The sequence below is a fragment of the Streptomyces sp. TRM70350 genome (assembly GCF_019219825.1).
In the GTDB taxonomy this organism is placed as follows: Bacteria; Actinomycetota; Actinomycetes; order Streptomycetales; family Streptomycetaceae; genus Streptomyces.
The window spans coordinates 1-50,100 of the sequence record NZ_JAHUXH010000043.1 but is presented as its reverse complement, the minus strand read 5'-3'; the positions used below and the strand labels follow the sequence as shown (position 1 = coordinate 50,100).

The following is a 50,100-nucleotide window of genomic DNA, read 5'->3' as shown; positions in this document are numbered from 1 at the left end:
CCTGGCAGGTCGGCGGCAACATCTTCGACAACGTGACCTGGTCCAGCCCGGGCAGCGAGAACAACCCGGCCGGCCCGAACCCGCAGTCCAACACCACCGTCAGCATCCCGTACTCCTACCGCCTCGACGCGGCCAGTTGCGTGCCGGGCATCGTGAGCGCGACGGCGGGCGCCAACAAGGGCCTTCAGGTGTCGGACGGCAACTGCTCCCCGCAGTCGCCCACACCGACACCCACGCCCACACCGACGCCCACACCGACGCCGACCCAGCCCAGCGGGACCAACCTCAGCATCGGAGCCGGATCCGACGGGTCCAGCAAGGCCTCCGGCACGAGCTACGGCAACGTGCGGGACGGAGACATGAGCACCTACTGGTCGCCGTCCGGCTCGACCGGTTCCCTCTCGATCAAGTGGGGGTCCGCCACCTCGGTTTCCAAGATCAACATCAGGGAGACGCCGGGCAGCGCGGGCACCATCGGCTCCTGGCGGGTCGTCAACCACGACACCGGCGCCGTCCTGACCTCCGGCAGCGGGGCGGGAGTCATCATCTTCCCCCAGATCTCACTACGCAAGATCACCTTCCAGATCACCGGTTCGTCCGGCACCCCGCAGGTCGCCGAGTTCGAGACCTACGCCGGATAGCGGCACGCTCCTCCCGCCGTCCCCCCGAATGCGGCGGGGAGGCGGCCGAGGAGTACCCGGGCCGCCCCTCCGATCACCGAACCGAAAGCCCAGGCCCGATCCGCCCTACTCCCCCTCCACCGTCACCCGGACCCCCACCCGTAGCCCCCAAGCGGCCATGGCCCCCGCCTCCGCCTCCAGCACATGCCGGGAGCGCGGCCGGGGCATCCCCAGCCGCCACGGCTTCATCGTGCGTACGGCGATGACGACGAGGTCGCGGTCGAGGTAGGCCACGTCGATGGGCATGCGCATACGGAAGGTGTGCACGCTGTTCGCGGGGGACAGCAGGATCGCGCCGTGCACCGCGTCCCGCCCGAGCAGTCCCCTCGTACGGGCCCGGTACGACGTCGCGATCTCCAGCGGCACCGTCGTACCCCCGTGCACGACCAGCTCTCCCCGCCCGTCCCGCCAACGCCGCCCCATGCCCGGGCTCCCTCCGCCGTCCGTCCGCGTCCGGTGTGCGAACCGACCGTATCGGCAGTCCGCGAACGGGCCTTAGGGGCCCTTGCACTCTGCCCGCCCGGGTCGCGCGGCCTGGCACCGCACCTCGCCGCGTTGCCGAAACGCCCAGGTAGCCCCGCTACCAGGGCGCTCCGGCGCCTTGCGATGCACGGCACCAGACCACGCGACCTGATCGGACGCTCATAGTGCAAGGACCCCTTAGCGGCGCAACGCCCACCGCTGCACCGACTCCAGCGGGCCGTGCGAGAAGCGGCGCAGCCACAGGGTCGAGCCTGCGATGAGGAACGCGCAGATCAGCGCCCACATGGCCATCACCCACCACGGCCCGCCGTCCGACCCGAACCGCTCGGTCAGGCCGAGGCCGACGCCGTAGCAGAGCAGCGTGCACAGCACGTTCTGGAGGACGTACGACGACAGGGCGGTGCGGCCGACCGAGGTCAGGCCGTGGGTGACGGCCTTCGGCGGCCGCCGCGGTCGAGTACGACGCCGATCAGGCCCAGGTAGCCGAGGGCGACCACCGGAGCCGCCACATAGCGGCCGAGGAAGAAGAAGTCCTCGCCGCCCAGGGTCAGCGCCGCGTTGAACGGGAGGCCCAGGCCCAGTCCCCAGACCGCCATCCGGGCACGCAGTCGGCGGCCCCGCTCGGTCGGGGCGAAGGCGCCGGCGCGGTACAGGCGGACGCCGAGCAGGAACAGGAAGACCAGCAGGCCGAAGGAGACGACCGGTTCCATGCGCAGCGCGACGGCGTTCTCCAGACGGAAGCCGATCTGGTCCGGCCAGCTGCCGTGCGCGTACAGGTCCACGGAGTCCGCGGAGATCTGCCCCGGCTCGGAGTCGTCCGCCAGCAGGGCCAGCGTGATCAGCGACATCAGGGCCACGTGCAGGCTCGTCGAGATCCACATCAGCACGCGCCGCACCCGTTCGGAGCGTACGAGCAACCGTGCGACCAGCAGAGCCGTGGCGGCGTACCCCATGAGGACGTCGAAACCGAAGACCAGGACGAAATGGAGCGTGCCCTCGGCGAACAGGAACAGGGCGCGGGGGCGGTAGCCGCGCGGCCACGGGGTGCCGTGGAGCTGGGCGGAGTCGTACTGGATGGCCAGGCCCACGCCGAAGAGGATCGTCAGCAGCGACAGGAACTTGCCGTCCGCGAGGAAGCGGAAGATCGCTTCCACCGGTTCCTCGAACGGGTCCGCCACGGGCGCGCCCTGCAGGAACGCCCACTCCGAACCCGGCGTGGCGAAGATCCACACGTTCGTCATCAGGGTGCCGAGGATCGCCACCCCGCGCAGCACGTCCAGCAGAGGCAGTCGGCCGCCCCTGGGGGAGGGGCGGGAGGAGGTGGCGTGCGCGGACGCACGCGTGCTGTCCGACGAGATACCAGCCATAACCCCAGGCTCCCGGCGCGCTCCGCCCCGAACGTCCTGCGGCCGGACGAAAGCGTCGTACATCCTTCGATGCAGGAACCGAAGGAACTTTCGACAACCGCCCCCGAGGTGAGCCATGGGAAAGATCGTCCTGATGATGTCCGTGTCCCTCGACGGCTGTATCGAGGGCCCCGACCGCGACCTCGGCTGGCACCGCGTCGACGAGGAGGTCCACCAGCACTTCAACGACGTGCTGCGCGAGATGGGAGCCTTCCTCGACGGCCGTGTCGGCTACGAGGTGATGGCCGGTTTCTGGCCCACCGCCGACGCCGACCCCAACACCCCCGCACCGGTCGCCGAGTTCGCCGGGATCTGGCGGGACAAGCCGAAGTACGTCTACTCGCGCACGCTCCAGCACGCCGACTGGAACACCACCGTCGTCCGGGACGTCGTCCCCGAGGAGGTCCGTGCGCTGAAGGGGCGGACCGACGGCGACCTGGGGCTCGGCGGGTCCGACCTCACCGCCGAGTTCCTGCGGCACGACCTGGTCGACGAGTTCCGGCTCTACGTCCATCCGGTCCTCGTCGGGAACGGCAAACCCCTCTTCCCGCCGGGCACGCGCCCGGCCGACCTGCGGCTCGTGGAGAGCCGGACGTTCGGCAACGGCGTCGTACTGCTGCGGTACGACAGGGCCAACGCGCCGACCGGGTAAACAGTTGTCCGTTCACCGAACGGTGGGTAGGAAGGGCGCATGACAGGACTCGCCGCTGTGTTCCGTCCCCAACTGCCCCCCGAGCGGCTGCGCGCCCTCGCCCAACTGGCCGACCGGACCGGCCTGGACGAAGTGCGCCGGGCCCGTCGGCTCATCGACGAGGGCCTCGCCGATGTCGCCGACCTCGGGGTCGCGGGGGACGCGGGGGCCGTCGCCAAGGCCGTCGCGCGGCTCACCGAGGCCGGTGCCGACACGGTGATCCTGCAGCCGACGGGCGACGAACCCGACCCGGAGGGCTTCGTCGGTTTCGCCGCGCGGGAGGTCAGGCCCCTGGTTCCGTAGCCGGGTCGGCCGGTGGCCGCCCGTCGTCCCGTCAATGAGCTCCCGCACGATGTCCATGTGGCCCGCGTGTCTGGCCGTCTCCTCGACCATGTGGACGATCACCCAGCGCAGCGACACGGGATGCCCCCGCCACGCCGGGCTGCCCGTGTCGTCCAGCGACAGCTCGGTGATCGTGCGGTCGGCGGCGGCGCGGGCACGGCCGGAGAAGTCGATGATCTGCTGGGTGGTCTCGCCCTGGTCGGCCCGCATGTCCTCGCCCTTGTAGGGGTCGAACCACAGTGGTTCCACCTCGCGGCCGAAGGTCTCCACTACCCCGCGGTACTCCACCGACCTCAGATGCTTCACCAGGCCGAGCAGGCTCGTGCCCGACGGTGTCATCGGCCGGTGCAGCTGCTCGTCGTCCAGGCCCTCCAGCTTCCACAGCACCGCGTCCCGGTGCCGGTCCGGACTCGCGTGCAGCGTCGCCTTCTCGCCGCCCCGGTACGGCATGCCCGCCCCCTCGTTCGCCCCGCCCTCGTTCGCCATGCCGGGAAACCAGCAGCGGCCACTGACAACGCCCTGCGACGATCAACCGCATGCAGGACGAAAACCGCCCCACGGAACACCGCCCCACGGGACCTCACCGCACCGAACCTCGCCGCAGCTTCGAGGAACTCGTCGCCGAAGGGGCCGCCGTGCCCACGGAGGGCTGGGACTTCTCCTGGTTCCAGGGGCGGGCCACCGAGGCGCGGCCGTCCTGGCGGTACGCCGAGTCGCTCGCCGGGCGCCTCGCACGCGCGTGTGCCGCCCTCGACATCCAGACCGGCGGCGGCGAGGTCCTCGACTTCGCGCTCGGCGCCGCCGCGCGGCAGCCCCGCCTGCTCGCCGCGACCGAGGGCTGGCAGCCCAACGCCGCCAGGGCCACCGCCCTGCTCCGCCCGCGCGGCGTCGTGGTCGTCGCCGCGCCCGAGGACGCGCCGCTGCCCTTCGCCGACGGCGCCTTCGACCTCGTCTCCAGCCGCCACCCCGTACGGCCCCCCTGGCACGAGATCGCGCGGGTGCTCCAGCCCGGCGGCACGTACTTCGCCCAGCACGTCGGGCCCAGCAGCGTCTTCGAACTCGTCGAGCACTTCCTCGGCCCCCAGTCAGAGGAGGCGCGCGCCGCCCGCCACCCGGACCGCGAGCGCGCGGGCGCGCAGGCGGCGGGCCTGGAGGTCGTGGAGCTGCGCACGGAGCGGCTGCGGATGGAGTTCCACGACATCGCCGCCGTCGTCCATTTCCTGCGCAAGGTGATCTGGATGGTCCCCGGCTTCACCGTCGAGGCATACGAGGACAAGCTCCGCGCCCTGCACGAGCGGATCGAGACGGAGGGCCCCTTCGTGGCCCACAGCACCCGCCACCTCGTCGACGCCCGCAAGCCGACCGGTTCTGTCCTCTATGAGGGCCCTCCAGGCACGGCGCGGGCGTGAGTCGTGGCCAGGGTTTTCCACATTGTTATCAGCGGTCACTCGCGTCACCCATGACACATCGAGTAATTCGGACCAAGGTAATTCGCGTGAGCAAAGCTGCGCGGGCGGCACCGCGCAGTGGAGGGGGCTGCGCGGTGCCCAGGGCCCGTTCCCGCGCGTCAAGCCGTCGTCGGTGGGTGGGTCGCCCATCAGGGGGACGCCGGAAAAGTCCTGCGCGTCCCCTGGGATCCGGCCATGAACAGGCCGTGAACCGGGCATTCCGCGGCCACCGGTGCGTTGCCGGGCGATTCCGGAGAGTAGTTGTGTCGCGCCGATGCACGCAGCAGCCCTTACGAAGGGTTATGGTGGAAGCCCCCCCTCGGGCCGGTCCGTCTCCCCCCCACGGACCGGCCCGTTTTTTGTGCCCCCAACTCCCGTTGGGGCACTGTCGTACCGCGGGGGTAGGCTTCGCCCCCGGGGACCGTCATACGGACAGGAGTCGCGCTCGACCGCACCTGTCCGATCCGTACGGAGGGGCTGACAATCACGTGAACCTGCGCGACAAGCTGCGCGGCCTGCTGGTCAGGCTGTACGCACGCCGGGTGGAAGGCCACCTGGACCACGCCCAGGTGCCCAAGCACATCGGCGTCATCGTGGACGGCAGTCGGCGCTGGGCGAAGGCGGCCGGCTCCACCCCTGTCGACGGTCACCGCGCCGGCGCCGAGAAGATCGAGGAGTTCCTCGGCTGGTGCACCGAGACGGACGTCGAGGTCGTCACCCTCTGGCTGCTGTCGACGGACAACTTCAACCGGCCCCAGGAGGAGCTCGTCCCGCTCCTCGGCATCATCGAGGACGTCGTGCGCACCCTCGCCGCCGACGGCCGCTGGCGGGTGCACCACGTCGGCACCCCGGACCTGCTGCCGTCCCCGATGCAGACCGCGCTCAAGGAGGCCGAGGAGGCCACCGCGCACGTCGACGGGATACTGGTCAACGTCGCCATCGGCTACGGCGGCCGCCAGGAGATCGCCGACGCCGTCCGCTCCATGCTGCTGGACGCCGCCGACAAGGGCCGCTCCATCGAGGACGTCGCCGAGGCCGTCGACGTGGACATGATCGGCCGACACCTCTACACGGGTGACCAGCCCGACCCCGACCTGGTCATCCGCACCAGCGGAGAGCAGCGGCTGTCCGGATTCATGCTGTGGCAGACGGCCCACTCCGAGTACTACTTCTGTGAGGTTTTCTGGCCGGCCTTCCGCAAGGTCGACTTCCTGCGCGCCCTGCGCGACTACGCGGCGCGCCACCGCCGCTACGGCGGCTGACGGACCCGCCCCGGCCACCCGGACGTACCACGCTTCACACGGAGTTCACCGGCGCGCCGTCATATGCCGTGGCATGGCGGCGCGTTTTGGAGGGCATAAGGCAAGCAGGTCGACTCCCGAACCACGGGTGTCGGATCTCAGCGGACGGCACGGGGCCGTCCGCCCGGGAGGCCCTTTGCACCAGCCCGATCGTGCGGTCACCGTACGGACGAAGCAGCCAAGGGCCGGTTCCCGGCCCGTTGTGCAACGGGGCCGTGGACCGGTCCAGCTCCTCTCCGTCGCTCCCCGACCTCATCCGAGGGGGTACGTCCTTCCGTGGTGACCAGCACAAAGCGCCACAAGCCCGACCGGCGCACCTATGTTCTCGACACCAGCGTCCTGCTGGCCGACCCGAACGCTTTGAGCCGCTTCGACGAGCACGAGGTCGTGCTCCCGGTCGTGGTGGTCACGGAGCTGGAGGCCAAGCGGCACCATCCCGAACTCGGCTACTTCGCCCGGCAGGCCCTGCGTCTGCTCGACGACTGCCGCGTGCGCTACGGCCGCCTGGACGCCCCCATCCCGATCGGGGACCTCGGCGGAACGCTCCGTGTCGAGCTCAACCACTCGGACCCCAGTGTGCTGCCGACCGGCTACCGCCTGGGGGACAACGACTCCCGGATCCTCGCGGTCGCACGGAACCTGCAGGCCGAGGGGTTCGACGTCACCGTCGTCTCGAAGGACCTCCCGCTCAGGATCAAGGCGTCCTCCGTCGGCCTCCTCGCCGAGGAGTACCGGGCAGAACTGGCCATCACGGACTCCTCCGGCTGGACCGGAATGGCCGAACTGACCCTGCCCGGCGAGCAGGTGGACATCCTCTTCGAGGAAGGCCACGTCTACGTCCCCGAAGCCGCCGACCTGCCCGTCCACACTGGCCTGACCATCCAGTCCGAGCGCGGAAAGGCACTCGGCCGGGTGACACCGGAGGGCAACGTCCGCCTGGTGCGCGGCGACCGGGAGGCGTTCGGCATCAAGGGCCGCAGCGCGGAGCAGCGGATCGCGCTGGATCTGCTGCTCGATCCGGACATCGGGATCGTGTCGATGGGCGGCCGGGCCGGCACCGGCAAGTCGGCGCTGGCGCTGTGCGCGGGCCTGGAGGCGGTCCTGGAGCGTCGCCAGCACGAGAAGATCATGGTCTTCCGCCCGCTGTACGCGGTGGGCGGGCAGGAACTGGGCTATCTGCCCGGCACCGAGGCCGAGAAGATGAGCCCCTGGGCGCAGGCGGTCTTCGACACCCTGTCCGCGGTCACCAGCCGCGAGGTCATCGAGGAGGTCACCGCGCGCGGGATGCTGGAGGTGCTCCCGCTCACCCACATCCGCGGCCGCTCGCTGCACGACGCGTTCGTGATCGTGGACGAGGCGCAGTCACTCGAACGGAACGTCCTGCTGACCGTTCTGTCCCGAATCGGCGCCAATTCGCGGGTCGTTCTGACGCACGATGTGGCGCAACGGGACAATCTGCGGGTGGGGCGGTACGACGGTGTCGTCGCCGTCGTGGAGAAGCTGAAGGGGCATCCGCTCTTCGCCCATGTGACCCTGACGCGGTCCGAGAGGTCCCAGATCGCGGCGCTTGTGACCGAAATGCTGGAGGACGGGGTGATCTGACCCCCTCGTCCCATCTCGGGGCGGTTACGCGGTAGTTGGCGCCGTTCGGCAAAGGCTCAGAGCCTAGCCGGGCGGCGCCTTCGCACGTCACGGTTTCTCAAAACCGCCAGGGCCAAACGGCATGTGAGCTTTCACACGCAACTCGGAATTGCCTTGCGGTGTCGGGTTACGGCAGAGTCTCACTCCTGTCAGGCCCCGCATACGACACACCGGTACCCCCAGCGGTACGGCACAACAGGAGCACCACAGCCAAACTCCATAGCGTCGTCGTATGCCGCCCGAGCATCATGGGGCGCTCCTCTGCCGGGAGTTGTCCACCGGGCCCGTGCCTTCCGTGACCCGCAGTTGGGGAGGCCAGTGCCAGGGGCACGATTGCGTCCGCCAGGGTCACCGAAGCGGGCGATGCTGGAAGGAAACCGTGTGAGCCGGATTTCGGTCCGGGGATTCGCAGTGGCCTCGGCCACCGCGGTCACCGCAGTCGGAAGCGTCGTCGGCGTTGCCTCGGGCAGCACCGCGCAGACCAATGACGCCGAGGCGGCGGCAACCGACCTGACGCTCCTCGCGGACATACCCGCGGGCCAGCAGGCCCAGGTGCAGACCGCGTCCCTGACGCAGCAGGCCGACGTACAGGCCATCGCCGCGGACGCGAGCGCCAAGAAGGAAGCCGAGGAGGCGGCGCGCAAGGCGGCCGCCGAGACCGCGATCGCGAAGAAGGAGGCCGCCGAGAAGGCGGCCCAGGAAGCCAAGGAGCGCGAGGAGGCGGAGAAGGCGGCCAGCCGTTCCGCCACCCGGGACGCGTCCGCCTTCCCCGCCCAGGGCTCGTACACCATCGCCGAGATCCAGTCGATGGCGGCGGCGATGGTACCGAGCGGGCAGTTCCAGTGCTTCAGCAACATCGTGGACCACGAGTCCGACTGGAACTACCGGGCGGTCAACCCCTCCTCCGGTGCCTACGGCCTCTTCCAGGCGCTGCCCGGCTCCAAGATGTCCTCCGTCGGCGCCGACTGGCAGACCAACCCGGCCACCCAGATCAAGTGGGGCCTCAACTACATGAACGAGCGCTACGGCAGCCCCTGCGACGCCTGGGCGTTCTGGCAGGCCAACCACTGGTACTGAGCCCCCGGTCGGACAGGCCCCTGGCCTCCCACTCAACCTTTCCCAGCCCCTCACCGTCCTTCGGTGAGGGGCTTCGGGCATGTGGAGTTCCGGCCCTGTACGGTCTGACGGGACGACTCCGGGGGGAGTGGTGGGGACAGCTGGGGGAAAGGGACGGATCATGTCGCGAGTGCCAGGGTGGCTCGGTCGGGTGGGCGCCCGGCTGACCGAGGCGGGGCAACGGTGGGAACAGCGCCGCGCCGAGGCGGAGAGGGCGCACGCCGAGCCGGAGCCGGAGCCGGAGGAGTCGGCCGAGGCGGCGGGCTCCCCCGAGTACGCGCCTGACGTCCCGGTCGTCACCCGTCCCGATCCGGCGCAGGCCGTGCCGTGGGGCATGCGGGTGGCGGCGGAGGCCGGGTGGCGGCTGCTGGTGCTGGCGGGCACCTTGTGGGTGCTGATGCGGGTCATCAGCGCCGTACAGCTGGTGGTGCTGGCCTTCGTGGCGTCGCTGCTCATGACGGCGGTGCTGCAGCCGACGGTGGCGCGGCTGCGGCGGATGGGGGTGCCGCGGGGGCCGGCCACGGCGATGACCGCGATCCTCGGGTTCGTGGTGATGGGGCTGATCGGGTGGTTCGTGACCTGGCAGGTCATGGAGAACATCGACACCCTCTCCGACCAGGTCCAGGACGGCATCGACGAGTTGCGGCGGTGGCTGCTCGACAGTCCCTTCCACGTCACCGACAAGCAGATCAACGACATCGCCGAGAACCTGCGGGAGGCGATCGGGGCGAACACCGACCAGATCACGTCCGCGGGGCTGGAGGGTGTGACGGTCGTCGTCGAGACGTTGACCGGGATACTGCTCGCGCTCTTCTCGACGCTCTTCCTGCTCTACGACGGCCGGCGGATCTGGGAGTGGACGCTGAAGCTGGTGCCGGTGGCGGCGCGGCCGGGGGTGGCGGGAGCCGGGCCTCGGGCCTGGCGGACGCTCACCGCCTATGTGCGCGGCACGGTGATAGTGGCTCTGATCGACGCGATCTTCATCGGCCTCGGCATCTACTTCCTCGATGTGCCGATGGCTGTGCCGCTGGCGGTGTTCATCTTCCTCGGGGCGTTCATCCCGCTGGTGGGGGCGGTGATCTCGGGCGCGCTGGCGGTGGTCGTGGCGCTGGTGACGCAGGGCGTCTTCACGGCGGTGATGACGCTGGCGGTCGTGCTCGCCGTGCAGCAGATCGAGGGGCACATCCTGCAGCCGTTCATCCTGGGGCGGGCGGTACGGGTGCATCCGCTGGGGGTGGTGCTGTCGGTGACGGCGGGCGGCTTGGTGGCGGGGATCGGCGGCGCGGTGGTGGCGGTGCCGTTGGTGGCGGTCACGAACACGGTGGTCGGCTACCTGCGGGCGTACTCCCACGAGCGTGCCCTGCGCCACACCCCGCGGCCGCGTGGTGCCACAGCGACGGACAGCGCGCCCATCCAGCCACCCGACTCGGGCCCCTGAGCGGCGGTGGCCGCCCCAGGAGTCCGAGGCCCGTCCCTCACGCCGAGACCCCGCCCACCGACGGTGGACGGGGTCTTCGCGCGCAGTCAGTCGCTCCGCGGCTACTCGGCGAGGGCCGCCTCGGCGTCCAGGGTCACCGCCACCGCCTGCACGACGGAGGCGATCTTGAAGGACTCCTGGATGACCTCGCGGTCGACGCCGGCCTTGCGCAGGACCTGCTCGTGGGAGTCGAGGCACATGCCGCAGCCGTTGATGGCGGAGACGGCGAAGGACCACAGCTCGAAGTCGACCTTGTCCACGCCCGGGTTGCCGATGACGTTCATCCGCAGGCCCGCACGCAGGTTGCCGTACTCGTGGTCGGAGAGGAGATGCCGCGTGCGGTAGAAGACGTTGTTCATCGCCATGACCGCCGCGGCGGACTTCGCCGCCGTGTACGCCTCCGGCGACAGCGCCGCCTTCGCCTCCGGCTCCAGCTCACGCAGCACGATGGGGGAGCGGGAGGCGATCGCCGTCGCCAGTACCGTGCCCCACAGCTGCTGCGCCGGGAGGTCGGAGTTGCCGATGACCGAGCCCAGGTTGAGCTTCAGGTCCTTGGCGTAGTCCGGTATGCGGGACTTCAGGGAGTCGAGGGACATGCCCGGATCACTCCCCGGCCAGCAGGGCGACCGGGTCCAGCGTGTCCTCGCCCTTGTTCCAGTTGCACGGGCACAGCTCGTCCGTCTGGAGGGCGTCCAGGACCCGCAGGACCTCCTTCGGGTTACGGCCGACCGAACCCGCGGTCACCATCGAGAACTGGATCTCGTTGTTCTGGTCGACGATGAAGACCGCACGCTTGGCGAAGCCGTCCTCGTCCTCGATGCCCAGCTCACGCATCAGCTCGTGCTTGGCGTCGGCCATCATCGGGAACGGCAGGTCACGCAGGTCGTCGTGGTCCTTGCGCCAGGCGTGGTGCACGAACTCGGAGTCACCGGAGAAGCCGAGGATCTGCGCGTCGCGGTCGGCGAACTCGTCGTTCAGCTTGCCGAAGGCCGCGATCTCGGTCGGGCACACGAAGGTGAAGTCCTTGGGCCAGGCGAAGATCACCTTCCACTTGCCCTCGTAGGTCTTGTGGTTGATCTTCTCGAACTCCTTGCCCTTCTCCAGCGAGACGCAGGCAGTCAGTTCGAACTCGGGGAACTTGTCACCGACAGTGAGCACTGGCTCTCCTTGCAGCGCAGCGAAGAAACACCCGCTTTTGGCGAGTGTTTCCCATGGGTTGGACGTGATCGATCGTGGCACAACGCGCATTGATACGGGAAATAGCTACACTCGGTCGAGTTGATCGGAGGTAGCTATCAGTGACCGTTGGTAACACCGGCAGGAGACGTCAGCCCAGTCTTGCCCAGCTGCGCGCCTTCGCCGCCGTCGCCGAGCAGCTGCACTTCCGCGACGCCGCCGCCGCGATCGGCATGAGCCAGCCCGCCCTCTCCGGTGCCGTCTCCGCGCTGGAGGAGGTCCTCGGCGTCACGCTTCTTGAGCGTACGACCCGCAAGGTGCTCCTCTCGCCCGCCGGCGAGCGCCTCGCCGTACGGGCCAAGGCGGTGCTGAGCGAGGTGGGGGCCCTGATGGAGGAGGCCGAGGCCGTGCGGGCGCCCTTCACCGGGGTGCTGCGGCTCGGCGTCATCCCGACCGTCGCGCCCTACCTGCTGCCGACCGTCCTGCGGCTCGTCCACGAGCGCTATCCGCACCTCGACCTCCAGGTGCACGAGGAGCAGACCGCCAACCTGCTCGACGGGCTCACCTCCGGGCGGCTCGACCTGCTGCTGCTCGCCGTGCCCCTCGGGGTCCCGGGGGTGACCGAACTGCCGCTGTTCGACGAGGACTTCGTGCTCGTCACGCCCCTCGACCACTGGCTCGGCGGACGCGAGGGCATCCCGCGCGAGGCGCTCAAGGAGCTCAACCTGCTGCTCCTCGACGAGGGGCACTGCCTGCGCGACCAGGCCCTCGACATCTGCCGGGAGGCGGGACGCGAGGACGCGCCGGTCACCACCACGGCCGCCGGACTGTCCACCCTCGTCCAGCTCGTCGCCGGTGGGCTGGGGTGCACGCTGCTGCCGCGGACCGCCGTCAAGGTGGAGACGAGCCGCAGCAATCAGCTGCTCACCGGGTACTTCTCCGACCCCGCGCCGACCCGCCGTATCGCGCTGGCGATGCGGACGGGCGCGGCGCGCGGGGCGGAGTACGAGGAGCTGGCGGCCGCACTGCGCGAGGCACTGCGGCCGCTGCCCGTGCGCGTGCTGGACGGGGGCGAGTAGCTCACTCGGTGCGCAGGCCCTCCGGGCGCATCAGCCGCAGCAGCGGCGGCAGGCTGAGCAGCGTCACCAGGAGGACGACGCCCGCGCCGATGCCGATCATCGCCAGCAGGCTCGCCCAGTCGACGCCCACCCCGGTGGCCGTCATCTTCAGCAGCACCGCGCCCAGGGTGAGCCCCACGACGGAGGCGAGGGCCAGGCCCAGCACGATCGGGATCGTCGTCTGCCACAGCACGGACAGGCACAGGGTGCGGCGCCGGGTGCCGAAGGCGACCAGCGCCGACAGCAGCTTCCTGCGTTCGCGCAGCTGTTCCAACTGGGAGACGAGCAGACTCGCGCCGATCAGGGCCAGGACACAGGTGGCGCCGACGAACAGGCCGGTGCGGATGGAGTCGTAGCGCTCGGAGCGCTGCGTGGACACCCACAGCATGGGCTCGGAGTACGGGTCGATCGCCGCCGCCGTGTTGCGTACCAGGTCCTGTGCGTCCGGTACCGACGCGTCGAGCTGGAGATAGACCTGGCCGCCGAGGCGCTGCGCGGCCGCTGCGGGCAGCGCCTTCGGGGTGACGAGGAAGCCGCCGCGCTCGGCGCCGGTCATGTCCGCGGCCGCCTCCGCCCGCTTCACGGCGGGCAGCGTCCAGGGGGTCTCCGCGCCCTCGCGTTCGCCTTCGTGGGTGGGGTCGAAGTAGAGGGTGCGGCCGGGCTCGGCCAGACCGGGGGTGTCGGTGTCGTACTCCGCACCGGAGACGGCGAACACGTCGCCGTCGCGGCACGCGGGCAGCTTCGCCACCTCCCGCAGCGAGGCGCAGTCGCCGACCGTCACCTGTGCGAGGAGCTCGGGGTCCGTGCGCTTCTCGCCGACATGGCCCTCCGCGTACGCGTACACCCTGCGCACGCCCTCGGTCCGCCGGAAGTCCGCCGCGGCCCGGGCCAGCGGCATGCCCTCCGGTACGGACACCTGCATCTGCGCGCGGGTCTCGTCGTACGGGGTCGCGTGGGTGAAGTCGTCCTCCACTCCGGCGAACAGCATCTGCAGCGCGATCGCGCCGGCCACCGCCACGGCGATGCCGTTGACCGTGCGGGCCGCCGTGCCGCTGCTCAACTGCAGGCGGCGGACGGCCAGTTGCCAGGAGAGCGAGCCGGCGCCGAGCCGGGCGACGGCCGTCTCGACGATCCACGGAAGCAGCGCCGTGACGCCGATCAGCAGCAGCATCACACCGCCGATGACCAGGTACTGGTTGAAGTCGCCCCCGTCACTGCCCTGGCCGATCATCGGGGCGAGCATCGCCAGGCCGGCCAGCGGCAGCAGCAGCCGCCACCACAGCCTGCGGCGGCTCGGCCTGGCCGTGCGGACCACGCCGAGCGGCTCGATGACCACACCGCGCAGCGCGAAGAGGGTGACCAGGACGGCGGCCGCCGGGACCGTGACCGCGACCAGTGCGGCCAGGGCGGGGGAGGGGTTGAGGTAGCTCGGGAAGACGCTGACGTCGAACACCTCCATCCGGCCCGCGATCTCGCGTCCGACCAGGAAGAAGCCGGTGCCGAAGACCAGGCCCAGCACGGACCCGGCGAGCGCCTCGCCCGCCGCGACCCGGCGGGTCATCCCGCTGTCGGAGCCCACCAGCCGCAGCGCCGCGAGCCGCCGGTCGCGTCCCTCGCCGCCGAACCGCACGGCCGCCGCGACGAAGACGCCCACCGGCATCAGCAGGACCACGAAGACGACCAGGACGAGGAGGATCAGGACCGGATCCCAGGGGTCGGAGGTGCCCTGGATCGGCTCCCCGAACCGCTCGATCCGCACCACCCGGCCGTGGTCGAGCTTCGACGCGAGGCCCTCCCCGCCCCGGTAGAAGGCGAGTTCGGCGGAGCCGACCAGACCGGGCTCGGCGATGGTGCCGACGATCCGGTCGGACAGCCGTTCGCGGAGCAGTTTCCCGTCCGGGGACTCAAGAAGTGCCTTCAGCTTCGGGGAGACGACCATCTCGCCCGGCGCGGGCAGCTTGTCGACGCCCGGCGGCAGGGGCGCCTTCGGGCCCTCCGGCTCCAGTTCCCGGCCGCGGATGTCCTCGTGGCGGAAGGTGGTGCCGACGTTGGCGACGAGCAGGGTGGCGTCCGTCTTCGGCGGCACGGTCTGGCTGAACGTGAAGTCGGTGCGGGCCTGTTCGCGCTTGTCCCGGGCGTCCAGCGCGTTCGGCAGCGCGGTGGTGAGCAGCAGCAGCGCCACGCCGAGCCCGACGCCGACCGCGGTGAGCACCGCCCGTACCCAGCCGCCCCGCCCGGTGAACGCGAACCCGGCGCCCATGGCCAGATCCCTGCACCACTGACGGAGCCTCATACGACGCGCTCCATGTCCCGGGACTTCCCGTCCCGTACGACGATCTCGCGGTCGGAGTAGGCGGCGACCCGTGCCTCGTGCGTGACCAGGACGACGGCCGCGTTGGTGGAGCGGGCCGCGTCCGTCAGCAGCTCCATCACGCGCTCACCGTTGAGGGAGTCCAGCGCGCCGGTCGGCTCGTCGGCGAACAGCACGCGCGGGCCGGTGACCAGGGCGCGGGCCACGGCGACGCGCTGGCCCTGACCGCCGGAGACCTCACCGGGCCGCTTGTGGCCTATGCCGTCGACCTCCAGGCGTTCCATCCAGGACAGGGCGGCGCGCTCGGCGGCCTTGCGGGAGGTGCCGTTCAGGCGCAGTGGCAGGGCCACGTTCTCCACACAGGTGAGTTCGGGCACGAGCTGGCCGAACTGGAAGACGAACCCGAACTCCGAGCGCCTGAGCGCGCTGCGCCGGGCGTCGTTCATCGTGGCCATCTCCCGGCCGTCGTAGCGGATCGAGCCCTCGTCCGGGGTGACGATCCCGGCGAGGCAGTGCAGCAGCGTGGACTTGCCGGAGCCGGAGGGGCCCATCACGGCGACGACCTCGCCGGGGTGGATGGAGAAGTCGGCGCCGTCCAGGGCGGTCGTGGGGCCGTACGTCTTGCGCAGGCCCTCGGCCACGAGCAGGGAACCGGAGGGAGTCACTTCGCCACCACCTCCGCCAGCTTGTCGAGCCGCGCGGCGGTCAGTTCCAGCCAGCGCAGATCGGCCTCCAGATGGAACAGCGCGTGGTCGCAGATCAACTGGTCGGCGAGGTCGCCCTTGCGTTTGCGGTCGGTGAGGATCCGCATCATCCGCAGATGCTCCGAGCGCTGGGTGTCGAGGATGTCGGCGGCGTCGCGCCGGGTGAGCAGGGCGAGGACGACCTTGGTGTACAGGGTCGACTGGAGGTACGGCTCCGGCTTCTCCGGCGTGGCGAGCCACCGCTCCACGTCGGTGATCCCGGCGTCGGTGATCGCGTACCGCTTGCGCTCCGGCCCGCCGCCCGGCTCGATGCCGTCGACCTCGACGAGGCCGTTCTTCAGCAGGCGGGACATCGTCGAATAGACCTGGCCGTAGTGCAGCGGCCGGTCCTGACCGAACTTCTCGTCGAAGGCCCGCTTCAGGTCGTAGCCGTGGCGGGGGCCGGACTCCAGGAGCCCGAGAAGGGTGTGACCGATGGACATGCGGAGCACTCTACACAGCGGGTATACGTCGTGTGTATACGCGCAGTGTGCAGCTCAGGGCATGCGGTACGTCGCCGCTGGTGGGGGCCGATTGTCACGGTTCTGCTACTGCGGCTCTGAGTCCCGTGGCGGTCGGCCCCGGCGGGGCAGGGGACCGGCGTCCCCCGGCAGCCGGCCCGCCTCCTTGAGGGCCTTGCGGAGCAGGAACTCGATCTGCGCGTTGGCCGACCGCAGCTCGTCCGACGCCCAGCGGGCGAGCGACTCGTACACCGACGGGTCCAGCCGCAGCAGCACCTGCTTGCGCTGCTGCTGCGGCCGCCGCTTCGAGGAAGCCTCGGAAGGATCGGTCACTGGTAGAGGGACCCGGTGTTGACGACCGGCTGGGTGGCCCGGTCGCCACACAGCACCACCATCAGGTTGGACACCATCGCCGCCTTCCGCTCGGAGTCCAGCTCCACGATGTCCCGCTCGGTCAGCCGGGCCAGCGCCATCTCCACCATGCCGACCGCGCCGTCCACGATCTGCCGCCGGGCCGCGACGACCGCGCCGGCCTGCTGCCGCTGGAGCATCGCCGAGGCGATCTCGGGCGCGTAGGCGAGGTGCGTGAAGCGGGACTCGATGATCTGCACGCCGGCCGCCTCCACGCGCGCGTGCAGTTCGACTGCGAGCTTCTCGGTGATTTCCTCGGCGTTCTCGCGCAGGGAGAGGCCGTCCTCCTCGTGGGCGTCGTACGGGTACTCGATGGCGATGTGCCGTACGGCCGCCTCGGTCTGGGTGGAGACGAACTCGATGTAGTCGTCGACCTCGAACGTGGCCTGCGCGGTGTCCTCGACCTTCCACACCACGACCGCGGCGAGCTCGATCGGGTTGCCGTAGGCGTCGTTGACCTTCAGCACCGCCGTCTCGTGGTTGCGGACGCGGGTGGAGATCTTGGTGCGCGAGGTGAGCGGGTTCACCCAGCGCAGGCCGTCCTGCCGGATCGTGCCCCGGTAGCGGCCGAAGAGCTGGACGACCCGGGCCTCGCCCGGCGCCACCATGTTCAGCCCGCACATCGCGACGAACGCGCTGATGGCGACCAGGACGCCGAGGACGATCAGCGCTGCCTTGGCGCCGGTCGCGGAGACGGTCGTGGCGGCGACCACCATGGCGATGCCGCCCAGCAGCCCGATCAGGCCCAGGAGCAGGGCGAGTCCGCCGCCGATGCTGTGCGCCTGGAACTCACGGACGCGCGGGGCGGGCATCGCAGGGACGTCGGCGACGGCCGGTGCGTCATGCGTGGACATAGTGGACACAGAAGTCCCCCGTTCGTTCTATCTAGGTCAAAGCTAAGTGATATCACTTTACCCCGCCACGGCAACCCCAACCCCCTCCCGGGCGTCGGTTCCGTAGGGAAGCGTGCTGATTGTCACGCCCGCAAAAGACCGAATGAGTCGGACTTTGTCATAGAGAGCGGTGTTAGCTTTCTGAGCTGACCTGAGCCACGAAACCGATGTGACAGCCGAGAGCGGAGCGGAGCGAACGGACTCATGGGACGAGCGGAAGACAGACGAGCGCGGCAGCGCGGTGGTCACCGCGCGGCGCCGAAGCGCCGCCGTTCGTCAAGCGCGCCGGGCGCGCCCAGCGCTGTGAGCCCGGCGGGCCCGACCGGTCCCGGCCGCCGCAGGGGCAAACCCGGCAAGTCCGGGAAGACCGGCATACGCAGGCTGTTCACCTGGAGGAAGATCCTCGGCACGTTCCTCGGCCTGTGCCTGCTCGGCATCGGCGGCTTCATCCTGCTCTATCTGCTCGTGCCGGTCCCCGAGGGCAACGCGGCGGCGAAGCAGCAGAGCAACGTCTACAAGTACAGCGACGGCACGGTCCTGGCCCGCGAGGGCGAGGTCAACCGGGAGGTCGTCGACCTGGCCAGGGTGCCCAAGGACGTCCAGCGGACCTTCGTGGCCGCCGAGAACAAGACGTTCTACCAGGACAACGGCGTCGACCTGAAGGGCACGGCGCGCGGTGTGTTCAACACGCTCAGCGGCAAGGGCGCACAGGGCGGTTCGACGATCACCCAGCAGTACGTCAAGAACTACTACCTCAGCCAGGAACAGACGGTCACCCGCAAGCTGAAGGAGCTGGTGATCTCGCTGAAGGTGGACCGCCGGATGTCCAAGGACGACATCCTCGCGGGCTACATCAACACCAGCTACTACGGCCGCAACGCCTACGGCATCCAGGCCGCCGCGCAGGCCTACTACCGCGTCGACGCCGACCAACTCACCGTCGAGCAGGGCGCGTACCTCGCCGCGCTGCTCCAGGCGCCGAGCCAGTACGACTGGGCGGTCGCCTCGAAGACCAGCAAGCAACTGGTGAAGAACCGCTGGAACTACGTCCTGGACAACATGGTCGAGGAGGGCTGGCTGAACGCCTCCGAGCGCCAGGGCATGGAGTTCCCGGTGCCGAAGGCGCCGCAGGGCACACCCGGACTGCAGGGCCAGGCCGGCTACCTGGTCGACGCGGCCAACGCGGAGCTGGCCCGCCAACTCGTGGCCCAGGGAGCGGCGGAGAACCAGGACAGCGCCCTCGCCCTGGTCAAGCGCGGCGGCTGGACCATGACGCTGAACATCGACAAGAAGAAGCAGAAACAGCTGGAGAAGGCCGCCAAGGACGAACTCACCAGCAAGCTCGACCCCGGGAAACGGAAGGTCGACGGGAACATCCAGCCCGGCGCCGTGTCCGTCGACCCGAAGACCGGCAAGGTCGTCGCGATGTACGGCGGCGTGGACTACGTCAAGCACTACCGGAACAACGCGACCCGCCGCGACTACCAGCCGGCCTCCACCTTCAAGCCGGTGATCCTGGCCGCCGCCGTGGAGGAGGGCGCCGAGACCCAGGACGGCGAGCCGATCACCGCGAACACGATCTACGACGGTGACAGCAGGCACCAGGTCACGGACAACGGCAGGAAGGTCGGCTTCGCACCGCCGAACGAGGACGAGGCCGACTACGGCGACGTCACCGTGCAGACCGCCATGAACAAGTCCATCAACTCCGTCTTCGCGCAGATGGGCGTCGACGTCGGCATGGACACGGTGATGGAGGTCGCCGACAGGCTCGGCATGGACACCGAGGGCATGCAGGCGGTGCCGGCCCAGACGCTCGGCTCCATGGGCGCGAGCCCGCTGGAGATGGCGGGGATCTACGCCACCCTCGACAACCACGGCAAGAAGGTCACGCCGGCGATCCTGGCCTCGGCCGAGCACAAGGACGCCGAGGTGGACCTGCCGGACCCCATCGGCGACCAGCTCATCAGCCGCGAGGCCGCCGACACCGTCACCTCGGTGCTGACCGGGGTGGTCGACGACGGTACGGCCCGCCTGTCGGTGCGCGACAACCCCGCGCGTCAGGGGCAGCAGGTGGCCGGTAAGACCGGTACGTCCGACTACGGCAGATCCGCCTGGTTCATCGGCTACACCCCGAACCTGGTGACCTCGGTCGGCCTGTTCGGCGAGGACGCCAAGACCGGCAAGCAGGTGAACATGGCGGGCGCCACCGGCACCCTCCCGGGCAAGGGCCGCGTCGACGGTGGTGGTTTCCCGGCGCACATCTGGGCGGCGTACACCTTCGGCGTGCTGGACGAGGTCACCAAGTTCGACCTGGAGACCACGCAGGGCGCGGCGGTGAAGCCGACGTACACCCAGACACCGACCGAGGAGCCGACGACCCAGGAGCCGACGGAGACCCCGACGACCGAGGAGCCGACGGAGACCCCGGCCACCGAGGAGCCGACGGAGACCCCGACGACCCAGGAGCCGACGGAGACCCCGACGACCCAGGAGCCGACGGAGACCCCGACCACCGACGAACCGACGGACGGGACCACACCGGAGACCCCGTTCCTCCCGAACGACGAGCAATGAGAGAGGGCGCCCGGCACAAACGCCGGGCGCCCTTCACGTCCCCAAGGGGCGCGGGGAACGGCGCGATCAGCCACACACGACCCGCAGTCGCCGTATGTCAAAAGCCCCACGGCGAACCCGCGCACCTCACCCGCGATTCAGCTCAAACCAGACAACCTTTCCGGTACTCAGCCGAGTGGCCCCCCACCGCCGAGCCATCCGATTCACCAGATACAGCCCACGCCCACCCTCATCGGTGGCCCGAGCCTGCCGCAGCCGAGGCAGCTGCGGCACATCGTCGCCCACCTCGCACCGCAGCACATCGGTCCGCAGCAACCGCAACGTCACCGGCCGCGAGGCATACCGCACCGCATTGGTCACCACCTCACTGACCAGCAACTCCACGGAGTCCGTCAGCTCCTCCAGACCCCAGCGGGCCAGCGCCCGCCGAGCCAGCCGCCGGGCCTTGCCCGGCGCCGTCTCCTCCGGCTCCAGGGTCCAGTACGCCACATCACTCGGCGCGATCCCGTCGAACCGGGCGGCGAGCAGGGCGATGTCGTCGTCCCGGTCGCCCGGCCCGAGCATGTCCAGCACCTCGTCGCACAGCGCTTCGAGCGGCGGCGGATGATCGGGCCCCGTGAGCTGGGCGGTCGCGGCGAGCTTCTCCCGCAGTTGCTCTATGCCGGTCCACACGTCGCGCAGCCGGGACTCGACCAGCCCGTCCGTGTACAGCAGCAGCGTCGCCCCGGCCGGCGCGTCGAGCTCCACGGCCTCGAAGTCGACGCCGCCGACCCCGATCGGCGCGCCCGCGGGAACCCGCAGCACCTCGGCCCGCCCGCCCAGGTGCAGCAGCACCGGCGGCGGGTGGCCGGCGTTGGCGATGGTGATCCGGTGCGACACCGGGTCGTAGACGGCGTACAGGCACGTCGCCATGCGGTCGGTGCCGAGCCGCTGCGCCTGCTCGTCGAGGTGGTGCAGCACCTCCTGCGGCGGCAGGTCGAGCCCGGCGAGGGTCTGCGCGGTCGTCCGCAGCTGGCCCATGATCGCGGCGGACGTCATGGAGTGCCCCATGACGTCACCGACGACGAGCGCGACCCGGCTGCCGGGCAGCGGGATGGCGTCGTACCAGTCGCCGCCGACCCGCGCGGTCTCGGCGGCCGGCAGGTAGCGCGAGGCCAGCCGGACGCCCGTCGGCTGCGGCAGGGTCTCGGGAAGCATGGTGCGCTGCAACTCGTCGGCGATGTACGCCTCCCGGCCGTACAGCACCGCCTTGTCGATGCCGAGCGCGCTGTGCGTGGCGAGCTGGGCGGCGACGAGCAGATCGTCCGCCTCGAACGCCATCCGCTCCGGGCGGCGCAGGAAGACCGCGGCGCCGATGACACGGCGGCGGCCGCGCAGCGGGGCGAGGATGGCCCGCTGGCCGGCGGGGATCACCGCCTCGCCGTCCTCGCCGAGCAGTTCGGGCAGCGCGGCACGGGCGGCGGGCGCGTCGGCGAACACGGGACGTACCCCGCGCAGCACCTCGGCGAGCGCGCCACCGGGCCGTACCTCGCACAGTTCGGCGGTCAGCGTCGACAGCTCCGACGGCTCCGGCTGGGCCACCGGCATGAACCCGCCCTCGGTGTCCCGCTCCTCCGGGATCCGGTCGGTGCGGCGCAGCCGCAGCACGACCGGGCCCGTGGGCCGCTCGTCGCCGACCGGCAGCGGGTCGCGCAGATAGACGAGGATCGCGTCGGAGAAGGTCGGCACGGTCGCCCGGCACAGCCCCATCACGATCTCGTCGAGGTCGATGCCGCGGGCGATCCGCCGGGTGGCCGCGCCCACGAAGCGCAGCCGGTCGCCGTCCCGCCGCATCGGCGTGGGCTTGCCGAGCGGGGCCGCCTGGCCGGTACGGCGGTCCTGGCCGTCGGGACCGGAACGCTCCGGGTCGGTGCCGGGCTGCGCCGGGATGACCTCCGGCGCGGGGCGCGGGCGATGGTCCCCCACGCTCGGCTTCGCTCGCGCGGGAGGTGCCCCCATGGCCTCGTCGACGGCCGGCTGGGAGTGCTCGGGTCCGGTGCCGTCGCTGGGTGCCACGGGCGGGCCCGGGGGCGTCTCGCCGGCGCTGCGGGCCTGTGCGGGTAAGGCGGCGGCACCGGGCGTCAGCGGAGCCGCCGGGGTACGCAGGAGCGCCCCGCGGGGATCCGCGGGGTCGGTGCCCGCCTGGGGGCGCTCGAAAGAGGTCGGCTGCTCCGTCACGCGTGTCGAATCCATCCGTCCGGGGCCGTGCGCGCCTTGCACCGCGCGTGCAGTTCGTCCCGCAGAAGTCCCGATACCCGGAATACATGCCCCAGGAACGGAATTCCCGCGTGGTCAGAGGCTGTCCCTGTGTCCTCGTACCCCTCGCTCACGTCCTGCCGCCCCTCGGTGACATCCGGTCAAGCACACTGTGCGCCCCGCGAGTTGCCGCCGCGCGCCCTTGCGGAGGACGATCCTACGTTTCCTGCCCCGGGGCGCAGCAAGGGTCTCATGAGGACACATGCGCGGGCATACGATGCCAGTCCTCCGGAAGTGAGGGTACGGTCCAGGACGGATCCGGGCGCCAGTGCTGCCAGCCGTCCGAGAACGGCGGCCCCCAGGCGCGGATCACCTCCACCGCGGACCGCCCCGCGTCCCGGACCCGTTCGGCCTGCGCGGCGTCCATCAGGCCGTCCCGCTGGGCCTGCGCGAACTCGTCCTCGTCCCGCCAGTGCCAACTGCGGTCGGGGTGCACGGAGATGTCGAGAAAGTGATCCTCCGAGTCCACCCCGCCGCTCCAACGCTCCAGCGGCTCCTCAAGATTGACGTACCAGTTCTTGAACCGCCACCCGGGCTCCCAGAACAGCCACACCGACCACGGCTCACCGGGCCGGGCCAGCTTCAGCACGCCGGTGCCGAACCAGCGGTCGCGCTGCACGGTCCGCGGCTTGGTGTAGCGCGACTGAAGGGGTTCCAGGTGCACCGGCGTACCGTCGGTGAGCACCGGCTTGACGCACTCCGTGCCCGGCGCCATCCAGACGGCGAGCAGGTCGGCGTCGTCGCGTACGACGGTGACGGGGCGCGCTATGTGGAAGCGGTCGCCCGCGTTCTCCCGGTAACGCCACAGGATGTGACTGCCGGGTGCCCAGAAGGCCGTAGCTCCGCCCGCTTCCACGCGTCTCACCGCTCCGTCGTCCGCCATGCACAGATATTAGGTGTCACAGGCATACGACGCTGCGGCGCGCGCCACGGTTCACGCGCCGGTCACACGGCACAGCGCCCGGTTACGGACGCGTCATCCGCAGGACGTCCAGTGCCTCGTCGAGCTGCTCCACCGTGAGGTCGCCGCGCTCCACGTACCCGCTCTCCAGCACGACCTGACGGATCGTCTTCCGTTCGGCCAGGGACTTCTTGGCGACCTTGGCGGCCTCCCCGTACCCGATGTACTTGTTGAGCGGTGTCACCACGGAGGGTGACGACTCGGCGTACTCGCGGGCCCGTTCGCGGTTGGCGGTGATGCCGTCGACGGTCCGGTCGGCGAGCAGGCGGGAGACGCCTGCGAGCAGCCGGATGGACTCCAGCACGTTCTTCGCGATGACCGGAAGCATCACGTTCAGCTCGAAGTTGCCGGACGCGCCCGCGGTGGCGACGGTGGCGTCGTTGCCGACGACCTGCGCGCAGACCATGAGCACGGCCTCCGGGATGACCGGGTTGACCTTGCCGGGCATGATCGACGAACCGGGCTGCAGATCGGGCAGGTTGATCTCGGCCAGCCCGGTGCGCGGCCCGGACGCCATCCAGCGCAGGTCGTTGGCGATCTTCGTCAGCCCGACGGCGATGGTCCGCAGCTGCCCGCTGGTCTCCACGATCCCGTCCCGGGCGCCCTGCGCCTCGAAGTGGTTACGGGCCTCGGTGAGCGGCAGGCCGGTCGCGCGGGCGACCTCCGCGATCACGGCCGCCGGGAAACCGGGCGGGGTGTTGATCCCCGTGCCGACCGCGGTGCCGCCGAGCGGCAGTTCGGCGAGCCGGGGCAGCGAGGCCCGAAGCCGCTCGATGCCGTACCGCACCTGGGCGGCGTACCCCCCGAACTCCTGCCCCAGGGTCACGGGCGTGGCGTCCATCAGATGCGTCCGCCCCGACTTCACCACGTCGGCGAACTCCTCCGCCTTGCGCTCCAGGGAGCCGGCGAGGTGCTCCAGCGCCGGGATCAGGTCGTGCAGGACGGCGGCGGTGGCGGCGATGTGCAGGGAGGAGGGGAAGACGTCGTTGGACGACTGGGACGCGTTGACGTGGTCGTTGGGGTGGACGTCCCGGCCGAGCCGTTCGCTCGCGAGGGTCGCGACGACCTCGTTGGTGTTCATGTTGGAGGAGGTGCCGGAGCCCGTCTGGAACACGTCGACGGGGAAGTGCTCGTCCCACCGCCCCTCCGCGACCTCCCGCGCCGCCTCCCCGATGGCGTCGGCGATGTCCTTGTCGAGGACGCCGAGCCTGGCGTTGACGGCGGCGGCCGCGGCCTTGATGCGCGCGAGGGCCTCGATGTGGGCGCGCTCCAGCCGCTGCCCGGAGACGGGGAAGTTCTCCACGGCCCGCTGCGTCTGCGCCCGCCACTTGGCGTCCGCGGGGACACGCACTTCACCCATGGAGTCGCGTTCGATGCGGTATTCGCTCATACCGGGTACAGCGATCGGGGTGGCGGGGATGTTCCGGGTCTGGACCGAACGAGGGTCGGCTGAATGGAGCCCGTCCGGCGTTCGAGGACGAGGCCGTTCAGGCCGATCGGGGGTCCAGGGGCGGAGCCCCTGGGATGGGACGGGTAGGGGCGGCGGGGGCGAGGAAACCCCCGCCGCCGCACACCACTTACGCCGGCCCGGGCCCCCGTACCGGAATGCTCGTGAACGTCGGCTGAGGCGCCGGGTCCTCGAAGAAGTCGTTGCCCTTGTCGTCGACCACGATGAACGCCGGGAAGTCCTCGACCTCGATCTTCCAGACCGCCTCCATGCCGAGCTCCTCGTACTCGACGACCTCGACCTTCTTGATGCAGTCCTGGGCGAGGCGGGCGGCGGGGCCGCCGATGGAGCCGAGGTAGAAGCCGCCGTGCGCGGCGCACGCGTCGGTGACCTGCCGGCTGCGGTTGCCCTTGGCCAGCATCACCTTGGAGCCGCCCGCCGCCTGGAACTGCTCGACGTAGGAGTCCATCCGTCCGGCCGTGGTCGGGCCGAAGGAGCCGGAGGCGTAGCCCTCGGGGGTCTTGGCGGGACCGGCGTAGTACACCGGGTGGTCCTTCAGGTACTGCGGCATCTCCTCGCCCGCGTCCAGCCGCTCCTTGATCTTGGCGTGCGCGATGTCGCGGGCCACGACCAGCGGGCCGGTCAGCGAAAGCCGGGTCTTGACCGGGTACTTGGTCAGCTCGGCGAGGATGTCGTCCATCGGCTGGTTCAGGTCGATCCGGACGACGTCGCCGCTCTCGTCGAGGTGCTCGTCGGTCGTCTCCGGCAGGAAGCGCGCCGGGTCCGTCTCCAGCTGCTCCAGGAACACGCCCTCGGCGGTGATCTTCGCGACCGCCTGCCGGTCCGCCGAGCAGGAGACGGCGATCGCGACCGGGCAGGACGCGCCGTGCCGGGGGAGGCGGATCACCCGGACGTCGTGGCAGAAGTACTTGCCGCCGAACTGCGCCCCGATACCGATCCTCTGCGTCAGCTCGAAGACCTTCTCCTCCAGCTCCTTGTCCCGGAACCCGTGCCCGAGCGGCGAGCCCTCGGTGGGGATCTCGTCCAGGTAGTGCGCGGAGGCGTACTTCGCCGTCTTCAGCGCGTACTCGGCACTCGTCCCGCCGACCACGATGGCCAGGTGGTACGGCGGGCAGGCGGCCGTCCCCAGCGAACGGATCTTCTCCTCCAGGAACTTCATCATGGAGGCCTCGTTCAGGACGGCCTTCGTCTCCTGGTAGAGGAACGACTTGTTGGCGCTGCCGCCGCCCTTGGCCATGAACAGGAACTTGTAGGCGCCGCCGTCCGTCGCGTACAGCTCGATCTGTGCCGGGAGGTTGGAGCCGGTGTTCTTCTCCTCCCACATGGTGAGCGGAGCCATCTGGGAGTAGCGGAGGTTGAGCTTGGTGTACGCGTCGTAGATGCCGCGGCTCAGGGCCTCCTCGTCGCCGCCCTCCGTGAGGACGTTCTGGCCGCGCTTGCCCATGACGATCGCGGTGCCGGTGTCCTGGCACATGGGGAGGACGCCCGCGGCCGCGATGTTGGCGTTCTTGAGGAGGTCCAGGGCGACGAACTTGTCGTTGCCCGACGCCTCCGGGTCGTCGATGATCCGGCGCAGCTGGGCCAGGTGCGCCGGGCGCAGGTAGTGCTGGATGTCGTGGATGGCCTCCTCGGCGAGCTTGCGCAGCGCCTCGGGCTCGACCTTGAGGAACGTCCGCCCGTCGGCCTCGAAGGTGGAGACACCCTCGGAGGTCACCAGCCGGTACGGGGTGGTGTCCTTCCCCATGGGGAGCAGATCGGTGTACTCGAACTCAGGCATCTCGCCCATTCCTCACTCGCGGCAGACAGCGGCTGGCCTCCATTGGCAAGCGTCCACCAGCGTAGGACGTGCCACTGACGGGGAGCTTGTGAGGTAAGGCTCAGTTCGAGTGCTCAGTTCAAGGCTCCCTGGAGGCACGCCGGGGGTGTCGCGATCTATCGTGTTTGGGTACGCTGCTGTCGTGGACCTTGAGAAGCAGACCGCGCCCGCCGCCGAACTCCGCGCGTCCGACGCCGACCGCGACCGTTTCGCGGACATCCTGCGCGACGCCCTCGCCGAGGGCCGCCTCACCGCCGAGGAGCACGCAGAGCGGGTGGAGGGCGTCTACCGCGCCAAGACGGTCGGCGAACTGGAGCCATATGTGCGGGACCTGCCCGGCGCGCACCAGGCCCGTGCGACCCCCGCGTACGCCTCCGCGCCCCACCGTCCGACGGCCGGTGCGATACCGGCGGACCCGGACGAGAACGTGGTCGCGGTGTTCAGCGCCACGGTGCGCAAGGGCCGCTGGCGGGCGGGCCGCCGTATCCATGCGTACTCGATCTTCGGCAGTGTCGAGATCGACCTGAGCGAGGCGATCTTCGAGTACCAGCAGGTCGTGATCAAGGCCTGGTCCGTCTTCGGAAACGTCGAGGTCCGCGTGCCGGAGAACGTCTCGCTGCGCGGCACCGGCGGCGGCGTCTTCGGCAACTTCGAGGTCGACACGCTGGACGCGGCCGACCCCGACGCGCCCGTGGTCTTCGTGGACGGCTGGGCCGTGCTCGGCAACATCGAGGCGCGGCCGAAGCGCGGGAAGCTCGTGGCGGACATTCGCCATCGGGTGCATCGCAAGGTCGAGAAGGGTTTGCGCAAGCACCTGGACCATTGACGGTTGTGAAGTCGACCTGATCCGAAGGGATTCGGTCACCGTCCGGGCCGTCCCGGGCGGCGCATCCGCACCCCCGGATTCCAGCGGTTGGGGACTCCCTGCATAGGCGCGCGTACAGCGGGTAGACCTTGCTGCATCGTCGCACGCTCGCGAAGCCGTCGTCAGGAGTAGACCGTGCTGCAACCGCCGCATTCGTCCCTGCAGGTAGCTGGCGTTCCGGCCCAGCGGGTGCCAGCACGAGACAGGGACCAAGACGCCCCATGGCACACGGAGGCCGTGTGCCGGCGCGACGAGGCCGGCCTGTTCTTCGCACCCTCCAAGGAGCCCACCGCCGCCCGGCTGTCCCGCGAGGAGGCGGCCAAGCGGGTCTGCGCCCGGTGCCCCGTCATGGTCGAGTGCCGGGAACACGCCCTCCTCCAGCCCGAACCGTACGGCGTCTGGGGCGGCCTCACCGCCGCCGAACGCCGAGTGGTCCTCGCGAGGCGCCGCCGCCGCGAACTGGAACTGAAGAAGGCGGCCCGCGCGAACAACCGCATAGCGGCAGCGGGCTGACGCCCGCACACGTGAAAAGGCGCCCCCTCCGCACAGGGGGCGCCTTTTCACGATGCCGGGAACTGCATGCCCTCCAGGGGCGCGGGGCTGCGTTCAATGTGCGGCTCCGCCGCGTGGGCGCGATCAACCACAGACGACCCGCAGCCGCCAGTGATCAGCAGTCCCCTCTCCGTAGGCGCCTAATTCGCCCGATCGAAGTCGATCGCGCTGTACGCCCGCAACTTGCTCAACCGGTGCTCGGAATCAATCCGCCGCACGGTCCCCGACTTGGACCGCATCACGATCGAGTCCGTCGTGGCGGTCTCCGACCGATACCGCACCCCCCGCAGCAACTCCCCGTCGGTGATCCCGGTGGCCACGAAGAACACGTTCTCCCCGGTCACCAGATCCTCGGTCGTCAGCACCCGGTCCAGATCGTGCCCGGCGTCGATCGCCCGCTGCCGCTCCTCCTCGTCCTTGGGCCACAGCTTGCCCTGAATGGTCCCCCCGAGGCACTTCACGGCACAGGCCGAGATGATCCCCTCCGGCGTCCCCCCGATGCCGAGCAGCAGGTCCACACCCGTGCCCTCACGCAGCGCGAGGATCGACCCCGCCACGTCCCCGTCGGAGATCAGCTTGATGCGCGCCCCGGTCTCCCGGACCTCCTGGATCAGCCTCTCGTGCCGAGGCCGGTCGAGGATGACGACGGTCACGTCCTCCGGCGTGGCCCGCTTGGCCTTCGCGACCCGCCGGATGTTCACCGACACCGGCGCGTCGATGTCGACGAAGTCCGCCGCCTCGGGGCCGGTGACCAGCTTGTCCATGTAGAACACGGCCGACGGGTCGAACATCGACCCGCGCTCCGCCGCCGCCAGCACCGCGATCGCGTTCGGCATGCCCTTAGCGGTCAGGGTCGTACCGTCGATCGGGTCGACGGCGATGTCGCACTCGGGCCCGGTCCCGTCGCCGACCCGCTCCCCGTTGAAGAGCATCGGCGCCTCGTCCTTCTCGCCCTCCCCGATGACGACGACGCCGTTCATGGAGACGGTGGAGACGAGGGTGCGCATGGCGCGCACCGCGGCACCGTCGGCGCCGTTCTTGTCACCGCGCCCCACCCAGCGGCCCGCGGCCATCGCCGCGGCTTCGGTCACCCGGACCAGTTCCAGGGCGAGGTTGCGGTCGGGGGCCTCGGAGGGGACATCCAGTTCGGACGGCAAGTGATGCTCGGTCATCGGAGCGCACCTTTCTGATACGACGACGGCCGGATGAGGGTTCGGCGACGACTCTATCGTCAGATCGACAGAATGAGCAGAGCCCCCCACGGATGAGCAGCCGGGGCACCTGCGACGATAGGGCGCGTGGCAGGTACGAACGGCAAGCAGAAGACGGTCCGGGACATGGTTCTCTCCCTGGGCCTGGTCACGCTGGCGGGATTGGTCATGTATCTCTTCATCCCGCACGACGACGACAAGGAACCCAACGTCCCCCGAGTCGACTACCGGGTCGAGCTGCTCACGGCCCGCCGTGCCGCCGCGTACCCGGTGGCCGCGCCGGAGGGCCTGCCGCAGAGCTGGAAGGCGACCTCGGTCCGCTTCGACGCTCAGGAGCACGACACCTGGCACCTCGGCTTCCACGCCCCCGACGGCGAGTACGTCACCGTGAAGCAGTCCATGGACAAGCGGATTCCGTTCATCGAGGACGCCACCCAGGGGGCGGAGGAGACGGAGGCCACCGAGGAGATCGGCGGCCGTACGTGGATCCGCTACACCGGCGGCCGGTACGACGCGCTCGTCCTGGCGGAGGGCGACGACGTCAAGGGCGCGACGACGGTGGTGGCCGGAACGGGCTCGTTCGAGCAGCTGGCGACGATGGCGAAGGCGCTGAAGACGTCGTGACAACGTGAGAGGGGCCCCCGGCATCAGCCGGGGGCCCCTCTCACGTTCGGTTGTTCAGACGGTCGTGACGACGTCCTCGTACGCCAGTCGCGGCGAGCGCGGGAACCACGCGTCCGGGCCCGGGCGGCCGATGTTGACGACGATCAGCGGGGTGTGGTCGTCGTCCAGGAACTCCTTGCGCACGCCCTCGAAGTCCACGCCGGTCATCGGGCCGGCGGCCAGCCCGGCGGCGCGGACGCCGATGATGAAGTACGCGGCCTGGAGGGCGGCGTTCAGGGCGGCGGCGTTCTCGCGCACCGGGCGGTCGGCGAAGAAGGCGTCCTTGGCCTGCGGGAAGTGCGGGAAGAGGTGCGGCAGCTCCTCGTGGAACTCGTTGTCCGCGGAGAGGATCGCGACCAGCGGGGCGGCGGCCGTCTTGGCCTGGTTGCCCTCGGCCAGGTGCTGGACCAGGCGCTCACGGGCCTCGGGGGAGCGGACCAGGGTGATGCGCAGCGGGGACTGGTTGAAGGCGGTCGGGCCGTACTTGACCAGGTCGTAGATCGCCTGCACCTGCTCGTCGGTGACGGGCTCGTCGGTGAAGGTGTTCGCGGTGCGGGCCTCGCGGAACAGCAGGTCCTGGGCGGCTGGGTCAAGAACGAGAGACATAGGTGAACCTTCTCGGGATGCGCGTCGGATCCGGGTGCCGGATCGGCTGACGCGTCGACGGTACGCCAGTGAAGTTCAATGTTCAACAATGCGCCGGGTGTGGTGATCCGCTTCACAACCCACCTGCTGCGATGACGTGCAGTGGCTACTCGGCGCCGCCCTCGCCGGTGGCCTTCTCGCCCGCCTGCTCCTCCGCCGACTCCTCGGCCAGCGCCGCGTCCAGCCGGGCCCGTGCGCCCTCCAGCCACCTCCGGCACACCTTGGCCAGCTCCTCGCCGCGCTCCCACAGCGCGAGGGACTCCTCCAGCGTCGTACCACCCGCCTCCAGCCGGCGTACGACCTCGATCAGCTCGTCCCGCGCCTGCTCGTAGCCCAGCGCCTCATCCACCCTGCTGCTCATCCGCCCACCCTAAGGGGTCCTTGTACTATGCCCGCCGGGTCGCGCGGCCTGGCACCGCACCTCGCCGCGTTGCCGAAACGCCCAGGTAGCTCCGTTACCAGGGCGCTCCGGCGCCTTGCGATGCACGGCACCAGACCACGCGACCCGATCGGACGCTCATAGTGCAAGGACCCCTAAGAGTCGACTCGTACGGAGAACTCACCCTCGGCCACCCGCGCCCGCAGCCGCTCGTCGGGCGTCACCTCGTCCGGTGTGCGGACCACATGGCCGTCGGCCTTCTGCAGGACCGCGTACCCCCGCTTCAGGGTCGCCGCCGGTGAGAGGGCCACCACGCGCGCGTGCGTGTGCGTCAGCTCCGACTCGGCCCGGTCGAGGTGGTGGCCCAGGCACCGCCGTCCGCGCTCGATCAGGGCCGCCACCTGGTCGGCCCGCTCGTCGACCATCCGGTGCGGGTCCTCCATCGAGGGCCGCGCCAGCGCGTGCGCCAGCCCACGCTCCTCCCGCTCGACGAACGCCGCCATGCACCGCCGCGCCCGGTCCCGCAGCTGGCGTACCCGCTCGAACTCCTCGCCCACGTCCGGTACGACCTTCTTCGCGGCGTCGGTGGGCGTGGAGGCCCGCAGGTCGGCGACGTGGTCCAGGAGCGGGTTGTCGGGCTCGTGCCCGATGGCCGACACCACGGGCGTACGGCAGGCCGCGACCGCGCGGACCAGCTGCTCGTCGGAGAACGGCAGGAGATCCTCCACGCTCCCGCCCCCGCGGGCGACGATGATCACGTCCACGTCGTCGATCTCGTCGAGCTCCTTCACGGCCTGCACGACCTGCGGCACGGCGTGCACGCCCTGCACCGCGACATTGCGCACCTCGAAGCGCACGGCCGGCCAGCGGTGCCGGGCGTTCTCCAGCACGTCCCGCTCCGCGGCCGAGGCCCGCCCGCACACCAGCCCGATCAGCTGCGGCAGGAACGGCAGCGGCCGCTTCCGCTCCGGCGCGAACAGCCCCTCGCCCGCCAGCTTCTTCTTCAGCTGCTCCAGCCGCGCCAGCAGCTCCCCGACCCCCACGGGCCGTATCTCGGCGGCCCGCAACGACAGCTGCCCCCGCGGCGCGTACCACTCCGGCTTCGCCAGGACGACGACCCGCGCGCCCTCGCTCACCACGTCGGCGACCGCGTCGAACACCTGCCGGTAGCAGGTGACGCTCACCGAGATGTCGTACGACGGGTCCCGCAGCGTCAGGAACACCACGCCCGCGCCCGGCCGCCGCGACAACTGCGTGATCTGCCCCTCGACCCAGACCGCCCCGAGCCGGTCGATCCAGCCCCCGATGAGCCGCGACACCTCACCGACGGGCAGGGGCGATTCCGGGGACGTGTTGACTGCCATGCCGCGAGCGTAATGGGCGGCACCGACATCGCGGCCCGACCTCGGACACCGGACGCGGACTTCCACCGCGGCGACGACGTACACCGGCGCCACCGCCCCGTGCGACCTGGCGCCCAGGAGGCCGGTCTCCCCAGGAACGTCACAAGGGCGCGATCTTTGACCCCCCGAACGCGGCCTTACGATGGGTGCCATGACTGCTTCGACTGGCCGCCGTGTCCTGCTCGCCGCCCCCCGGGGCTACTGCGCGGGTGTGGACCGCGCCGTGATCGCCGTCGAGAAAGCCCTGGAGCAGTACGGCGCTCCGATCTATGTCCGGCACGAGATCGTCCACAACAAGTACGTCGTGCAGACCCTGGAGAAGAAGGGCGCCATCTTCGTCGAGCGGACGGAGGAGGTCCCCGCGGGGAACATCGTGATGTTCTCCGCACACGGCGTCGCCCCGGTCGTCCACGAGGAGGCCGAGCGGGGCAAGCTGGCCACCATCGACGCGACCTGCCCGCTGGTCACCAAGGTCCACAAGGAAGCCGTCCGGTTCGCCAACGAGGACTACGACATCCTCCTGATCGGTCACGAGGGCCACGAGGAGGTCATCGGCACCTCCGGCGAGGCCCCCGACCACATCCAGCTCGTCGACGGCCCCGGCGACGTGGCGAAGGTCGAGGTCCGCGACCCGTCCAAGGTCGTCTGGCTGTCCCAGACCACGCTCTCCGTCGACGAGACCATGGAGACCGTCGACGCCCTGAAGGAGAAGTTCCCGCAGCTGATCTCGCCGCCCAGCGACGACATCTGCTATGCCACCCAGAACCGCCAGCTCGCGGTGAAGCAGATGGGCGCGGAGGCCGATCTGGTGATCGTCGTCGGCTCCCGCAACTCCTCCAACTCCAAGCGGCTCGTCGAGGTCGCCAAGCTCGCCGGGGCGCGCGAGGCGTACCTCGTCGACTTCGCCGACGAGATCGACGAGGCCTGGCTGGAGGGCGTCTCGACGGTCGGCGTCACCTCCGGTGCCTCCGTCCCCGAGGTGCTCGTCGAGCAGGTGCTGGAGTGGCTGTCCCGGCGCGGCTTCGAGGACGTCGAGATCGTCAAGGCGGCCGAGGAGTCCATCACCTTCTCGCTGCCCAAGGAACTCCGCCGCGACCTGCGCGAGGAGGCGGCGGCGCTGATCGCGCAGCGCACGGGGGCGGAGGGCTCCGCCGAGGGGTGAGCGCCCGGGGCGGTGACGCCGGGGTGCGGTCGTCGGCGGTGGTTCCGACGGCTCCGACGTCATGACTGTCAGTGGTCCGTCGTAACGTGGTGCCATGCAGATCTTCGGCGTGGACATCGGTGGATCCGGGATCAAGGGCGCCCCTGTGGACCTCGACAGGGGCGACCTCGCGGACGAGCGTTACAAGGTGCTGACCCCCCACCCGGCCACGCCGGACTCGGTGGCCGACGGGGTCAAGGAGGTCGTCGACCACTTCGGCTGGAGCGGGCCGGTCGGCGTGACGTTCCCCGGCGTCGTCACGGGCGGCGCCATGATCCGTACGGCGGCGAACGTCGACAAGGGCTGGATCGACACGGACGCGCGGGTGCTGCTGGGCGACCGCCTGGGCGGCGTCCCGGTGACCGTGGTGAACGACGCCGACGCGGCTGGCATCGCCGAGTTGGCCTTCGGCGCCGGCCGCGGCCGCAAGGGCACGGTCATCGTGCTGACCTTCGGCACCGGCATCGGCAGCGCCGTCTTCACCGACGGCGTCCTCGTCCCCAACACCGAGCTGGGCCATCTCGAACTGCACGGGCACGACGCCGAGAAGCGGGCCTCCAGCAAGGTCAAGGAGGACCACGACATGTCGTGGGAGCACTGGGCGCACCGGGTCCAGCAGTACCTCGCGCACGTCGAGATGCTCTTCTCGCCCGAGCTCTTCGTCATCGGCGGCGGGGTGAGCCGCAAGGCGCACAAGTTCCTGCACCACATCGAGGGCATCAAGGCGGAGGTCGTGCCGGCGGAGCTGCAGAACAACGCGGGGATCGTGGGGGCGGCGATGAGAGCGGCGAACGGCGGATAGTCCTCGCCAAGGGACGCGGGCTCACACCGGCGGGCGGTTCCGCGCCACCCGCCGCCGCATCAGCCGGACCTTCCGCACGGTGACGATCGACCCGGCGACGAGAGTCCCCCCGTACAACCACCCCGCCTGCGTGGCCAGCGCGGTGAACAGTCCCACGGCCCGCCCGCTCAGCCCCTCCTCGCTCTCGGCGACGAACACCAGCCCCAGCGCGAAGGCGATCGGCACCACGACCGGCACGGTCACCAGATCCACCCCGCGCACCCACACCGCGGCCAGCACGCACACCGGCAGGAACAGCACGCCGTACACGATGAGCGACGACCCGAGCAGCAGCGCGTCGAGACAGCCGAGCGTCAGCATCACCGCACCGCAGAACAGTCCGCAGCCGAGCCCGGTGAGCCGCGGGTTGGGCATCCGGCGTGCCGCCTGGACGATCGGCGGGACAGGCCGCCGTGCCGCCGCCGGATGCCGGGCCGCACCGGCAAAACGGCGTTCGGGCCGCGCCGCGGCGGGCCTGGCCGGGCGCTGCGCAGGGCCGCCACCGCCACCGCCGGCGCCGCCGCGCCGTGCCTGCGACGGCAGGGGCGTCGGCGGCGAGGTCCCGCGTCGCGGCCCGTGCTGAGGAGATCGCGCCCTGTGTTGCTCCACTGGCCTAACTTAGGTCGGTTAATGTGCCGAATAGCCCGTCCGACACGCCGTTGGGCAGAGCTTGGCCAAGCGTTCGACAGGGCGCCCGGCCGGAGTCCGGCACCCCGTAAACTGGTGGATCGGCCAGCCAGACCCCTGGCTCCCGGCCCCCGGCCCACCGGCCCCCAGGCCCCTCTCACGTACGGGAAGTCGCAACGTGTCGCTCACGATCGGAATCGTCGGCCTGCCGAATGTCGGCAAGTCGACCCTGTTCAACGCCCTGACCAAGAACGACGTGCTGGCGGCCAACTACCCGTTCGCCACGATCGAGCCGCACGTGGGCGTGGTCGGTGTGCCCGACGCGCGCCTGAACACGCTCGCCGGGATCTTCACGTCCGAACGGACCGTCCCGGCGACCGTGGAGTTCGTCGACATCGCGGGTCTGGTACGCGGCGCGAGCCAGGGCGAGGGCCTGGGCAACAAGTTCCTGGCGAACATCCGTGAGTCCGACGCGATCTGCCAGGTCATCCGCGCGTTCAAGGACGAGAACGTCGTCCACGTCGACGGCAAGGTCTCGCCGAAGGACGACATCGAGACGATCAACACCGAGCTGATCCTCGCCGACCTGCAGACGATCGAGAAGGTGCTGCCGCGCCTCCAGAAGGAGTCGCGGATCAAGAAGGACGTGGCGCCGAAGGTCAAGGCGGTCGAGGAGGCCCAGGAGATCCTGGAGAAGGGCGACACCCTCTTCGCGCACGGCATCGTCCAGGGCAGCGAGCGCGCCGAGCTCCTGCACGACCTGCACCTGCTGACGACGAAGCCCTTCCTGTACGTCTTCAACGTCGACGAGGACGAACTGGTCGACGAGGACTTCAAGAACGACCAGCGCGCGCTGGTCGCCCCCGCCGAGGCGATCTTCCTCAACGCCAAGCTGGAGGCGGACCTCGCCGAGCTCGACGAGGAGGACGCCATGGAGCTGCTGGAGTCGGTCGGCGCGACCGAACCCGGCCTGGCCACCCTGGCCCGCGTCGGCTTCAACACCCTGGGCCTGCAGACCTACCTCACGGCCGGCCCCAAGGAATCCCGTGCCTGGACCATCAAGAGGGGCGCCACGGCCCCCGAGGCCGCAGGCGTCATCCACACCGACTTCCAGAAGGGCTTCATCAAGGCCGAGGTCATCTCCTTCGAGGACCTCGTCGCGGCGGGTTCGGTGGCCGAGGCCCGCGCGAAGGGGAAGGCGCGGATGGAGGGCAAGGACTACGTCATGCAGGACGGGGACGTGGTGGAGTTCCGCTTCAACGTCTGATACGTCCGGCGAAAGGCCGTCTGACCTGCGGCGGAGCGGGTTGGGCGGCCTTTGCGGTCCGCACAGAGTCCGCAGCGTGCTGACTTCGGTCAGCGCGCGGGGGGAGCGGCTACGCCGCTTCGTCGACCTGTGGCTGGGCATCGGCGGACTGGTCCGCATACGCCTTGTCGACAGCAGCCCGGGTTCGCTCCTCGGAGTCGGGCCATAGGTGGGTGTAGATGTTCAGCGTCATGGCTGCGTTGGTGTGGCCGAGACGCTCGGAGACCGTCTTCACGGACTCGCCGTGCTTGATCAGCAGGCTGGCGTAGTGATGCCGGAGGGCGTGGGGTCCGGTGCCCTTCGGTATGCCGGCCTTCGCGCAGGCGGGCCGCCAGGACCCGTCCATGAAGTGCGTGTAGACCACGGGCCCGCCTTGCGGCGCCGTGAAGATCCAGCTCTCGGGCCCATCGGCGGGGAAGTCCCGCAGGTGGGCCTTCATCGCATCCACCGCCATGCGGGGGAGCGGGACCATGCGGTGCGAGCGAGCGGTCTTGGGCGGGCAGACATACACGCCGTGCTTGGCGGTCTGCTGGATCTGCTGCTCGACCGAGACGGTCGCGTGCAGCAGGTCCACGTGCCGGAGCTGGAGGCCGAACAACTCGCCGGGGCGGAGCCCGGTGGCCGCGCCCAGCAGCACGAGGCACTTGTACCGGGCGGGTATCTCCTCGGACAGCATCCGTATCTGCTCGACGGCCAGCGGCACGATCTTCTTCCGGGGCACCGAAGGCAGTTTCGCCTCGGCGCACGGGTTGTGCGGGATCATCCGGTCACGGACGGCCGCCCGGAAGACGGCGTTGACCGTGTTGAAGACCGTCCGTGAGGTGCTGGCGGCCAGCCCGTGCGTGGTGGTCAGGCTGGTGACCCAGCTCTGTACGTCGCCGGGCTTGATGGCGCCGAGTGCCCGCTTTTCCCAGGCCGGGTAGACGTAGCAGCGCAGGTGCTGGGCCACCGCCTTGGCCGTGGAAGGCCGGTGCGGCTGGATGGCCCGCCATTCCTCCGCGTACTCCTTGAAAGGCTCTTCGCCGATCGCGGGTCGACGTACTGACCGGTGACCAGGCTGGCCGTGACCTCGTCGATCCACCGCTGGGCGTCGATCTTCCGCTCGAAGTGGCGGGCGTGCTCCTTGCCGTCGAGGTCGCGGTAGCGGGCTCGCCATTTGCCATTGGGGCGCTTCTGAATGTTGGCCAAGTGGCCTCTCCTTCGTGTCGGTTGTCAGTAGTGGCCACCGTCCTTGATGTCACTGCTGAGCGTGCGAGCGTCCCGCTCGTCGCCCATGAGGCGGAGGCACTGCTCGTGGATGGCCCGCGAGCTGTCGGGATGGGCCTTGATGTGGTCGGCGATGGCGACCACAGCGTGGTGTAGGCGGTCGCGCGCGTCTCGGGCCTCGTAGAACGCTTCGACGGCCTCTTGAACGAGTCGCCGACTGTCGATGTCGAGCCCCTCCAGGGGTGGTGACATTAGTTCTTCGAGGGGGAGTTCGAAGACGCGGGAGAAGGCGAGAGCCTCGTCGAGATTGATGCGTCGGCGGGGGGTGCCATTCTCGATGCGCCAGACCGCTGTCTGGTTCATCTTGATGCCGGCTCTGGTCACCCGCTCCGCCAGCTCGGTCGTGCTCCACCCTCTGACCTCGCGCTCCAGGGCGACGCGCGCGGCCACGTTCCCTTCGCTGTAGAGCAGCGGCACCTCGCCGCCCTCGGGCCTGTCGCCTGCCATCGAGCCTCCATCGTCACCGTCGCTATCCCAATTGAAACATGAGCTTCCCGATTTGGGTAACCACCGACCCCGGGGTACAACTTTATGCAGATCGAATCGCCACCTAGCCGAATGGGAATGCATGCGATACCTGACCACCGCCGAGGTCGCCGAGCGCTACCGCACAGCCGAGAGCACTGTCCGCTACTGGCGCCACATCAAGAAGGGGCCGCGCGGCATCAAGGTCGGCAAGCGGGTGCTGTACCCCGAGGCGGAGCTGCTGCGCTACGAGCGCACGCTGATCGACGGCCGTGACGAGTGGGGCCTGGCCTCGTGAGCCGCCGACAGCCCCGGACACAGCAACGGCCCCCGGCGCGCCAACGCCGAGGGCCGGAGATTCCCCTGCACGTCGCCCATCCCTGAACGAACGAACCGGTGAGAGGCGGGACCTTGCCCGTCCCGTCCCTCAACTGAGAGGAACGTCAATGGAGGACCCTACGTCCCCCGCCACCTCGAACACATCCCACAAGGTCGTCTGGCCTGCCGCTGCGGTCCCCGGCCAGGGCATCCCGTGGCACCGTCCGGACCGAGCGGACGGCCGGCCCGTCTCTCCGGGGACCGGCAATCGACCGGACCGCGCCGCTGGTCCGGTCGGTCCGGGACCGGACCGACCCGCGACCGAAACCCGGACTGGAGTTCCGGACAACCCGGACCAGGAACCCGGACCGGCGGAGAACGCGCAGCTCAGCGTTCTATCGGACCGGACCGGGAACCCGGACCATGGACCCGGTCCGCAAGCCGATAACCGGGCGGAGAGTTCCGGTCAGTCGGGTGTCGAACCCGGACCGTCGGTCCGGGTTGACCACGGTGCTGCTGGGACGGTCCCGGAACCCGGACCGGGGACCGAGGATCGTGAGCGTTCTGGCTTCTCGGCGGACGGGGACCAGGACGGGACCGTCGTACTGGACGAGCTGCGCGCCGCGATCGGCCGGTACGTCGTGCTGCCGAGCGATGAGGCTCTGACGGCGGTCACCCTGTGGGTGGCGGCCTCCCACATCCAGCCCGCCCTCCAGCACGCGCCGCGTCTGGCGGTGGTGGGACCGACCAAGGGATGCGGCAAATCCCGTGTCCTGGACGTGCTCCACGAGACCGTGCACAAGCCGATGATGACGGTGAACACCTCGCCGGCGGTGGTCTTCCGGATCATCGGCGAGGACCCGCCTACGCTGCTGGTGGACGAGGCCGACACCATCTTCGGCCCGAAGGCCGGCGACAAGGAGGACCTGCGTGGCCTGCTGAACGCCGGACACCAGCGCAACCGCCCCGCCTGGCGGATATCCGGCCCTGAGCACAAGCCGATCGCGTTCCCGACCTTCGCTATGGCCGCGCTGGCAGGCATCGGCGACCTACCGGACACGATCATGGACCGCGCCGTCGTGCTCCGCATGCAGAAGTGCAAGCCCGGCGAGAAGGTCACTCCCTTCCGCTCCCGGCACTCCGTCCCGGAACTGAACGCGCTGCGCGACCGGCTGGCCGCATGGCTGACCCCGCTGCGCCTGACCCGCCGATCAGCAGCAAGCTGGAGCGAACGAGCCTCTAACGAGGCTTCGTCCGCGCTTGCCCCCGCCCCAGGGGTGGCGGAGGGGAAGGCCGAGCGCCAAGGGGCGCCCGAGCCGGAGGAGGGTGCAGCCGAAACCAGCTGCCCGCCCGCACCCGACTCCGTCGCCCCGAGCACTCAGCCGCCGACCGACGTCCAACCGCCTGCCGAGCAGCCCTCCTGGCGGGATCTCGATGCCCCCGCCCTGCCCGCGCTGATGAACCGCAAGCGCACGGTGGAGAAGCGTGACCAGGAGAAGACCATCCGTTTCACCCGGACCGCGGTCGGCGTGATCAGTGCCGCCGCTCACCAGCGCGGTCAGAGGTTCGCCGGATTCGTCGGTGACGCCGCCCTCGCCGTCGCCCTCGGTAAGGCGGGGCTGGTCGGTAGTCCGGAGGACGATCCTCTCCGCCCGCTGATCGAGGCCGTCGAGGCACAGACGGTCGCGCTGAACCGCATCGGCGGCAACCTCAACCAGATCACCGCAGCCATCCACCGAGGAACGGTGCCCGAGCGCGCCGAGGCGGTGCTGGACCGCGTCGAGCAAGCGGCCGAGAGCAGCTACCGACTGATCGACCAGCTCCTGACGGAAGGCACCGCGCATGGTTCCTGACGTCTCTACCGGCTCCGACACCCGCGGGCTGATCGTCTACCTCTTCGGCCCCGGCCGCCGCGACGAACACACCGACCCTCACATCGTCGCCGCCTGGGACATGGTCGGCGCCCCCGACCCGGGCCGCGACCCGGCAGCCACCTACTCCCTGCTGGCCAAGCGCCTCGACCACCATGTCGACCTGCGCACCCGCGAGCTGGGCGGCAAGAAGCTTCCTCAGCATGTCTGGCACTGCCCGGTCCGCACCGCGCCCGGCGACCGCTACCTCACCGACGCCGAGTGGGCCGAGGTCGCCCGCCGCATCGTTCACGCCACAGGCATCGCTCCCGAAGGCGACGAGAAGGCATGCCGGTGGATCGTGGTGCGCCACGCCGACGACCACATCCACATCATGGCCACCACCGTCCGCGCCGACGGGCGCCGCCCACGCACCCACCGCGATGGACAGCGGGCCCAAGCCGAATGTCGCAAGATCGAAGCCGAGTTCGGCCTGCGCCGCCTGAAGTCCGGCGACCTCACCGCGCCCCGCACTCCCACCGGCGCCGAACGCGCCAAGGCCGAGCGCCAGGGCCAGACGGTCACGGCACGGCAATGGCTGCGCGAGCAGGCGTACGCGGTCGCCGCCGCCGTACACAACGAAACCGACTACTTCACCGTGCTTCAGTCCCTCGGCATCAAGGTCAAAACCCGCCTCGGCCCCGAGACCGGAGACGTCATCGGCTACAGCCTCGCCGCACCCGGCGACACCAACGCGGCCGGCGAACCTGTCTGGTACGGCGGCTCCAAACTCGCCCCCGACCTCTCCATCAACCGCCTGCGCGAACGCCTCCCCGAGCAGGATGTGGCCGACCGCCCCCGGTATGTGGCGGACCCCACGGACCCATGGCGGCACACCACCACCGCAATACACACGGCACGCACCGTCCTCGACTCCGGTGACGATGCCGCTGCCCAGGGCCACCTGGCCGCCTTCGGCGACGCCCTGTACAACATCGCCAGCGCCACGACCGGCCCTCACCGGGCGGAACTACGGACGGCGGCAATGACGTTCAACCGCGCCCGCCGCACCGCCACCCGCGCCGACCACCAAGCCGCCACCGCCCTGCGCAAGGCCGCCAAGGAACTCGCCTACGCCTCCAACGAGCCCGGCGGACTTGCCATCGCCCTGCTCTTCGCCACCGTGCACCTGGCCCGCGCCGCCGCCAAGTGGCACGAACAGCGCGGCCACGAACAGCAGGCCGCTGCGGCCGAAGAAGCCTTCCGCCAGCTCCAGGCGGGCTACCAGCAGGCCGCCACACCCGTCCTGGCCGACTTGGCCCGCCGCGCACCACGAGCCGCAACCGCCCGCCGCTTCGAGCAGGGCGTGCGCGCAGCCCTCCCCAACCACGCCGACCGGATCCTCGCCGACCCCACTTGGACCGCCCTGACCACCACCCTCGCCCACGCCGAGACCGCCGGCCACAACCCCCGACGCCTCCTGACCGAGGTGAGCGCCCAACGAGAGCTCGACAGCGCCGAGCACCCCGCCGAGGTCCTCAACTGGCGCATCACCGCTCAACCGAACCGGCGCACGCAAGCAGCTCGCAGCCGAAGCACCACCAGCGGCACATCGGCCAGGTCCGCCACGCTACACCCTCCGGCCACACCAGTGGCCACGAGGTCCGAAGAACGCAGTCGACACCGCTGACCCCGGCCAGCGCAGAGCTGCTCACGTTGATTCCCCACTCGGCCGGCGGCCTACGTCCCCGATATCGCTCGAGTGGACGAGATGTCGCTCCGGTCGGCCTCGCACTCAGGTGAGGCCGACCGGCGAACAACGCTTCACGAGCAGTTCCACTCCTCGCTGGGCAGTGCGTGCCACAGGTCGAGCCAGTCGTGGAGCAGGAAGAGGGGGCGGGTCAGGACGACGTCGCCGGCCCGCTGGGAGCGGATCGCCAGGCCGAGGTCGGCGAAGACCGGATCGCCAGCGACGCTGTACGCCAGGCTGCCGGGCCGTGTTGTGCGGTGGACGAGCCAGTCCTCCACGTGGGAAGGCGCGCAGCCGGTCAGCGGGGCTGCGTCCAGTCTCACCTGGGGGCCGGTGAGGGCGTCTGCGGCGACGCACCCCAGGCGGCCGTCGTGAAAGAGGGCCCTGATCCCGCTCTCAGTGAAGTCGGCGTAGTTGAGCTGCTGATCTTCGCCGTGGTGGGAGTAGGACGAGACGGCCGGTCCTTCGCCGAGGACGCGGGTGATCTCCTCCAAGGTCATCCCGAAGTGCAGGGGGCCGACTCCTACGTACGGCGTGAACGTCCACTCGGCGCGCTCCTCCTCCCGGGTGATCCGCCACGGGCCGCGGTACCCCGCCTCGCTTCCAGCGGCGGCCACGGGCGGCTCGGGTGCTGGCTCGTGCAGGGCGGCCGGTATGGGCGCGGTCCGGTCCTCACGCTGGCGGCCGAGTCGTTTCGGAGCCGCGGTGTCCTCGGGTTGCTCTTCCAGCCAGCGGATCGCCTGCTCCTGCTCCTGGCCGCCGAACGGGTCCTCCGCCAGCTCGCCTGCCCGGTCCAGGGCCGCGCGGCGCTCCTTCTCCGCAGTGACGAGACCAGTGACATCCTCCCCCCAGGCAGCCAGCCGTTCCCGGGCGACCCACCGGTAGTACGAGTCCGCGCTCACGGCAAGGACCTCGCGAACGGCGGGCGCGTACCGGGGTACGGACGAGGCGAGGGCGGGGTCGGCCAGGAGCAGGGCGGTGGCCGCGAGCGCGGCCTCCTTCACCAGTGGATCGTCGGCGTCGCAGAAGTCCGCGATGCGGTCGTGGAGTATTGGCCTTGCCGCACGGGCGGCGGCCAGATTCTGCGCCGTGCCGACGCCGTCCTCGACGTCCAGGCGGGCGATGTCGGCGAACGAAGCCAGCCAGTTCAGCAGTTCGGCGCGAAGCGACCGCCGACCGGCCCTGCGCTCCCACCGGTCTTCGGAGAGGGTGCGCGGATCGTCAAGAAGATAGGCCAGGACCAAGGCTGCCGGAGCGGTCGCCGGAAACACCTGCTCCTGATTGAGGAGCAGCCGACACAGATCGCTCACCGCCCGTACCCGGCGGGCCGGGTCGGTGGCGAGCACAGCGCCGAGGATGTCCGGTGTGTCAGGCACACTGTGCCGGCCCGTACAGACGTGCGGCAGCTCTTCCCAGGCGGTGCCGGCGAGCTCTGCCTGCGCTCTGGGTGGCAGGGAGCTGGCGGGAGCACCAGAAAGGTCTGGGGTCATCTCGTTGATCACGACCGCAGTGTTCCAGCCGACTCTGACACCAGCGCCGCCGATACGTGCCACAGACCGCAGACAGCTCACGCTCGAGCAACACTCTCATGCCCTCGCTGCTTGTGGCAGCGAGGGCATCAGGGCGTCAGGCGGCGCGGGCTGTGGGTAACTGCGAGACCCACGTCATGAGCCCGGTCAGGTGCTCGGGCTGCAGCCCGTGGTGTGGGTCGGGCTGAATGAGGAGGGTCGACGTTCCCTTCGCAGTGCGCTCCGCCGCCCATTCATGGTCGAGGCCGGTGAAGTCGTCGTCGATCCAGACGGCGGGGGCGTCGCCCAGCCAGGCGTCGACGTGGTCACGCTTCCACAGGTAGCCGTTGGGGTGGCTGGTGGTGATCTGCGGACGCGGGAGATCGACGTACGACAGGGTTGGAAGGCCGAGGAGCGGGCCGATGAGGGTGGTGGCGTCCTGGCGCCAGCTGGTGCACCAGACCGGGGTGACCAGGCCAGTGCGGATCACGTCCATGAGCAGACGGCCGTGGTCGGGGTGGAGCCAGACGGTGACCGGGTTGTCGGCGCTCCGGCCGGTGGGGACGACGTCGTGGCGGGCGTGGGTGGCCGGGGTCGAGCCATCCGCGTTGGGGAAGGGTATGAGGACGCCGTCAATGTCGAGGAGCAGGTAGGGCGGGCGCATCGGTTCCTCCAAGGGAAGCCGGGGCGAAGGGCTGGTCAGAGCTTGCGGGCGCGGATTAGCAGGGTGGTGGGCCAGTGGCCCATGCGGGGGTCGTGGAACTCCTGGGCTGAGGTGAGCCAGAAGCCCGCTCGGCTGAGGTGCTCCTCCCACCGGTCCGTGGAGAACTCCCAGCGGGCGATGGGAAGCCGGGTGCGATCGGGGAGGGTGACGTGGTCGCGACGAGGCCGGTCGTCGCCCGAGGGGCTTCGGCCGCCGCGCTGGGGGTGGGGGACGGAGAAGGCGAGCACCCGTCCGGGCGTGAGGCGCTGGGCGATGGCTGGGAGCAGGAGTTCGGGGGCGACGAGGCCGACGGCTCCGAAGACGGAGTAGATCGCGTCGAACTGCTCGTCGGAGGCGTGCAGGTAGTGCAGGGCGTGCCCGGCGACGAAGGTGAGGTTGTTCAGCCGTCCGTAGTGCGAGCGGGCGCGGCGGACCTGGAGGCCGACCAGGTCGACGCCGGTGACGTGGGCGCCGTGGCGGGTGGCGAGGTGGGCGGCGTTGTGGCCGGGGCCGCAGCCGAGTTCCAGGAGTCGCTTGCCGCGCAGGTCGGGGCCGAGGACGTCAGCTCCGGGCCCTTGGCCGGGTCTCGTGGTCCATTCCATCCGTGCGGGTACGGACAGGGGTTCGGCGAGTCCAGCGGCGGTGCGCTGGAGCGCGTGGGCGTGCCAGGGGGATGCCTGGGCGAGCACGTCAGATCTCCAGGAGGTGGAGGACGTCGGTGAGGTGGCGGCGGACAGCCTTGATGTAGGCGGGGTCGGTGGCCGGGTCGTCGATCCAGCGAACGGACTGCTCCATGAACCACTCGACGGCCCACATGCGGTGCCAGCCCAGAGCCCAGTTCTCGGCGGTGAGTCCGCCGCGCGGGGCGAGTGCGTCGGGGGTGCCGCCGGCGGTGACGTACTGCTCCAGGAAGACGCGAAGGCGTACGGGGTGCGGGGGTTCGATGGTGCCGTGCCAGCTGGCGAGGTCGAGCAGGCCGGGACCGGTGAAGGCGCGGGCGAAGTCGAGCAGCCGCCAGCCGCGCTCACCGATGTGGAGGCTGGTGGGGTGGAACTCGGAGTGCACCCAGCCGAAGGGCGCCAGAGTCGCTCCGGCCGAGCGAGCCTCGGCGGCCTGGGCGATCCGGTCGAGCGCGTCCTCGATGTCGTCGGCGTCCTGCCACCGCTCGGCCTTGCGCAGCCGTTCGAGATGCTCTAGCGCCCGGGCCGGCAGCGTGCGCAGCCGCTCCCGGTCCAGGACAGGCAAGGGCGGAGCCGTGCGGGTGCCGTGCAGGACCACGGCCGCGGCGACGCCGTCGAGGTCGTCGGCCTCGCGGACGGACGGTCCGAGGTCCTCCATGAGCATGCCGAGCCAGCCGTTCAGGACGGCGGAGGCGTGGACCTGGGGGACGGGTACGCCGAGGGTGTGGGCCAGGCGGAGGGCCTGGTCCTCGCTGTCGAAGGGCTTCTTGGCGTACTTGAAGATGGCCGTGGAGCCGTCGGGGAAGGTCACGCGCTCGACGCCGGACATGGACCACACGCGCACCTCCTCCCGTACGGCGGTGGTCTGGCCGGTCGCGGTGAGTAGGTTGTCGAGGAGTTCGGCGCTGGGGTTCGTGGTCACAGGAGGGCTCCGGGGAGATGGTGGCGTCCGGGGCGGGCGAGAGATACCGGCCCGCCCCGGAGCCTGATCGGGTGGGTTACGCGGCGGGGTTCACGCGGTGGGCGTAGACGTGCTCGATCCAGCCCGCCTTGAAGGCCGCGAGGTCGTCGCGGAAGTTCGCCATCGAGGCACCGTAGGGCGCGACCACGCCGCCGGACTGGTCCGGCACGGACTGGCACCCATGCACGAGCCGTCCGCCGAGCGCCGCGTGGGCCTTGATGGACTCGATCCGGCGGTGCTCGTTGAACCAGCCGCCGTGGTAGACCTCGTCGAGCATCCCGCCCATCTCGTCGTCCAGGTCGAAGACGACGGACGTGGCGGCGGGGAAGAACCAGCACGGGCCGACGTTGGAGATGTGCCCGTCCAGCTCGACCTTGTTGAGCGCCATGAGCGTGGCCGCCTCGCGGAGCATCCGCAGGTAGTCGGCGGTGATCTGCGGCAGACCGAGGCTGGCCAGGTGCTCCTCGCGGAAGAGGTACGCGTACACCTCGTACGCGGTGGCCACGACGCGGGCCGCGTCGGACGTGGACTCACCGTGCTGCTTGATGAAGTCGAGCGCGAGCTGCTCGACCGCGCTCTCGGTCGTCTCGTCCACGTCCAGGAGCTGGGACTTGACCAGCTCCCAGTCGGCGACGAGCCAGGTGTTCGACTCGAAGCGGAAGAAGTACTCGGCCGGGTCGATGGTGATGCGCCGGCCGTCGACCTGGATGCCGGGCAGGCGGCTCCAGCGCGGGTCGAACGCCTCGGGCAGCTCGACTGTGATGGCCGTGGTGTCGATGGCGGTCACCGTGTCTCCGTCTCTGATTGGCCGGTCTCGGGCACAGGAATGCCCGAGCCTGGTGTGGGCGTACGGAACTTCGGGGTGCCGCCTGGACCAAGGGGGAGCCTGGATCACGGTCGCGCCGTTCCGGGCGGCTGCTGATAAGTGAACCGGTGGTCACGCTCAGTGGGTACGGTGGAAGGCAGTTGAAGCGGTATACGCGGTTTACAGCTCCGGAGTGGAGGCGATCGTGGCGGCGCAGAGGGGCCCCAACTCCCGTCTGCGCGATGTCATCGACTCGGTCGGCTGCACCTATGAGGCCCTCGCCAGGGACGTGCGGCGTATCGCCGCCGAGAACGGCGAGATCCTCCAGACCAACAAGTCAGCCATCTCGCACTGGGTGAACGGCACCCGGGCCCCTTCGGGCCAGGTAGGCCAGTACCTGGCTGAGGCCCTGTCCCGCCGAGCGGGACGCACGATCACCCAGACCGAGATCGGCCTCATCTCCGGCGAGGCCGAAGAGCGGGCGGAATCCGACCCCGTCCTCGCGGTCACCGACCTGGGCCGGGCCGACGTCGAACGGCGCCGTTTCCTCGCCATCGCGGCCTTCACCACCGCCGGCGTCGCCATGCCGCTCGGCTACGACCACGAGGCCACCGCCCGCATGCTCCGCGCCCGCACCGGCACGTCCATGGTCGGCGCGGAGGACGTGGACGTCGTACGCCAGATCACCGCGGCCTTCAGCGCCGCTGACGAGCGCCTCGGCGGCGGGCACGGCCTGACCACCGTCACCGCGTACCTCGCCGACACCGCCGCCCCGATGCTCCGCGGACGCTTCCCCAGCGAAGTCTTACGCCGGGCCGCCTTTGGCGCCGTCGCCGAACTCGCCTACCTCGCGGGGTGGAAACACCACGACCTCGGCCACGAAGGCGCCGCCCAGCGCTACTACCAGGTCGGCTACCAACTAGCCTGTGAAGCCGACCCCCACGGCCATGGGGCCTGGATGATGCGTGCCCTCGCCCACCAGGCCCTCAGCCTCAAGCAGCCCCACCACTGCGTCGACCTCGTCGAAGGCGCCCTCCGAGCCGGGCTCGGCCACGTCGACGGCCAGACCGAGGCCCTCCTCCACATCACCCACGCCCGCGCCTACGCCGCAGTCAACGAGAACACCTCGGCCGCGCGCGCCCTACTCGCGGCCGAAGACGCCCTGCTACGGGACGACGGCCCCCAACCCAGCTACTCCCGCGTCAGCGGCCCCGCCGCCGGCACCGTGGCCAGCCACACCGCCCGCACCCTGACCGACCTCGCCGACCACATCGGCACCGAGCAGCAGCACCGCGATGCCCTCACCCGCTGGGACCCCGAGAAGTACAAGCGTGTCCACGCCCTCACTCACGCCGACCTCGGCGACAGCCTCGCCGCCCAGGCCCGCGCCGACGAGGCGGTCGCCGCCTGGACCCAGGCCCTGGTCCTCATGGAAGGCATGACCTCCGACCGGACTCGTAAGGCAATCACCTCAATCCGCTCCACGCTCGCGGTCTACCAGCGCCGCCGCGTTCCCGGTGCCGCCGATCTTGCTCGTCGCGCCCGCGAGGCCCTCACCTAACATGCCCAACAACCCGCCCGACGAAGGGAACACCGTGATCCAGCAGACCGACGACCAGCCCAAGGCCCTCAAGCCGGCGCTCGAATCGATGACCCTGCTGGTCGCGGCCGTCATCGTCCACGACAAGGCCACCAACCGCGTCGTCCTCCTCCAGCGCAGCGAGAACGCGAAGTTCGCCCAGGGGATGTGGGACCTGCCCGTCGGCAAGAGTGAACCTGGCGAGCCCATCACGGAGACGGCGGTCCGCGAGCTCTACGAGGAAACTGGCCTCACGGTGAAGCCCGAGTCCCTCAAAGTCGCCCACATCATCCACGGCGCCTGGGGCGTCGAAGCCCCCAACGGCTTCCTCACCGTCGTCTTCGCCGCCCACGAATGGACTGGTGAACCCGAAAACCGCGAACCCCGCAAGCACTCCCAGGTCCGCTGGGTCGACGCGAACGCCATCCCCGAAGCCTTCGTCGACACCACCGCCAGCGCCCTCCACCATTACCTGAATGGCGGCTCGGAGGTCTCGCTGGACGGCTGGTCGGCAGCGTGAGCATCACGCTGCTCCACCTCATACCCAAGGACCCGCACTTTTCGCCTGCGCCCGCTGCGAGCGAGGCTGCGCAAGCCCGGCTACGACAACTGGTTCCCGAGGCGTTGGGCGGTTACGACGTCTGGGACATCCCCGGCACAGCCTTCATTGATCCCGGGGAGAATTGGTGTGGTGTCCGGTGCCCCGTATGCGGCTCCGACATCGAAGACTGGTGGGGCGACGCGATAGACACGGCAGCCCTTCCGGACGGCTATTTCGACGCGCTTGCCGTGACAATGCCCTGTTGCTCTGCCCAGACGGACTTGAACGCCCTCGACTACGTCGAGGCTGCGGGTTTCGCCAGGTACAGCCTCGTCACCACAGACCCAGAATGCGAGCTGCCACTACCACCAGCCAGCATCCAGTCGCTGGAGGACCTCCTGGGCACGGACCTGCGACAGGTCATAGCCCGGTACTGACGTCAAGCGCTGGCTTCGCTATGCGGGGCCGCTCGGAAACAGAAGCTCGTACGGCAGGTGATCGTCGTCCGGTACGCGCGGCGCGTAGTCCGGGGCCGTGCGCGCGGCCACAGCCAGGAGGCGAGCGGCAGCCTCCTCCTCGGAGAGGGAGGCATGTCCGAGGACGTGCAGAAGGCGGTCGCGCTCGGCGTCGAAGTCCGGGTGGTCGGCCCGAAGGTCCGAGCCCAGCTCACTGATCGCGAAGCCCTTCGCCAGGTCGCGCCAGAAGGGCAGCACGGCGATGAGTGTGATGGCCTCGACGAGGTCGGCGCCGATCAACGTGGCCCGGCCCTCGGAATCGGCATACAGGACAGGCCGCTCCTCGGTCCCAGCCTCCCCGCAGAGGAAGTACGTGCCGCCGGCGCCGCATCCGGCTACCGGATGCAGCGGCCTGCCAGAGGGGAGTACAAGATCCTCGATGGGATCCCGGCGATCTATGTCGAAGTCACCTGGCCAGGCCAGCGCGGCAGCCAGCGACGAGTCTTGCTCAAGACGGCGAAGCAGAGCGTCTGATGCGGTCATGGGCGGAAGGTAACAGCGCCCTCGGACAGTGGGGTTTGGTTGCCATACTGCGTGACGCCGAAGGCGCGCTGTCATTGGCGTGTGGCACAGTGCGGCCATGAGCTACGACCTGGCAGTTTGGGAAGGCGACAAACCTGCTGACAATGCGATGGCGGGAGAGGTCTTCAC

General features: G+C 70.2%; 47 protein-coding genes and 3 pseudogenes. 22 read left to right on the top strand and 28 right to left on the bottom strand.

Annotation, left to right across the window (positions count from 1 at the left end):
- Positions 1 to 641 (top strand): annotated as a pseudogene (locus KWI83_RS35155) (pectate lyase); the annotation flags it as partial.
- A 105-nt stretch (positions 642 to 746) separates the two neighbouring features.
- Here the strand turns inward: KWI83_RS35155 and KWI83_RS35150 are convergent.
- The 3 genes from KWI83_RS35150 to KWI83_RS35145 form a co-directional block, all read right to left on the bottom strand.
- On the bottom strand, positions 747 to 1,103 hold the full coding sequence (locus KWI83_RS35150) for a DUF192 domain-containing protein (RefSeq protein WP_218518441.1): 357 nt from the start codon (positions 1,101 to 1,103) through the stop codon (positions 747 to 749).
- 237 nt (positions 1,104 to 1,340) lie between these two features.
- Positions 1,341 to 1,559, bottom strand: a complete 219-nt coding sequence (locus KWI83_RS40150) for a DUF418 domain-containing protein (protein WP_308122359.1) — start codon at positions 1,557 to 1,559, stop codon at positions 1,341 to 1,343.
- Between the two features lie 20 nt (positions 1,560 to 1,579).
- On the bottom strand, positions 1,580 to 2,530 hold the full coding sequence (locus tag KWI83_RS35145; RefSeq protein WP_308122357.1) for a DUF418 domain-containing protein: 951 nt from the start codon (positions 2,528 to 2,530) through the stop codon (positions 1,580 to 1,582).
- Positions 2,531 to 2,645: 115 nt separating this feature from the next.
- Here KWI83_RS35145 and KWI83_RS35140 point away from each other — a divergent pair, with 115 nt between their 5' ends.
- On the top strand, positions 2,646 to 3,221 hold the full coding sequence (locus KWI83_RS35140) for a dihydrofolate reductase family protein (RefSeq protein ID WP_218518440.1): 576 nt from the start codon (positions 2,646 to 2,648) through the stop codon (positions 3,219 to 3,221).
- Between the two features lie 111 nt (positions 3,222 to 3,332).
- Positions 3,333 to 3,563: pseudogene (locus tag KWI83_RS39470) on the top strand (LLM class flavin-dependent oxidoreductase); the annotation flags it as partial.
- A gap of 6 nt (positions 3,564 to 3,569) precedes the next feature.
- Here KWI83_RS39470 and KWI83_RS35135 read toward each other — a convergent pair.
- Positions 3,570 to 4,052: pseudogene (locus KWI83_RS35135) on the bottom strand (DinB family protein); the annotation flags it as partial.
- 86 nt (positions 4,053 to 4,138) lie between these two features.
- Between KWI83_RS35135 and KWI83_RS35130 the strand changes: the two are divergent.
- From KWI83_RS35130 to KWI83_RS35110, 5 genes are all read left to right on the top strand, one after another.
- Entirely contained in the window at positions 4,139 to 5,011 is an 873-nt protein-coding gene (locus KWI83_RS35130; protein WP_218518439.1) for a methyltransferase domain-containing protein, read from the top strand.
- A gap of 527 nt (positions 5,012 to 5,538) precedes the next feature.
- A complete protein-coding gene (locus KWI83_RS35125; RefSeq protein ID WP_218518438.1) occupies positions 5,539 to 6,312 on the top strand; it encodes an isoprenyl transferase in 774 nt (257 codons plus the stop codon).
- 315 nt (positions 6,313 to 6,627) lie between these two features.
- Positions 6,628 to 7,953 (top strand): PhoH family protein, encoded by a 1,326-nt coding sequence (locus KWI83_RS35120; protein WP_218518437.1) that lies wholly within the window; start codon positions 6,628 to 6,630, stop codon positions 7,951 to 7,953.
- Positions 7,954 to 8,373: 420 nt separating this feature from the next.
- Positions 8,374 to 9,069: a transglycosylase SLT domain-containing protein gene (locus KWI83_RS35115; RefSeq protein ID WP_218518436.1), complete on the top strand. Its 696-nt coding sequence runs from the start codon at positions 8,374 to 8,376 to the stop codon at positions 9,067 to 9,069.
- A 160-nt stretch (positions 9,070 to 9,229) separates the two neighbouring features.
- Complete coding sequence (locus tag KWI83_RS35110; protein ID WP_218518435.1) at positions 9,230 to 10,546, top strand: AI-2E family transporter; 1,317 nt, start codon at positions 9,230 to 9,232, stop codon at positions 10,544 to 10,546.
- A 101-nt stretch (positions 10,547 to 10,647) separates the two neighbouring features.
- Here KWI83_RS35110 and KWI83_RS35105 read toward each other — a convergent pair whose 3' ends face one another.
- Positions 10,648 to 11,181 (bottom strand): alkyl hydroperoxide reductase, encoded by a 534-nt coding sequence (locus KWI83_RS35105; protein ID WP_218518434.1) that lies wholly within the window; start codon positions 11,179 to 11,181, stop codon positions 10,648 to 10,650.
- Positions 11,182 to 11,188: 7 nt separating this feature from the next.
- The gene (locus tag KWI83_RS35100; RefSeq protein WP_218518433.1) at positions 11,189 to 11,743 is read right to left on the bottom strand and encodes a peroxiredoxin; all 555 of its coding nucleotides are present in this window, start codon (positions 11,741 to 11,743) and stop codon (positions 11,189 to 11,191) included.
- A 140-nt stretch (positions 11,744 to 11,883) separates the two neighbouring features.
- Here KWI83_RS35100 and KWI83_RS35095 point away from each other — a divergent pair, with 140 nt between their 5' ends.
- Positions 11,884 to 12,840: a LysR substrate-binding domain-containing protein gene (locus KWI83_RS35095; RefSeq protein ID WP_218518432.1), complete on the top strand. Its 957-nt coding sequence runs from the start codon at positions 11,884 to 11,886 to the stop codon at positions 12,838 to 12,840.
- Position 12,841: 1 nt separating this feature from the next.
- On the opposite strand, the gene KWI83_RS35090 is transcribed toward KWI83_RS35095, so the two are convergent.
- The 5 genes from KWI83_RS35090 to KWI83_RS35070 all read right to left on the bottom strand — a co-directional run bounded on the left by KWI83_RS35090 (position 12,842) and on the right by KWI83_RS35070 (position 17,659).
- On the bottom strand, positions 12,842 to 15,172 hold the full coding sequence (locus KWI83_RS35090; RefSeq protein WP_218518431.1) for an FtsX-like permease family protein: 2,331 nt from the start codon (positions 15,170 to 15,172) through the stop codon (positions 12,842 to 12,844).
- Entirely contained in the window at positions 15,169 to 15,855 is a 687-nt protein-coding gene (locus KWI83_RS35085; RefSeq protein WP_218518430.1) for an ABC transporter ATP-binding protein, read from the bottom strand. Before KWI83_RS35085 ends, KWI83_RS35090 begins: the two co-directional genes overlap by 4 nt.
- On the bottom strand, positions 15,852 to 16,376 hold the full coding sequence (locus tag KWI83_RS35080) for a PadR family transcriptional regulator (RefSeq protein WP_141310442.1): 525 nt from the start codon (positions 16,374 to 16,376) through the stop codon (positions 15,852 to 15,854). The genes KWI83_RS35085 and KWI83_RS35080 overlap by 4 nt, the downstream gene beginning before the upstream one ends.
- A gap of 105 nt (positions 16,377 to 16,481) precedes the next feature.
- Positions 16,482 to 16,727 carry a hypothetical protein gene (locus tag KWI83_RS35075; protein ID WP_218518429.1) on the bottom strand — a complete coding sequence of 82 codons (246 nt, stop codon included), beginning with the start codon at positions 16,725 to 16,727 and terminating at the stop codon, positions 16,482 to 16,484.
- Positions 16,724 to 17,659 (bottom strand): SPFH domain-containing protein, encoded by a 936-nt coding sequence (locus tag KWI83_RS35070; RefSeq protein WP_218518428.1) that lies wholly within the window; start codon positions 17,657 to 17,659, stop codon positions 16,724 to 16,726. Before KWI83_RS35070 ends, KWI83_RS35075 begins: the two co-directional genes overlap by 4 nt.
- Before the next feature lie 243 nt (positions 17,660 to 17,902).
- On the opposite strand from KWI83_RS35070, the gene KWI83_RS35065 reads away from it, so the two are divergent.
- On the top strand, positions 17,903 to 20,275 hold the full coding sequence (locus KWI83_RS35065) for a transglycosylase domain-containing protein (protein ID WP_218518427.1): 2,373 nt from the start codon (positions 17,903 to 17,905) through the stop codon (positions 20,273 to 20,275).
- A gap of 126 nt (positions 20,276 to 20,401) precedes the next feature.
- On the opposite strand, the gene KWI83_RS35060 is transcribed toward KWI83_RS35065, so the two are convergent.
- The 4 genes from KWI83_RS35060 to KWI83_RS35045 all read right to left on the bottom strand — a co-directional run bounded on the left by KWI83_RS35060 (position 20,402) and on the right by KWI83_RS35045 (position 26,785).
- Positions 20,402 to 22,507 (bottom strand): ATP-binding SpoIIE family protein phosphatase, encoded by a 2,106-nt coding sequence (locus tag KWI83_RS35060; protein WP_218518426.1) that lies wholly within the window; start codon positions 22,505 to 22,507, stop codon positions 20,402 to 20,404.
- A 253-nt stretch (positions 22,508 to 22,760) separates the two neighbouring features.
- Entirely contained in the window at positions 22,761 to 23,453 is a 693-nt protein-coding gene (locus KWI83_RS35055; protein WP_218518425.1) for a DUF402 domain-containing protein, read from the bottom strand.
- A gap of 82 nt (positions 23,454 to 23,535) precedes the next feature.
- Positions 23,536 to 24,921, bottom strand: a complete 1,386-nt coding sequence (locus KWI83_RS35050) for an aspartate ammonia-lyase (protein WP_218518424.1) — start codon at positions 24,919 to 24,921, stop codon at positions 23,536 to 23,538.
- A gap of 187 nt (positions 24,922 to 25,108) precedes the next feature.
- Entirely contained in the window at positions 25,109 to 26,785 is a 1,677-nt protein-coding gene (locus KWI83_RS35045; RefSeq protein WP_305733713.1) for a fumarate hydratase, read from the bottom strand.
- A gap of 172 nt (positions 26,786 to 26,957) precedes the next feature.
- On the opposite strand from KWI83_RS35045, the gene KWI83_RS35040 reads away from it, so the two are divergent.
- On the top strand, positions 26,958 to 27,641 hold the full coding sequence (locus KWI83_RS35040; protein ID WP_218518422.1) for a DUF1707 domain-containing protein: 684 nt from the start codon (positions 26,958 to 26,960) through the stop codon (positions 27,639 to 27,641).
- A gap of 174 nt (positions 27,642 to 27,815) precedes the next feature.
- Positions 27,816 to 28,193: a WhiB family transcriptional regulator gene (locus KWI83_RS35035; protein WP_218518421.1), complete on the top strand. Its 378-nt coding sequence runs from the start codon at positions 27,816 to 27,818 to the stop codon at positions 28,191 to 28,193.
- A 179-nt stretch (positions 28,194 to 28,372) separates the two neighbouring features.
- On the opposite strand, the gene glpX is transcribed toward KWI83_RS35035, so the two are convergent.
- On the bottom strand, positions 28,373 to 29,404 hold the full coding sequence (glpX, locus tag KWI83_RS35030) for a class II fructose-bisphosphatase (RefSeq protein WP_218518420.1): 1,032 nt from the start codon (positions 29,402 to 29,404) through the stop codon (positions 28,373 to 28,375).
- 126 nt (positions 29,405 to 29,530) lie between these two features.
- Between glpX and KWI83_RS35025 the strand changes: the two genes are divergently transcribed.
- Positions 29,531 to 30,067, top strand: coding sequence for a DUF4245 domain-containing protein (locus KWI83_RS35025; protein WP_218518419.1), 537 nt, complete (start codon positions 29,531 to 29,533; stop codon positions 30,065 to 30,067).
- 54 nt (positions 30,068 to 30,121) lie between these two features.
- Here KWI83_RS35025 and KWI83_RS35020 read toward each other — a convergent pair whose 3' ends face one another.
- The 3 genes from KWI83_RS35020 to xseA all read right to left on the bottom strand — a co-directional run bounded on the left by KWI83_RS35020 (position 30,122) and on the right by xseA (position 32,494).
- Complete coding sequence (locus KWI83_RS35020; protein WP_218518418.1) at positions 30,122 to 30,712, bottom strand: malonic semialdehyde reductase; 591 nt, start codon at positions 30,710 to 30,712, stop codon at positions 30,122 to 30,124.
- Positions 30,713 to 30,857: 145 nt separating this feature from the next.
- Entirely contained in the window at positions 30,858 to 31,112 is a 255-nt protein-coding gene (locus tag KWI83_RS35015) for an exodeoxyribonuclease VII small subunit (RefSeq protein WP_218518417.1), read from the bottom strand.
- A 173-nt stretch (positions 31,113 to 31,285) separates the two neighbouring features.
- A complete protein-coding gene (xseA, locus tag KWI83_RS35010; RefSeq protein WP_218518416.1) occupies positions 31,286 to 32,494 on the bottom strand; it encodes an exodeoxyribonuclease VII large subunit in 1,209 nt (402 codons plus the stop codon).
- A gap of 181 nt (positions 32,495 to 32,675) precedes the next feature.
- Between xseA and KWI83_RS35005 the strand changes: the two genes are divergently transcribed.
- On the top strand, positions 32,676 to 33,695 hold the full coding sequence (locus KWI83_RS35005; protein ID WP_218518415.1) for a 4-hydroxy-3-methylbut-2-enyl diphosphate reductase: 1,020 nt from the start codon (positions 32,676 to 32,678) through the stop codon (positions 33,693 to 33,695).
- 94 nt (positions 33,696 to 33,789) lie between these two features.
- Positions 33,790 to 34,536 (top strand): polyphosphate--glucose phosphotransferase, encoded by a 747-nt coding sequence (gene ppgK, locus KWI83_RS35000; protein ID WP_218518414.1) that lies wholly within the window; start codon positions 33,790 to 33,792, stop codon positions 34,534 to 34,536.
- A 21-nt stretch (positions 34,537 to 34,557) separates the two neighbouring features.
- Here the strand turns inward: ppgK and KWI83_RS34995 are convergent, their stop codons facing one another.
- A complete protein-coding gene (locus tag KWI83_RS34995; protein ID WP_218518413.1) occupies positions 34,558 to 35,184 on the bottom strand; it encodes a DUF6542 domain-containing protein in 627 nt (208 codons plus the stop codon).
- 196 nt (positions 35,185 to 35,380) lie between these two features.
- Here KWI83_RS34995 and ychF point away from each other — a divergent pair, with 196 nt between their 5' ends.
- Positions 35,381 to 36,469: a redox-regulated ATPase YchF gene (ychF, locus tag KWI83_RS34990; protein WP_218518412.1), complete on the top strand. Its 1,089-nt coding sequence runs from the start codon at positions 35,381 to 35,383 to the stop codon at positions 36,467 to 36,469.
- Between the two features lie 109 nt (positions 36,470 to 36,578).
- Here ychF and KWI83_RS39465 read toward each other — a convergent pair whose 3' ends face one another.
- Positions 36,579 to 37,664: a tyrosine-type recombinase/integrase gene (locus KWI83_RS39465; RefSeq protein ID WP_374106443.1), complete on the bottom strand. Its 1,086-nt coding sequence runs from the start codon at positions 37,662 to 37,664 to the stop codon at positions 36,579 to 36,581.
- A 56-nt stretch (positions 37,665 to 37,720) separates the two neighbouring features.
- Complete coding sequence (locus tag KWI83_RS34980; RefSeq protein ID WP_218518411.1) at positions 37,721 to 38,221, bottom strand: helix-turn-helix transcriptional regulator; 501 nt, start codon at positions 38,219 to 38,221, stop codon at positions 37,721 to 37,723.
- Between the two features lie 121 nt (positions 38,222 to 38,342).
- Here KWI83_RS34980 and KWI83_RS34975 point away from each other — a divergent pair, with 121 nt between their 5' ends.
- The 3 genes from KWI83_RS34975 (at position 38,343) to KWI83_RS34960 (ending at position 42,097) form a co-directional block, all read left to right on the top strand.
- Positions 38,343 to 38,537 carry an AlpA family transcriptional regulator gene (locus KWI83_RS34975; protein WP_085570898.1) on the top strand — a complete coding sequence of 65 codons (195 nt, stop codon included), beginning with the start codon at positions 38,343 to 38,345 and terminating at the stop codon, positions 38,535 to 38,537.
- Between the two features lie 661 nt (positions 38,538 to 39,198).
- On the top strand, positions 39,199 to 40,410 hold the full coding sequence (locus KWI83_RS39460) for a DUF3631 domain-containing protein (RefSeq protein WP_308122354.1): 1,212 nt from the start codon (positions 39,199 to 39,201) through the stop codon (positions 40,408 to 40,410).
- Complete coding sequence (locus KWI83_RS34960) at positions 40,400 to 42,097, top strand: relaxase/mobilization nuclease domain-containing protein (RefSeq protein ID WP_218518410.1); 1,698 nt, start codon at positions 40,400 to 40,402, stop codon at positions 42,095 to 42,097. Before KWI83_RS39460 ends, KWI83_RS34960 begins: the two co-directional genes overlap by 11 nt.
- A 134-nt stretch (positions 42,098 to 42,231) precedes the next feature.
- Here KWI83_RS34960 and KWI83_RS34955 read toward each other — a convergent pair whose 3' ends face one another.
- From KWI83_RS34955 to KWI83_RS34935, 5 genes are all read right to left on the bottom strand, one after another.
- Complete coding sequence (locus tag KWI83_RS34955; protein WP_308122353.1) at positions 42,232 to 43,533, bottom strand: hypothetical protein; 1,302 nt, start codon at positions 43,531 to 43,533, stop codon at positions 42,232 to 42,234.
- Positions 43,534 to 43,783: 250 nt separating this feature from the next.
- Positions 43,784 to 44,329, bottom strand: a complete 546-nt coding sequence (locus tag KWI83_RS34950) for an HAD domain-containing protein (protein WP_218518409.1) — start codon at positions 44,327 to 44,329, stop codon at positions 43,784 to 43,786.
- 35 nt (positions 44,330 to 44,364) lie between these two features.
- On the bottom strand, positions 44,365 to 45,057 hold the full coding sequence (locus KWI83_RS34945; RefSeq protein WP_218518408.1) for a bifunctional 2-polyprenyl-6-hydroxyphenol methylase/3-demethylubiquinol 3-O-methyltransferase UbiG: 693 nt from the start codon (positions 45,055 to 45,057) through the stop codon (positions 44,365 to 44,367).
- A 1-nt stretch (position 45,058) separates the two neighbouring features.
- Positions 45,059 to 45,970 carry a phosphotransferase family protein gene (locus KWI83_RS34940; protein ID WP_218518407.1) on the bottom strand — a complete coding sequence of 304 codons (912 nt, stop codon included), beginning with the start codon at positions 45,968 to 45,970 and terminating at the stop codon, positions 45,059 to 45,061.
- A 76-nt stretch (positions 45,971 to 46,046) separates the two neighbouring features.
- Positions 46,047 to 46,796, bottom strand: a complete 750-nt coding sequence (locus KWI83_RS34935) for a hypothetical protein (protein WP_218518406.1) — start codon at positions 46,794 to 46,796, stop codon at positions 46,047 to 46,049.
- A gap of 223 nt (positions 46,797 to 47,019) precedes the next feature.
- Between KWI83_RS34935 and KWI83_RS34930 the strand changes: the two genes are divergently transcribed.
- The 3 genes from KWI83_RS34930 to KWI83_RS34920 are packed head-to-tail and all read left to right on the top strand — an operon-like array spanning position 47,020 to position 49,371.
- Entirely contained in the window at positions 47,020 to 48,375 is a 1,356-nt protein-coding gene (locus KWI83_RS34930; RefSeq protein ID WP_218518405.1) for a tetratricopeptide repeat protein, read from the top strand.
- 1 nt (position 48,376) lies between these two features.
- Positions 48,377 to 48,913 (top strand): NUDIX domain-containing protein, encoded by a 537-nt coding sequence (locus KWI83_RS34925; protein ID WP_218518404.1) that lies wholly within the window; start codon positions 48,377 to 48,379, stop codon positions 48,911 to 48,913.
- Positions 48,910 to 49,371, top strand: a complete 462-nt coding sequence (locus tag KWI83_RS34920; RefSeq protein ID WP_218518403.1) for a hypothetical protein — start codon at positions 48,910 to 48,912, stop codon at positions 49,369 to 49,371. The genes KWI83_RS34925 and KWI83_RS34920 overlap by 4 nt, the downstream gene beginning before the upstream one ends.
- A gap of 18 nt (positions 49,372 to 49,389) precedes the next feature.
- On the opposite strand, the gene KWI83_RS34915 is transcribed toward KWI83_RS34920, so the two are convergent.
- Positions 49,390 to 49,932 (bottom strand): hypothetical protein, encoded by a 543-nt coding sequence (locus KWI83_RS34915; protein WP_218518402.1) that lies wholly within the window; start codon positions 49,930 to 49,932, stop codon positions 49,390 to 49,392.
- Positions 49,933 to 50,100 lie beyond the last annotated feature (168 nt).

Bases quoted from the DNA above. Each gene is read 5' to 3' on its own strand.
- glpX (WP_218518420.1), bottom strand. From the start codon at position 29,404: ATGACCGAGCATCACTTGCCGTCCGAACTGGATGTCCCCTCCGAGGCC.
- KWI83_RS35055 (WP_218518425.1), bottom strand. From the start codon at position 23,453: ATGGCGGACGACGGAGCGGTGAGACGCGTGGAAGCGGGCGGAGCTACG.
- KWI83_RS35005 (WP_218518415.1), top strand. From the start codon at position 32,676: ATGGGTGCCATGACTGCTTCGACTGGCCGCCGTGTCCTGCTCGCCGCC.
- KWI83_RS35045 (WP_305733713.1), bottom strand. From the start codon at position 26,785: ATGGGCGAGATGCCTGAGTTCGAGTACACCGATCTGCTCCCCATGGGG.
- KWI83_RS35110 (WP_218518435.1), top strand. From the start codon at position 9,230: ATGTCGCGAGTGCCAGGGTGGCTCGGTCGGGTGGGCGCCCGGCTGACC.
- KWI83_RS35150 (WP_218518441.1), bottom strand. From the start codon at position 1,103: ATGGGGCGGCGTTGGCGGGACGGGCGGGGAGAGCTGGTCGTGCACGGG.
- KWI83_RS35050 (WP_218518424.1), bottom strand. From the start codon at position 24,921: ATGAGCGAATACCGCATCGAACGCGACTCCATGGGTGAAGTGCGTGTC.
- KWI83_RS35070 (WP_218518428.1), bottom strand. From the start codon at position 17,659: ATGTCCACGCATGACGCACCGGCCGTCGCCGACGTCCCTGCGATGCCC.
- KWI83_RS35080 (WP_141310442.1), bottom strand. From the start codon at position 16,376: ATGTCCATCGGTCACACCCTTCTCGGGCTCCTGGAGTCCGGCCCCCGC.
- KWI83_RS35130 (WP_218518439.1), top strand. From the start codon at position 4,139: ATGCAGGACGAAAACCGCCCCACGGAACACCGCCCCACGGGACCTCAC.
- KWI83_RS35145 (WP_308122357.1), bottom strand. From the start codon at position 2,530: ATGGCTGGTATCTCGTCGGACAGCACGCGTGCGTCCGCGCACGCCACC.
- KWI83_RS34925 (WP_218518404.1), top strand. From the start codon at position 48,377: ATGCCCAACAACCCGCCCGACGAAGGGAACACCGTGATCCAGCAGACC.
- KWI83_RS35015 (WP_218518417.1), bottom strand. From the start codon at position 31,112: ATGAGCAGCAGGGTGGATGAGGCGCTGGGCTACGAGCAGGCGCGGGAC.
- KWI83_RS35105 (WP_218518434.1), bottom strand. From the start codon at position 11,181: ATGTCCCTCGACTCCCTGAAGTCCCGCATACCGGACTACGCCAAGGAC.
- KWI83_RS35060 (WP_218518426.1), bottom strand. From the start codon at position 22,507: ATGGATTCGACACGCGTGACGGAGCAGCCGACCTCTTTCGAGCGCCCC.
- KWI83_RS34960 (WP_218518410.1), top strand. From the start codon at position 40,400: ATGGTTCCTGACGTCTCTACCGGCTCCGACACCCGCGGGCTGATCGTC.
- KWI83_RS35090 (WP_218518431.1), bottom strand. From the start codon at position 15,172: ATGAGGCTCCGTCAGTGGTGCAGGGATCTGGCCATGGGCGCCGGGTTC.
- KWI83_RS35065 (WP_218518427.1), top strand. From the start codon at position 17,903: ATGGGACGAGCGGAAGACAGACGAGCGCGGCAGCGCGGTGGTCACCGC.
- KWI83_RS34975 (WP_085570898.1), top strand. From the start codon at position 38,343: ATGCGATACCTGACCACCGCCGAGGTCGCCGAGCGCTACCGCACAGCC.
- xseA (WP_218518416.1), bottom strand. From the start codon at position 32,494: ATGGCAGTCAACACGTCCCCGGAATCGCCCCTGCCCGTCGGTGAGGTG.
- ppgK (WP_218518414.1), top strand. From the start codon at position 33,790: ATGCAGATCTTCGGCGTGGACATCGGTGGATCCGGGATCAAGGGCGCC.
- KWI83_RS35140 (WP_218518440.1), top strand. From the start codon at position 2,646: ATGGGAAAGATCGTCCTGATGATGTCCGTGTCCCTCGACGGCTGTATC.
- KWI83_RS35020 (WP_218518418.1), bottom strand. From the start codon at position 30,712: ATGTCTCTCGTTCTTGACCCAGCCGCCCAGGACCTGCTGTTCCGCGAG.
- KWI83_RS34980 (WP_218518411.1), bottom strand. From the start codon at position 38,221: ATGGCAGGCGACAGGCCCGAGGGCGGCGAGGTGCCGCTGCTCTACAGC.
- KWI83_RS39465 (WP_374106443.1), bottom strand. From the start codon at position 37,664: ATGGCGAGCCCGCTACCGCGACCTCGACGGCAAGGAGCACGCCCGCCA.
- KWI83_RS34950 (WP_218518409.1), bottom strand. From the start codon at position 44,329: ATGCGCCCGCCCTACCTGCTCCTCGACATTGACGGCGTCCTCATACCC.
- KWI83_RS34915 (WP_218518402.1), bottom strand. From the start codon at position 49,932: ATGACCGCATCAGACGCTCTGCTTCGCCGTCTTGAGCAAGACTCGTCG.